This window comes from Phormidesmis sp. 146-33 (assembly GCF_052939515.1).
Map to the genome: position 1 here is coordinate 56266 of NZ_JBJPHU010000010.1, position 50863 is coordinate 107128.

Here is a 50863-nt window from a genome sequence, read left to right on the forward strand (position 1 = left end):
TGAAACTTCGCTAAGAACGGCGGCCGCCTTGGCGCTGTTGGCCATCAAAGAAGCCGTTTTGTAATAGCTCTTAGACAGATAGGCCTCGATCGAGACTGTAGAAAAGCAGTTTAACCCTTGCTGAATCTCGCCCTCTGCAAAGTCTTTGATCACTTCAGACAACAGCTTGACGACTTGCAGATTGTCTAAATTTGCCAGATACCAGGAAGACTGAGCAAAGAGAAAGTCTCCAGCCAGCACAGCGACCCGACTACCAAAGCTGCTGTGAACGGTGGGAATGCCGCGCCGCACGTCTGATTCATCGACGACATCATCATGGACGAGGCTGGCAGTGTGGATCATTTCGGTGATTTCGGCCAGTCGTCGGTGACGTTCGGTAATCCCCTGATCCGGCATCGTTGCCCGTGTAACCAGGAAGACGATCGCGGGTCTGACCCGTTTCCCCTTGGCTCCAAAGAGGTGTTCTGCGGCTGCGTACAAAATTGGATGACGCGCACCGATGAGATTTTTGAGGTTCTCCGTCAGCACACAGAGGTCTGCTTCAACCGGGGAGAATAGGGATGTTGCTGAGGTCATGGATAAGCCGACTAAGGGGCTACATGGTTAAGAAACTTTACAGGTTCTGAACTTATTCTAAGCTAAGGGTTTTCTACATGGAATAGAAACGTAGAAAAAGTTTGGGAATTGGGCGCAAATCATCGGTTATTGGGTAAGAGAACTAGAAATTTAGGCTAAAAGCTATCTGACTAATGACAGATTTATGAGAAGAACTGAGGGAGACTGCTTTTTCCTCATCACTTCTTAAGACTGAAGGATCAGCCGGATCGCTGAAGATTGTATAGATTTTTGAAGTTCGTTCCCAGAAAGTCCCTAAACCTCTAGAGTGCTGTGTTAGTCTAGATTGTAGGCATTTCAAAAATTTCATAACGTTCGGTACGAATCGAGAATGTAGGCGATTTCGAGTTCTTGAGCCAGGTTTTCTAAGGTTTGGCTTTTGGGTAGAGAGAGGTCTGCATTTATGAGAGCTTTTTACTAATTTTCACCAATTTGAGAAAGCCTCTCTGTACTGAGTCAGGAAGTCTGCTCCATCGTTGCAGATTATTGAATCATATGTGAACACAGTGTAGAACGCGGGTTTGTGTCGATCGGCGCTGACGCATCTTATGTTCTCGACGTGGCTAAATTGCTCAGAGTCCGGCAGGTTTCGGCTTGCCTCAATATTTTTGCTGTTTCTTAGTTTTTTATAGGTCGATCGCGCTATGGTTTACCGTGACATTCCTCTGATTATTCCAGTGTTGGCTGCGGGTTATTTATTGATTGTCTATGGGCTGCTGGGGCTGGCTCGACGCAATTCGACTGAGGTTTCGCGATCGTCGGGGTCACGAGAGTAATTTGGTTGCGTCTCCGACAACTTCTCTGACTCGATAGATGGGTCGGCCTTGTGATTCGTGGTAGGTTCTCATCGAAAGTTCGGCGAGCAGTCCAAAGCTAAACAGGTGCAGTCCTGACAAGAGCAGCAAGACCGTGAGAATGAGTAAGGGACGTTGCCCAATGTCTTCTCCTAAACCCAATTTGACATAAGCCAGGTAAGCGCCCGAAACGGTGCCTGCTAGCAAAGAGAGCAAGCCAACTCCACCAAAAACGTGCATGGGACGGGTGAGAAATTTTCGCATAAAGGCGATCGTCAGCAGATCCATGATCACGCGAAAGGTGCGGTCTAATCCATATTTACTTTTGCCAAATCGTCGAGCATGGTGGCGGACGGGAATTTCGGTAATTCTGGCTCCCTCAATAAAGGCGAGTGCGGGGAGAAATCGATGCAGTTCGCCGTAGAGATTCATATCCGCCACCAGTTCAGCCCGATACGCCTTGAGTGAGCAACCGTAATCGTGAAGATGAACACTGGTGCCCCATCCAATCAGCCAGTTGGCAATTTTGGAGGGCAAAATCCGCGTCAGCGAGTTGTCTTGACGATGTTTGCGCCAGCCGCTTACCAGGTCATAGCCTTCTTCGAGTTTGGCCAGCAAGATGGGAATGTCTGCCGGGTCGTTTTGCAGGTCGCCATCCAGCGTGACGATCGCGCTTCCTCTCGCGTGACTAAATCCTGCGGCGATCGCGGCCGTCTGTCCATAGTTCTTTCTCAAAATCACGGCTCGTAGGTCGCGGCGCGTCTGAGCCTGTTGCTTCAGCAGTTGGTCAGATCCATCTTGCGAACCATCATCCACACAGATGATTTCGTAGTGTAAATGCTGGATTTGAAGGGCGATCGCGTCCAGTAAAGCAGGAATGCTCTCAATCTCGTTGTAGATGGGCACCACAACAGACAGATCAGGCTGAAGGTCACTGCCAAAAGTCGCTGGCGTTCCGTAAGGAAAAGGAGAAATGCTCATGGGGACGAGAGAAAAGTTGGCTTTTAGTCTATCAGCAAAGGGGAGAGGGATGAGGGATGAGGGATGAGGGATGAGGGATGAAAACTTTAAATCAAAATGCTTGTCCGAAAGTCTCCCAGAATTGGCAGCTTTGAACTCCAGGTTAAGTGGTTTCGTTGAGCCAAGAATCCCTGTGGCTTTAGCCCTGGGGAGTGTCAATTCTCTTGAGGTTGGTAGCTGGTGGTGACTCGTCCGGCTCCTCGTAGTTGGGCGTAGTAGGTTTGACTAATGGAGTCGCCTTCTGCCGACAAGACATCAATTCCGATACCGTTGCGTCCCTGATCTTTGCCTGAACTGTGAATGTATTGTTGGTTTCCTAAATACAAGCCGACATGCGTTGCTTTGACAGGTGTACCAAAGAAGATTAGATCACCGGGAATTAAGCATTCGATTTCAACCTTTTTTACAAAGCCTTCTTGCTGATAGGCATCTCTGGGTAAACGAATTCCCGCCGAAGCGAAGGTCGCTTGCATCAAGCCAGAGCAATCATAATGCGGGGCAACGGTTCCTCCCCAAAGATAGTGATTGGGTACATTCATCGCCGCTTTTGTAAACTCAATGACTTGAGGAATTCGCTGCTGGATTTCTGCCTCAGATAGAATCGGCGCTTGATAGGAAGTTCTCGTTTCCTGCAAATACTGCAAATCTTCAACGGCTAGCCAGCCGGGGTAGTCATCTTCGCAAAGCCTGACCTGGAGCGGCGTGGGAGAGAGAATTTTTAAGAAACGTCCGATCGCGGCCTGAGTTGCCAGACTTTTAAGTTCAGGAGAATCGTAAAGATTGAGGTTAGCTCTGGTGAGATACTGCATGGTGGCAAGGATGAGGGATGAGGGAGAGAATGAGAGATGAGGGATGAGGGTTGTCTTTGACACGCTTTGCGGGAGGGAGGAGGGTAAGAGGTAGGATTCTTTAAGGATCGGTGGCTTTGTCGTTCCTGGGTCAAACTCAGAGCTTTCTACCATGACTTTCTTTCACAAAGACGAAACGTTGCAAACTTTGGGCGATCGCATTCTCGAAGCGACTTGGCGTGAGTTTCCGGCGTTGGCACAAAATCAGATTGCGATGACCTGGATTGTCTACGATGCGCCAGTGTTCGTGAATACGGGAGGGGCGGTGAATGTGGATGATTTTTGGCAACGATCGCCGCGGGGCTTTCAGTATCGAGGAGTTGAGCGGATTTACCCGGCTAGTGTGGTCAAGCTGTTTTACCTGGTGGCGGCTCATGAGTGGCTAGAGAAAGGCATGATTCAAACTTCGACTGAGTTGGAGCGGGCGATCGCTGACATGATCATCGATTCGAGTAATGACGCGACGAGTCTGGTGGTGGATGTGTTGACGGGAACGACGAGCGGCCCAGAGATTCCGAGTGCCCCGTTTGAGACGTGGAAACAACAGCGCAATATTGTGAATCGCTACTTTCAATCGATCGGCTGGCCTGACCTGGCCACCGTGAACATGAATCAGAAAACCTGGTGCGATGGCGCATACGGACGAGAACGAGCCTTTTTGGGGGAGGCTTATGAAAATCGCAACATGTTGACGACCAATGCTTCGGCTCGATTGCTGCACAGCATTATTGGTGGAGTAACGGTTTCGGCGGCGCGATCGCAGTCCATGATGAATTTGATGCGGCGATCGCTCAATCCCACTGAGTTAAAAGCCAACCCTGAAAATCAAGTGACGGGCTTTTTGGGCGAAGGGTTGCCGCAAGTGGCTCGACTCTGGTCAAAGGCAGGATTGACGAGTCAGGTTCGCCACGATGCCGCCTATGTCGAATTGCCCAACCTTCGCCCCTATTTGCTGGTCGTCTTTACCGAAGGCAAACCCCACAGCACCAATGAGGCGATTTTGCCGTTTGTGTCTCAGCAAGTGGTGGAGGCGATTGGAGGGATGAGGGATGAGGGATGAGAAGAAGGGATGAGGGATGAGGGCGATCGGTTTCTGAAAATGATTTTAAGATGTTATGTGAAAATTTAAGAAACATTTGAGATATATGAAAAGCTTGGTTCAGTATCTTTACGAGATTAAATTAGATAAAGCAATTCTTTGGTGCTATTTCATTTGGTACATTGTTGTTATCTACTTCTATTTCGATGTTTCGCTCAAGATATGGATTGATTCAGTAGGTATCAGTGCTGTAATTGGTACAGGCTTGATGTTAAGTGTTGCATCTGACAAGACTGACAAGAAAGATTATTGGCAGACATTCAGGTTATATCTCATGCCATTTTGTGTTTCAAGCTTCTCTGCTTTGATTAAGGATCGGGGATTTATCGTGTTTGTACCGCCAAAAATTCAAGAAACTACAGTAGCAATCTTATGCTGTGTTTTATTTCTGTCGGCTATTGCAGTCATCAAAGTAATTAAGAAAACAGAACTAAAGTAACCTTCGTAACAATGCGGCGTAACGTTCCGATTAAACAACTGCTAGTACCTTTGTCACACCTCTAACCCACTTTATCAGTCCGCTCCAATTGGGCTATTATCCTGTATCTACATCATCGCTTCTAACTGACATCTGGCAACGTTGCGATTGTTACCAGCTTATTCTCAATCATACTTACTGGTATTTGCTACACTCATATTCGTTATTACTATGAGGAAAGACTTTTTTGGATGGAGCCAAGTTGCTGATGACTAGCCTGTTGGTTAAATCCGCACAGATGTTGATGCCGATCGATCTTTCTTCGCTCACTACACTGTCGAAGATGAGTGATCAGCAGTTTTATGAGTTTTGTCGCACGAATCCTGACTTGCGAATCGAGCGGAACGCCACCGGAGAAATCGTTGTGATGCCCCCTGCATTTGCTGATACTGGAAACCGCAATGGCAGAGTCTTTGGGCAACTCTATGTCTGGTCTGAAGCGGATGGGACGGGAGAGGTATTTGATTCTAGTTCGGGCTTTACGTTAGCCAATGGAGCCACTCGATCGCCCGATGCCGCCTGGATTTTGTCCAATCGCTGGAATGCTTTGCCGCTAGAACAACAGGCATCTTTTGCCCCGATCGCTCCCGACTTTGTGGTGGAATTGCGATCTAGTAGCGATACATTGATCAGCCTGAAGGAAAAGATGGAGGAATATATTGCAAATGGGGTGCGGTTGGGGTTATTGATCGACAGAAAGCATTGTCAAGTTCATGTTTATCGAGTCGATCGATCTCCAGAGATTTTGGACAATCCTGAGTCTGTCAGTTGCGAACCTGAGATGCCAATGTTTGCGCTGAAGATGGCAAAAATTTGGTAAGGAGATTGCACGCTGGTTATGTGTAACGATACGACAGCCTTTTAGCTGGTCGGTTGGGTAATACGAGGCTGATGTGAGCAGGAATCGAGTGATCGCTGCTCTCGGAAATGTGTAGGCTTGAGGGGTTGCTCACTCATTTCTGATTGTTCTATGACCTCTTATCCCACCAGCCAAAAAACGAATCAAGTTGACGAATATCATGGTGTCGCGATCGCTGACCCGTATCGGTGGCTAGAAGATCCCGATTCTGATGAAACAAAAGCCTGGGTCGAAGCGCAAAATCAGGTGACGTTTGGCTATTTGCAGCAGATTCCGAGTCGAGAAGCGATCGCTAGCCGTCTCACAAAGATCTGGGATTTTGAGAAATATGGCATCCCGTTTAAGGAAGGTAATCGCTACTTTTACTTCAAAAATGATGGACTGCAAAATCAAAGCGTTTTGTATACCTTGAAGTCGTTGGATGACCAGCCGATCGTCTTGCTTGATCCTAATAAGCTTTCTGAAGATGGAACGATCGCTCTCTCTGGCTTATCGATCAGCGAAGATGGTGCATACATGGCTTATGGGCTGTCTGCTTCGGGGTCAGATTGGCAAGAGTGGCGGGTGCGAGAAATTGAAACGGGTAAGGATACGATCGACCATCTCAAATGGATCAAATTTTCGGGCGCATCCTGGACACACGACCATCAGGGCTTCTTTTACTCGCGCTACGACGAGCCAAATGAAAAGACTAAGCTAGAAGACGTAAATTATTTCCAAAAGCTTTACTATCATCGGCTGGGCACTGACCAATCTGAAGATCTGTTGATCTACGATCGTCCCGATCACAAAGAATGGGGCTTTCAGGGCGGTGTGAGTGAGGACGGACGCTATCTGATCGTTTCTGTCTGGTTGGGCACTGACCCACGTAATCTCGTGTTCTACAAAGATTTGGCAACACCTGACGCGCCTGTGGTGGAGTTGATTGGCGAATTTGAGGCGAGTTTTAGCTTTATTGACCACGAGAACGATTGCTTCTGGTTTCAGACGGATTTGGATGCGCCACGGGGACGGGTGATTGCGATCGACTTGCAGCAGAGCGAGCGGGCCCATTGGCAAGAAGTCATTCCTCAAACGGCTGAAACACTGGAAGGAGTCGGCATTCTCAATCATCAATTTGTTGCGTCTTATCTCAAGGATGCTCGCAGTCAGGTCAAGATTTTTGGACTCGATGGAGCCTTTGTGCGTGAAGTGGCGCTTCCTGGAATCGGTTCGGCTGGCGGATTTGGGGGCAAGCGCGACGAGACGGAAACCTTCTATAGCTTTACTAGCTTCACCACGCCGACCACAATTTATCGCTACAACCTGCTGACCGATGAGAGTACCGTGTTTCGTCAGCCCAAGGTCGATTTCAATCCTGATGATTACGAGATTCGACAGGTTTTTTATGCCAGCAAAGACGGCACTCAGGTTCCGATGTTTATCACCCACAAAAAAGGGCTAAAACTGGACGGCAGCAATCCGACTTATCTCTATGGCTACGGCGGATTTGGCATATCACTAACGCCTTCATTTTCGGTGGGGCTTTTGGTGTGGATGGAGTTGGGGGGCGTGTATGCCGTTCCCAACTTGCGGGGCGGTGGTGAGTATGGCGAAGACTGGCACCAGGCAGGCACCAAACTCAAGAAACAGAATGTCTTTGATGACTTCATTTCGGCGGCGGAGTGGCTGATTGACAATAATTACACGTCGTCGAAAAAGCTGGCGATCGCTGGAGGCAGTAATGGCGGTTTGCTCGTCGGAGCTTGTATGACTCAGCGACCCGATCTCTTTGCGGCGGCACTTCCGGCAGTTGGGGTGATGGATATGCTGCGCTTTCACAAATTCACGATCGGCTGGGCCTGGATGCCTGAATATGGCTCCCCCGAAGAGGTGGAAGAATTCAAGGCACTCTATGCTTACTCTCCGTTGCACAATCTGAAACCGGAAACGGCTTATCCTGCAACGTTGGTGACGACAGCGGATCATGACGATCGCGTAGTGCCTGCCCACAGTTTCAAATTTTCAGCAGCCTTGCAAGCGGCTCATTCAGGCGATCGGCCTGTGTTGATTCGGGTGGAAACCAAAGCAGGACACGGTGCCGGAAAGCCGACTGCCAAAGTGATCGAAGAGATTGCGGACAAATGGGCGTTTTTGGTCAAGACGCTAGATTTTGAGCCGACGATTTGATGGACGGATTTGATGGATGCTAGTTGAATTTTTCGCTTCGTTGTCAAGCTTCTGCCCCCCAACCCCCCAAAATTGGGGGACTTTAAGACAAGATTTTGGGTTCAAAGTCCCCCAATTTTGGGGGATTTAGGGGGCTGCCTGGATTAACAACCGCAGCGAAAGATTTCATCGAATTCACGTTAACCCCGCATTCTGGAGAACTCTCGGACAAGCGTTCTGGCTCAAAGTTTCTCACTTGCGAAGGATTTAAGGGGCATTCCTCAACAATCGAAGCGAAGCTCATCCCTCATCCCTCATCCCTCACCCCTCATCCTTGACAATCATCGCCGTATCGGGTTTGCTTACCGTCGATCGTCGATCGCTCACACACGACTCCGTGGTTTCTCCAAAGCTGAAAACTGTGCCAGAGTTTGGGGGCGTTTTGAATCGTCAAAATCATCACCCCAACGCTTACCGAAACCCCCATCATTAATTGGTTGATGCGAATCATTGCTCAAAGTCTCCCCGATTGTCCTTCTCAGATATTCATCCCCAAACTAATTAATCGGGATAAGGGGTGAGCGGCTAACCCATCACTTGTCGCAGTCGAGCTACCAACTCTGTCGCGTCGATCGGTTTCGCCAAATGTTGCTGAAATCCGGCTTGTAAGACCTGGCGTTCGTTGGCTTCTCCTGCGTAGGCTGTTAGGGCGATCGCTGGAATTTCCCCATACTTAGGATGGCGACGAATCTGTTGAATCAATGCATATCCATCTACTTCGGGCATTCCGATGTCGCTGACTAGCAGATCAAAAGAGTCTTGATCGAGCAGTTGGAGTGCCGCGATCGCTCCTGTGGCCATTTTTACCGTGGCTCCTTCTTGCTCCAGCACAAAGGCCACAAATTCGCGAGAGTCTTCGTCATCGTCTACAACCAAAATGTGTAGCTCTGAAAGGGGGCAGTGATCGAGGGTTGAGTCAGCAGCCGATTCGATCGGGGCGCTGGTTTGAGAGAGACAAGGCAACTTGATGGTGAATGTGGCTCCCTGTCCTTCGCCGGGGCTGTCTGCTTGAATGGTGCCGCCGTGGAGTTCGACGAGTTGTTTGACGATCGCCAACCCCAATCCCAGTCCGCCAAATTTGCGCGTCGTCGCTCCGTCTTCTTGACGAAAATGCTCGAAAACATGAGGCAAAAAATCCGCGTGAATGCCTTTGCCCGTGTCGATGACTTGCATCTGAACCACGCGATCGATCTGCGTTAATCGAATCTCAACCCGGCCGCCTGTGGACGTAAATTTGACCGCATTCGATAAAAGATTCCAAACCACTTGCTGTAAGCGACCCGCATCGCCAAAAACCTGTCCCACACTCGGATCAAAGCTGGCTTCAATCTGAATATTTTTGGCCTCTGCTGCCAGCCGCACGGTTTCTAACGCGGACTCGATCGTTGCCACCAAACTCACTGGAACCTGATTGAGCGCCAACTTGCCCTGGAGAATGCGTGAGACATCCAGCAAATCCTCAATTAACTGCGATTGAAGTTTGGCGTTGCGCTCGATCGTGGCGATGGCGGCCGCGGATTTTTCGGCATCAAGGCGGCCCGTTTGCAGCAGTTTTGACCAGCCCAAAATGGGATTGAGCGGCGTTCGCAATTCGTGAGACAGGACGGCTAGAAATTCGTCTTTGATGCGGTTGGCTCGTTCGGCGGTTTCTCGTGCGGCTTGCTCTTGTTGGAGAATGCGCTCTCGATCGCGCTCAATCTGAATTCGATCGCTAATGTCGTTTGAGATGCCTACCAGTCCGATTACTTCGCCAGCTTCGTTGCGATAAGGCGCTTTCATGCCCAAAAAGGTGCGGATGCCATCGGGGGATTCTTCGACGACTTCGGTTTTGCCCGATTCCATGATGCGGCGATCGTTTTCCATGACTCTAGCGGCATCTTCAGGAATTGGGTAGAGATCGCTGTCATATCGCCCGATCACTTCTTCGGCCGTTTTGCCCAACACGGTGAGCGTTGCAGGATTGGCGTAGATGATGCGTCCCTGGCGGTCTTTGACGAAGATGGGCGTGGGTGCCGATTCATTGATCACGTTGAGAATGGCATTTTTTTGCCGCAGTTCTTCCTCAATGCGAACGCGATCGGTAATATCGGTATTGGTGCCAAACCAGCGTAAGACCTTACCTTGGGCATCTCGAATCGGAATCGCTCGCGAGAGAAACCAACCATATTGCCCATCTCGACCGCGCAGCGGAAACGTATCCTCCCAGACTTCACCCGCCTCTACGTGTTGACGAAATTTCTCCGTCACGCGATCGACGTATTCGGGATGATGTACCTTTTGCCAACCCCAACCCTGCATCTCTTTTAGTGTGGTCGCCGTGTAGTCAAACCAGCGCTGATTGTACCAAAAGATCCAGCCGCTCTCGTCGGCTATCCATGCCAGTTGAGCAATATTGTCAGCCAAGTTGAGAAACCGCTCTTCGCTCTCTTGCAGTTCTTGTTCGATGCGTCTGCGATCGCTGATATTGCGCCAATAAACCGAAACTCCCTCAGTTGAAGGATAAGCGTTGGCTTCTAGATAAAGATTGAGCGCTGGCGACAGATATTCAAAACTGACGGGAACCTGCTCGGCCATTGATCGGTGCAGTTCTCGATACGAGATTGAATCGGCCTGTTCTTCAGCCGGAAATAGCGTCCAGACTGATTGACCCAGCAAGTCAGCTTTGGAATGTTGGAGAAGCCGTTCTGCTGCCTGATTGACATAGGTAAAGCGCCATTCAGGATCAAACGCGACAAAGGCATCGGTAATACTTTCTAAAATGCGGCTGATGGTTTGATTGGCTTTTTGTAGGGCGAGTTCGGTCTGTTTGCGTTGGCTAATATCTCTAAAGAAGATGGCGACTTCTCGATCTGACGGCCCAAAGCGAAAGGCGTACGCATCAAACCAACGGTTCATCGCTTCAGAGCCATTCTCAAACCGCAGGGGTTCGCCTGTCAGCGCCACGTTGCTGTAGATTTCGACCCAATGATCTTCGAGGGTCGGGATGAGTTGACGTGCCGTTTTGCCAACTGCCTGAGTGAGTCCGGTTTGCGTTTCAAAGGCTGGATTGGTTTCTAGAAAGCGGTAATCGATCGGCTGATTATTTTCATCAAACAATACTTCGATCAGACAAAAGCCGTCTTCAATCGACTCAAACAGCGATCGATACTGGTCTTCTTGAAGCGGAGAATAGCTCGGTTCGTGACGTGACTGTTCTGAGGCAGCTTCTACAAACGTTGTCACCACTGCGTAGGGAGTTGCACTGTTGGCTAAAAACAGCGGACTTGAACTCACCGTCAGCCAGATCACATCTCCGGTCGGCCGACAAACCCTCATCAGCACATCAAAACAAGGCTGCCCCGTCTGCAAAGCTACCATCGCGGGATGCTCGCCCAAAAAAGGAGAGCCATCTAGATGCACACTCTGCCAGTGAAGGTCGATCAAGGTGCAGCCCTGAATTTGTTTGGCGGTCACTCCCAAAAGCTGCTCTGCTTGAGCATTACACGCCTGGATCGTGCCGTCTGATAGTTGAAACATCATCCCCGCCTCGGTTGGAATCTCAAACGCTCCATTGAGCGACGCTGGGTTGGGTTCAATTTTGCCTTGATTTTGCATGAAAGTTCATTGTCGATCGCACAGCTACGATCTTAAGAAATTGCCTCTAGTCTTTCCATCGTCTCGCAATTGCCCAAAATCGTCTAGAGTGCCAAATTTTGATTTGCATGAGCAATAAGTTTCGGTCACAGCAAGCCGTTGAATGTCTGATAAAGGGCTGGAAAAAGCGCGATCGCTCCAACAATTTTGAGCGTTACAATCGATTGATTCTTAAGGTTGCGTAAATCTTACGTTAAAGCAGTCCTTTATACAGTTTTTCATCTGCGTGAATCGTAACAATAGAGTTGTGTCCTAGAGTCAAATCACCATAACTGTATAGCTCTCGTGAGGGGGCTATTCTTTTTAAATAGGTGTTCTTAAACACATCTTTTTGAGCTTATCTTCCCATCTTCTCAAACGTGAAATCAAACACAAAAGGAGCAGACTTTTTAGATCCACTCCTTCGATCGACTTGACTCACAAATCAGAAACTTTAGTTAACGTGAATTCGATGAGAGTTTTTCCGCTTCGTTGTTCACGGCTTCTGCCCCCCAACCCCCAATTTTGGGGGACTTTCAGAGAGGAATTCTGGTTCAAAGTCCCTCACTCGTGGGGGATTTAGGGGGCGTTCCTGGATCTAAAAGCGAAGCGTTCATCGAACTGACGTTTAGTTAGAAACCTCTGACAACTCGATGACATTTCCTGCGAAATCTTTGACCAAAAAGTTCAACGGTTTTTCGCGACGAATCTTATGCTTAACGCCGCGCGTCTGAACTCGTAAAAGAATTTGGTCTAGACAATCGCGATCGAAACACACATGTCGCTGGCGATCTTTTTCTCCGAGACTAGCGCCCGAAATGATGTGTAGCTGAGTATTTTTCTTGAGTTGATACCACAAGCCATCATTCGCCGTGCCCCGTACCGTCGTGCTGCCCACATTGCCAGACAGATACATGGGGTTGATACCCGCAGTGCCCAACGACTGCTCATAGTTGTAGTAATAGTGCAACGGCACCTCAGCCGCCGCCAGACTCAACATGCCTTCATAAAAGTCTCGTGCCAACTCCACATCCGACACCATGACTGTGTAGACCTTGGGAGCGCTGGTCAAAAACATCCACATCGCCGCCGCATAAGCACCCAGCAGCATAATCATGATGCCCTGAGTCGAGAGTAAGCTATCCATAAATCAAGAAGTGTAGACGATCGCGATTGATAAACTGATTGACAAACTTAGATCTCAGTATTACTAAGCTAATTCATTCTATCAATAGGGATTGACGAGAATCCGCAACAAAGTCTGTAAACATTCTGGGAATCGGACAAAGGGGAGGTTAGACAGAGGACATTAGACAGGGAACCGAAGACTGAAAGCTGCGTCCAAAGTCGTGCCGATCGATAACTTTTTTTGACGAAAAACGATCGCAACTAGACAAAGACGCTGTATATAGTGGTAGAGGCCCTCTATCAGCACCTTTCCTCTGTGGATTAAACTCGTGCCCATTCCTACCTTTCCTGAAGCGAACCATCCGGTTATCAAGTCACTGTCACACTACAACGATCAGGAATTGCTGACGCTGTTTCAACGATATCCTGATGTGGGGCAATATTTTACGGCGGTTTTTTGTCGCTATAGTCCGATGGTCTACACGCTGATTCAGCATTCGGCGCGATCGCCTGTCCAGGCTGACTATCTGTTTGCGCTGATTTGGCGACATATTTTTCATGAATTAGGCGGGTTGGATCTGCGGGCATTTGCATCAGAAGGCCTCACCTTTCAAAGCTGGTTGATCAACGTCACGGCGCTCTGTATCAATCAGGCCGAGTTGCCCCCGGTTGAGGAAATTCACTACAACATTAAGGCCGCCTCTCCGCCGTTTTGGTGCTACCTCGATCGCGCCCTCGAACAGCTTCCCCCAATCACTCGTCTGATGGTGCTGATGGCGCAAACCTTTCACTGGAGCGAAACCCGGATTTCTGCCTACCTGCAAGCCGAAGGAGAACATATTCCGCCTGCTCAAGTCAAAGCCCACCTGCAAGAAAGCTATCAACTGCTCGAAACGACTTTGCCCGAAGATATTAGAGCTATCTATCTGGGTGGGAACGCTAATGGACAATCTGGGTTCGCTAACTTGGATGCCTCGTCTTTAGAGGCTACCCTGGATTAATTCTGAATTATTTGTTGATCGGAGGTTTTGAGATGCGCGGGATGAAGGCGAGAAGGATGGTTGCAGTTCAACTCTTAGTCGGGGGAATGGTGCTGATGGCTCCTTCTAGCCTCGCGGCCGATTTGAATGCAGATCTCAATACGCAACTGTTGATTCGTCAATACAACGGCACTCAGGGCACTCCTAGACAGGAAGCCGATCGCCTCTTTCGTCAGGGTGAAGAGCAAGAACGAGCCGGATTTTCTGACAAAGCGATCGACTCCTACCTACAGGCGCTCAGTCTCTACCGTGACATTCGAGAAGTGGAGGCTCAGGCGCTAACCTACGATGCGCTGGGTAAGACTTACGCTCAGATGGGCAAGTTTACCGAAGCAGAAGATGCTCTGAGACGCAGACTGGCGATCGCTCGTGACCTCAAAGATTTTCAGGGACAGGTATTTGGCTTCAACAATCTCGGAACGCTCTTGCTTCAACGGGCCAGCATTTCAGAAGCTCAAAAAACGTTTGCAGACGGGCTGAAGGTCGCCAAAGATACCCGGTTTTATGCGGGAGAAGGGCTATCTCTAAGCAATCTGGGACTCGTCGCCTACAGTTTGGGTGATTACAATCAGGCGATCGCTCTCTACGAGCAAGCTAGAACCCTTCGCGGACAGGCAGGCGACCCCGGCGAAGCCAACACGCTCAACAGTTTAGGCGATGCGTATCGGGCAGTCAAAGACTATCGATCGGCGCTAGTTAGCTATCGTCAAGCGTTGTTTGTGTCGCAAAATAGTGTCGATCGTCCCAGTCAGTTTCGGGCCCTCAATGGATTGACGCTTGCGTTCTATGGACTGGGGCAAAATTCCAACGCTTCGACAACTCTGGATCAACGGCTGGCTCTCGCAGTGGAGCAAAACGACTCTAGACAACTCATCTTGACGCTCAAAGATTTGGCAAAATTCTACAACGCCAAGGGTGACTACACGGCTGCCGACAGCTACTATCAGCAGGCATTCAAGGTAGCCCAAACGATCAACGATTCCAAAGAGCAAGAAGGATTGTTGAGAGAAATTGGAGTGTTGCGATCGCGCAAATATACCCGCTAGTTGCCATGACTCAAACGCTTGTTAAAAGCCAGTCGGATCAGCGAATTTTGGTGAGCGATCGCACCTGGGAGCAGTTTAAGCAGATTCAGAAAGGCTTTGAGAATGCTGCCGGGATTCGCTTGTTTTATTTTGAGGGCACGATCGAACTTCTCATGCCAGGACGCGACCACGAATTTTTCTCTCGGTTTATTGGATATCTGGTAATGACCTTTTTGTTTGAGAAAGGCGTTCGCTGCATTCCTACGGGGTCGATGACGCAAGAAAAGGAGGGTGTCAGCTCAGTGCAGGCGGATGAGTCTTACTGTATCGGAAGTTCTAAGCCGACTCCTGACTTGTCAATTGAAATTGTTTTTACAAGCGGCGGTGAGAGCAAGCTACCTCGATATCAAGCGATCGCAGTCCCCGAAGTCTGGTTTTGGGAAGACGGAATCTTTACGCTCTATTGTTTGGTTGCGGGTCAGTATGTGCAAGTCAAAAAAAGTCAGCTACCTGGACTGCAAGATTTGGATATTGACTTACTGACTCGATGCGTTCTCGTGTCCGAAACAGATGAGTTGGCCGCCCTGAATGAGTTTAAAAAACACAAATAGGACGCACGATCGCTTTTCTATCAAAGCTGCAAATCAAGGCTGCAAGATCATGGGCGTTCCTTTGGAGTCGCCGTTGAGAATGATCACTTTAGCGTTTTGCGATTCGGCTAGTTTTTGGGTGGCTTCGATTTGACGAAATTGGAGAACGCGATCGCTCAAGCTTTGAGACAAAATTCTTTGAGCATCGGCGTTGCCCTGGGCTTCAATGCGTTTGCGATCGGACTCTTTGCGCTCTTTTTGCAAGACAAATTCCATGCGTTGGCTGTCTTGCTCGGCTTGCAGTCGGGCTTGGATCGATTGCTGAACACTTTCAGGTAGAGTGACATTTCGCAGGGGCGTTTCTTCGATGATCACGCCGCGATCGCCCAAGGCTTTATTCAAACTATCGCGCAGTTGTTGAGATAGGTTTTCTCGATTGGTGGTGTAGAGTGTCGTAGATTCATAGCTAGCAGTCGCCGCCCGAATCAGCGATCGCACTTGAGGAATCAAAATTACTTCTTCGTAATTGGTGCCGATCGTTTGATAAATTTGTTTGGCTTTAGCTGGATCAAGCCGATACAAAATACTGACATCAACGGTCACAATTAAGCCTTCTTTGGAAGGAGCCTGAGTCGTTTCTTTGACTTCTTTTGTTTGGGTCGAGAAGGTGACCACTTTTGCAAACGGATGCTTGAAATGAACCCCTGGATCAAGCGTTTGGTTGGACACTTGCCCAAACAAATCGACCACGCCAACTTGCCCAGTGGGAATGAAGGCGATCGATTTTACCAATGTCACCAGGGCACCCAATCCGATTAGAGTCAGAGCAACTTTTGGGACTATAAAACGGCTAAGACGTGATTGCATCTGCAACACTCCATTGCTTAATTTTTGATTGAACTAAGAGTACCCGAACTGTAGATGCTGTCTAGGTTTGATTAGTTTAAGATCGAGTTAAGCGATCGAGATTGAAGGCGATTTTTCTACAGGATTTTGCAGGCTGATGAGGACGGTGCATAAAGGAATTTGCTCGGTCGTGTAGGTAGATACAGTCCTAAGTCGTCACTTTTCCAATTCAATTATCATGACTGAACTAAATTCTTCTAACCTCAATGATGTCCCAAACGAGATTATTACAGTGCGTCCCACGATCGAGACGATGACTCGTCAGGGTGTGCCCTACTTCATCGGGATTTCTGGCGCGACAGCAGGCACCAAAGGTCTTTCTCTCAGTTTGGTCGAGATTCCACCGGGAGGGGTTGGCCAACCTCACATTCATCAGGGCTTTGAAACCGCAATCTATATCCTCAAGGGACGGGTCGAAGCGCGCTATGGCGATCGTCTTCAGCATTCTGTGATTCATGAAGCCGGAGATTTTATGTTTGTGCCGCCTGGGGTGCCTCATCAGCCGCGCAATCTGAGCGAAACGGAATCGGTGCAGGCGATCGTCGCTCGGAATAATGCCTACGAAACAGAGGATGGCATTCCTTACACGCCGCCGTCAGATTGAGCGGTTAAAACTTTGGCGGCAGATTGGGCGAGTTGCTTGATAGTTGCAAAGTCTGGGCCGGGAATGGCATCATTCAAACTCAGCCAGAGCAAATATTCAATGTTTCCGGCTGGCCCAACGAGCGGCGACCAGGTAAGCCCCCGATAGCCCCAACCGAGTTCTTGAGATGCGGTGAGAACTTGAGCGATCGCCCCTGCTTGATCTTTGGGATCTCTGACGACTCCTTTCTTGCCGACGCGATCGCGACCCACTTCAAACTGGGGTTTCACCAACAGCACCATTTCACGGGGAGCTTGCAGCAGTCGCCACATTGCAGGCAAAATTTTGGTGAGTGAAATAAATGAAACATCCACGACACCCAAATCGGGAAGCGGTCGATCGACTGAATACAGATCTTCTGGCTGAAGGTGGCGCAGATTGGTGCGTTCTTTAAGGATGACTCGTGGATCTTGGCGCAATGTCCAGGCGACTTGCCCGTAGCCAACGTCGATGCCATACACCTGTTTTGCTCCGGCTTGCAGCAGACAATCGGTGAAGCCGCCCGTGGAGATGCCGCCGTCGAGACAGATACGATCGCTCACCTCAATTCCAAATTCTTGCAGCGCTTTTGCCAATTTTTCGCCGCCGCGTGAGACGTAGGGCGATCTGGCTTTCACTTCGATCTGGGCCGTTACGTTAACTTCGGTGCCGGGTTTGTCGATGAGTTGGCGATCGACCCTCACTTCCCCCGCTTGAATCAATCGCTGTGCCTGCTGCCGAGAATCACAGAGGGCGAGGTCTACCAGTAATGTGTCGAGACGCTGTTTCAAAGGAGGAGGAGTGAGGGATAAGAGATGAAGTAGTAATAATAGCGAGGATGGTGGCGGTTTGGGTGAGAGTGTTGCAGTTTGAAGTGAGAGTGTTGCGGTTTGAAGTGGGATTGTTCCTGTTTGAGGTGGGAGTGTTGTGGTTTGAAGTGCGATCGTTTCTTTTTAAGCCTAGAAGTTTCCTGCTGGAAAGACGATCGTTCCTATATGAGAAGTCGCCTGTGTCATTTCTTGACGAAGAAGCGCAAGATTTTCTCGCGTCGTTCGGGTCTTGGGATGGTTCGCTCCTAGTGTTTGCTCCAGTATTGCTAATGCCCAACTACAAAGCGGTTCTGCTTCCTCGTAGCGTTCCTGCGACTTATACAGGTATGCCAAATTGTTGAGGCTGTTTGCCACATCAGGATGAGTCTCTCCCAAGAGCGATTGTGTCAATTCCAAAGCTTGAAGATAGAGCGGTTCAGCTTCCTCATAGCGTCTTTGAGAATCGCATAGTCCTGCCAGGTTGTTGAGGATGGCTGCTACATTTGAATGCTTCTCCCCAAAGTGTGATTGCGTCAATTCCAAAGCTTGAAGATAGAGCGGTTCAGCTTCCTCATAGCGTCCTTGAGAATCGTACAGTAGCGCTAAGTTGTTGAGTGTGGTCGCCACGTTGGAATGATCTTCTTCTGTAAATGCGCGCATCAATTCCAAAGCTTGAAGATAGAGCGGTTGAGCTTCCTCGTAGCGTCCTTGAACTCGATACAGTTCTGCCAAATTGTTGAGACTGGCTGCCACATCTGGATTATTCTCTTCCAAATGTGATCGTGTCAATTCTAAAGCTTGGAGATAGAGCGGTTCGGCTTGCTCGTAGCGTCCTTGAGATCGATAGAGGTATGCTAACCAAGCTAAACTGCTTGTTAAATTCTCTTCTTGACTTGGCACTTTTTGCAAATCAATGGCTTTGCGAAAATAGCCAATTGCCGTTTCTTGTTCTTGCTGATAGTTGATCGCTTCTCCCCCTTCTGCTCTGACAGCATAGAGGCGTCCCATTTGGCTGTACAGCGTTGCCAGCAGTGGGTCATCAGGGCGTTTTTTCTCGGTTTGTTCGATTAGCGCTTGCAGATCTGCCAAGGGCAACAGAATGTCATCGTCGTTCGTCAGTCCCAGTTCTGAGAAGATGGGCTGAAACGACTCAAGTTGTGAGCTTTTTACCACAGCCGTTTGACGTGACTTAAAGCGAAACACTCCCTTGCGCCAGCCCCAAAAATCCGGTGCCTTCCGCTCCATCTGCGTCAGCAATTGCGTCGTCACCCACAGCACGATCGGCAACCGAAACTCCGGCAACGCCTCCCGCGTCCACTGCAAATAGCCAAAAAAAGCATCCTGCTCCGACTTTTCCTCATCCAACGGCAGAAAATAAAGCTGCTCTGCCCCCGTCACCATCACCACCGACTGACTTCCCTCGCGCAGCGACTCATCCTCCTGCATCTTTTGCAGAATCGTCATCTTGAGACTGGGTTCTCCCCGAATTAACGAAAGTCGATAGCAGCGAATAGGCTCCAATTCTGCCTGAAAGCGATCGATTAACGCTTCACGAAACTGGCTATTGTCACACACCGCAATCAGCAGGCTAAAAACTCCTTGACTCGCCTCGATCGTCACCAGCAAATCTTCATAAGCCTCCAGGTTTTCTGCATCCAGTTCTATTGCATCAGGCATTAGATTAGATTCCTGTCTGTTAATAGTTCCACGACGATCGGGTGTACGTCATACCAGGTTTTTCGATTGCGATATTCTAAAACATGTAGCCCATGCAGCAAATCTAAAAACTCTTTTTGGGTCGGATCATCCGGCATTAACTCGGTATAAACTTTAGGCAAAATTTCATAATCCACCTTTCCCAATCGTAGCGAAAAATCATTGCGAAGCTTGTTCACTGCCTCTTCTAAAATTGCCTCATTGATCACGATCGCCTGCGTCGGATCACGACGAATCAACCGCAGACAGATTCGACAACATTCGTTTGCAATCCGAATCAACTCCCGCAAAACGCCGCCGCTGTAGCGAATCATCTTTTCTGCGGTCTGCCTGTCCAACAGATGATCGGGAATTCGCTTGTGAAGAATCTCACACAAAATATCCATCACTTCCGGTTTCGGAACTGCATTAGGAAGACGACATTCATCTTTAGCAAACAGCTTGAGAACAGGCATACTCACCAATTGATTATTGGTTTCTGTCTCGATCGTCGGCAAAATCTCTTTATCTCGCAGCGTCGCCATCGGGATTGTATAAATAATATGAAATCCAGGCAAACAAAGCGTTTTAATATTGTCTCTAAAGATAGGTCTAACGACCGAAAGTTCTAGCTTATCTAAATCATCAATAACCACCAAAATCGTCTTTTGGGTAGCAGCTTGCAATACCGCAGCAATAATATTGAGTTGGCTCACCAATTCAGACGTATTTCGCTCAAACTTTTGCTTAATTTCTCGACGCACACCAGCATTTGTTTGTAGCTGTAAACTGACTGCTTCTAATAAGTTAATGCCAAATTTTGCTTCCCCTTTTAATTCTTTGACATCCGTTTGAGTCTGTTCAGCGAACCACTTATAAATTGCATTTTGTGTGGTCTTGGGAACTTCAACCTGATGCTTTTCTGCCTCCACCATTAAATTGAGCGCGATCGCAAACAAAATATTAATGTGATCCACATCCGACATTTCAATCACTTTCGCGATCGAAAACAGCACCACAAAATAGCGGTTGCCCAACAACGGACTCCGACTAAACTTTGCTAACAACGTCGATTTTCCACAGCCCCGATGCCCCGAAAAGATAATTTTGCTATCCGCAGCTCCGCTATCTTCAACCAGTTGCACCAATTCCTCAATCACTTCGCCGCCATACTCTACGCGAAAGCGATCGAGATCCTTTTGATCCAATAAAGGCAGCAAATCAAGATTTCTGTACGCCGTCTGAAACAGAGTCAACAAACTATCAGCCATACTTCGCTTATCGAAAATGTGCCATCAACATCATCCCCCACTTCTCGATTTAGCGTATCGTAATGATTCCTGCCACTCATCCCTCATCTCTCATCCCTTCCTATGCTCCACGGTTTCATTCCTCCCGATCGCTTCTTCCCCTACCTGACTTGGACGGATATTCAAGCGCTGCCTGACAAAGAGAATGTGGTGATTGTGCAACCGATGGGCGCGATCGAGCAACATGGCCCTCATTTACCGCTAGTCGTCGATGCTGCGATCAGTGTGTCCGTCTTGGGAAAGGCGCTGAGTCAGCTTGATGCCAGCATTCCCGCCTATGCGCTGCCCTGTCTTGACTACGGCAAGTCAAACGAACACTGGCACTTTCCGGGGACGATTACGCTGAGTGCCCAAACGCTGCTGGCGGTTCTATCCGATGTGGCCGAAAGCGTCTATCGAGCAGGATTTCGCAAGCTGGTGTTCATGAATTCTCACGGCGGACAGCCCCAGGTGATTGAAATCGCTGCGCGAGATTTGCACCAAAAATATGAGGACTTCCTGGTGTTTCCGCTGTTTACCTGGCGCGTACCGGGGATTGGAACGATCGCCCAAGATCTGCTCACCCCCAAAGAACTCGAACTGGGCATTCATGCAGGCGATGGCGAGACGAGTTTGCTGCTGTCGATTTTGCCCGATCAGGTGAAGATGGATCGCGCCGTTGCCGAATATCCCCTGGGTGAGCCAAGAGCGGGACTGTTGAGTATGGAAGGGGCGCTCCCGTTTGCCTGGACAACGCGAGATTTGAGCCAGAGTGGGGTTTTGGGCGATCCGACGACAGCAACCAGGGAGAAGGGCGATCGCATTCTACAAACGCTGGCGGATGGTTGGGTCGCGGTGCTCAAAGAAGTTCACGCCTTTCAGCAGCCCAGAGCTTATTTATGAAAACAACAATCCGTTACGCTTTTGTGATAATTTGTTGATTTTCTGAAATGTTCAGTATCATTTAATACTCTCTATAGAAAGAGTTCACTACAATAGTTGGCATCAACTCAAGGCATTGTGGAATGCCCCGATCGTAGGAGATAACCGATGCTAAAACTAACAGCCGTCCCCGTTCCCCAAACGCTACAGGAACTCGACGAGGCAGTAAAGCAGTTTCAGGCGAGTGATTTTAGCGGTGAAGAACTGATTCGTCATTGGCAAGCGATTCGAGAAGCGTCTTTGAAGGAATTTGTGCCGGAGCGAGAGGGCGACCCCTGGTGGGTATCTCAAGGAGATTGTATTCCTGGTGAAGAGAGTTACTAAAAAGTTTTGATTGCAATGTGAACGCCTTCTCTAACCATTAGGGAGGGTTTTTTGCTGGCAATCATTTATCAGAGGACTCGAAAAAAGCAACGGGAGAAATATGAAAGAAGTCAGCCAGTTTTTTGATGTGATTGACTGTTAGTTTGCGTTGACCGTTGACAACTTCGGAGACAATCGATTGTAGTGGTGATCATATTAGGTTAGCGCCCGTTCTCAGCTTCGACCTGGTTCAATTGCCGTATTCTGCATGAGTTAAAACATGACGAATGAATACTTTTAATATGTGTAATCTAACAGGACAATCAATCGATATTTGTTACGTCGCCAGATTATGTTTACGGAGCTTTGGAACGATGGTCTAATCAACAAGGGCGACCGCTCGCGAATTTTGGCGCTTTCTTGATCGAAGTGGCGATCGTGAAAGCCCTAAAAGAAGGAGAAATTTCACCATCACCTGAGAAGCCACCGACCAATCCCCCACGTAAATAAAACTCATGGGCGAAGCACATCCCCTTCAGGCATATCTCGAAACGCTCTACCTCAAATATAAGCCGCTGAATGAAGGCAAACTGGCCAGCTACATTCCTGAGTTGGCGAAGGCCGATCCAGACTGCTTTAGCATTTGTATTGTTACCGTCGATGGGCGAATTTTTGAAGTCGGAAATGCTGATCAGCTATTCACAATCCAGTCGATCTCGAAGGTGTTTGTCTATGGCATGGCACTGGCCGAACATGGGCGCGAAAAGGTCTTGTCGAAGGTTGGCGTTGAGCCGACGGGCGATCCGTTTAACTCGATTATTCGACTCGATGAATACTCCAAACGACCCGACAATCCGATGGTGAATGCAGGCGCGATCGCCACTACCAGTTTGATTCAGGGCAGTGATCCAACCGATCGCTTAAATCGAATGCTGGAGATGTTTCGTGGCTACATTGGTCATGATGTTTATATCGATATGTCGGTGTTTATGTCAGAGCGATCGACCGGACACCGCAATCGAGCCATAGCTCATTTGATGCGGCATTTTGGAATGATTGACGCAAACATTGATGAAGCGTTGGATTTGTATTTCCAGCAGTGTTCTTTGATGGTGAATGGTCGTGATCTGGCAGTGATGGCCGCGACGTTGGCCAATAAGGGTGTGAATCCGGTCACGGGCGATCGGGCCGTTCCTGCTCATTGCATTCGCGATATTTTGTCTGTGATGTACACTTGCGGAATGTATAACTATGCTGGGCAGTGGGCCTATCAGGTTGGCATTCCTGCTAAGAGTGGCGTGTCTGGTGGTATTCTCGCTGTCATTCCCAATCAGGTTGGCATTGCGGTTTTCTCTCCTCCGCTAGATGCGAATGGCAACAGCGTGCGCGGGATTAAAGTTTGTGAGGAGTTATCTCGTCAATTTGAGTTACACATGTTTGACTTGCCGATGGGTTGTTCTCACTTCTTGCAAACATTAGAAAACAAACCGTAACAAACTGTATTTTGGCACTGGAGAACACGGTATAGTCACGGCATGAGGCCGATCGTCCAGGAGTAAGGTTATGGTGAGAAGACAAACAGCCAATACGCGCAAAACCAACCCCCGTAAGCCGCCGGAGGTGCCTGTGGTGGAGGGTGAAGCGATCGAGGAGGCAAAACAAGCGTTGGATCAAGCCACCGGCCATGACAATAATGAACCTGCTTCGACTGACGATGTGATCGACGTGTTAGCTGAACCTTGGGATGATGCCCCGACTGAGGAAGCTGCGCCCGTCCCTTCTGAACCCGCTCATTCTGAATTAGAGTCAAAATTAGAGTCAAAAGTCACCGATCTCAAAAATTCTCTCGAAGCTTCTCATCAAAAAGAACAGTCGCTTCAGCAGAAAATTGATGAATTGCAGTCTCAATTGGATGAGCAAAAATCGCTGGCGAAAAGCTTACAAACCAGTTTAGAAAAGGCGAGTAAAATTCAGGCAGAGCTTGAACAAGCGCAAAAAGCCGCCCTGCAATTAGCTGAGTCTAACCAAAAGCTGATTGACGAAAACAAAGCGCTCAAAGCCGCCCACGCCGAGGCCGAATCTTCTAAAAAAGCCTCCCAACTCACCCTTCAGCCACCCGAAGCCAAGAAAGCTTCTCAGCTATCCGTTCCGGCCGAAATGAGTGAACACGATCGCTTCCTTCGCCAACAAGCCGCCAATCTCGCCCATCCGGTTTTCCCCAACGATCCTGCGCCCAGCCGCCTGTCTGAACAAGATATTGGCTGGTTTGATTGAGTTGTCCACCGTTAGTACGTTACAAAGAATGAGGAACGACTGACAAAGGATAGAGCTGATGAAAAAAACGCTGGCGATCGACATTGGTGGCAGTGGCATCAAAGTCATGATTTTGGATGAGCAAGGAACGCCTGTCAGCGATCGTGCCCGTGTCGAAACGCCTCAACCCGCAAAGCCCAGTCCGGTGATGGAAGCGATCGTAGAGTTGGTAAGTCAACAAAGTGAATTCGATCGCGTTTCAGTTGGGTTTCCGGGGGTTGTGCGGTTGGGCGTGACGGAGACGGCGGTAAATCTTGACCCTGACTGGGTTGGTTTTAATCTAGAAGCGGTCTTGAGTGAGCGGTTGGGTAAGCCTGTGCGGGTGGCCAATGACGCTGACATTCAGGGGATGGGCGCGATCGCAGGTCAAGGAGTCGAACTGGTGATCACGTTGGGCACTGGGTTTGGGTCTGCTCTGTTTCTCAACGGCAAGCTGGTTCCCAATCTGGAAATGGGCCATCATCCTTTTCGCAATGACAATACCTATGAACAGCAGTTAGGGCGCGCTGCTTTGGATGGTGTGGGTCAGAAAAAGTGGAATCGACGACTAGAGAAGGCGATCGCATCCCTGCAAAATCTCTTTAACTACGACACGCTCTATATCGGGGGCGGCAATACCGATAAGATTACGATCGCGCTGCCGCCCAACGTCAAGATTGTGCCCAATGTTTCAGGGCTTTTGGGTGGGATTGCTTTATGGAAGGATTCGTAAATTACTCAACGAAGCGATGGCGATCGTGCGGTTCGTCGAAGTTGATGATCGGGCCTTTGGGAACGATGCGCGTTGGATTGATCTGCGTCTGACTCATGTAGTAGTGACGCTTGATGTGATCTAAGTTGCAGGTTTTTTGGATGTCAGGATGCTGGTAGAGATCTTTGAGATAATTCCAGAGGTTGGGGTAGTCTGCAATTCTACGAAGATTACATTTGAAGTGACCGTGATATACCGAGTCAAACCGGAGTAATGTCGTGAACATGCAAATATCTGCTTCGGTGAGTTGATTGCCGCAGAGATAGCGTTGTAGATTCAAAACCGACTCCCAGCGATCGAGGTTTTCAAACAGTTCTGTTACCGCTTCTTCGTAGGCTTTTTGAGTGGTGGCGAAACCCGATCGATAGACACCATTGTTAATCGGCATGTAGATGGCTCCGATCGTTTCGTCGATCGCTTCTCTTAATGCTGTGGGATACAAATCAATATCAGATTTTGCAAACTCTGAGAATTCCAAATCGAACATGCGAATGATCTCACGAGACTCGTTGTTGACGATCGTTCCCGTTTGCTTGTCCCACAACACTGGAACGGTAATTCGACCTGTGTACTTGGGATCAGCTTTGAGGTAAATATCCTGCAAATACTGAGCATGATTGACCGAATCAGGAATGGTGCCCGGTTCTTGAGAAAACGCCCAACCTTTGTCGCTGAGAATGGGATCGACGATCGACAGCCCGATCGCATCTTCTAATCCCTTTAGGCTTCGCATAATCATCGTACGGTGGGCCCAAGGACAGGCTAGACAAACATACAAATGGTAGCGTCCCGATTCTGCTTTGAAGCTGCTTGAATTATCTGCGGTAATGCGATCGCGAAACTTAGTCGGCATCCGGTTAAACTTACCGCTTTCATCTCGCTCCGTCCATTCAGTCGTCCACTTGCCATCCACCATCATTCCAAGTGCCATCAGAACCTCCAAAAAAGCTATGAATTGAGATAACGTGAATCCGATGAAATCCTTGGCTGCGGTTATCACTCCAGGCAGCTCCCTAAATCCTCCAAGTTTGGGGAACTTTGAACAAAAAATCCTATCCGAAAGTCCCCCAGAATTGGGGAGTTGGAGGGCTGAAGAATTGGGTAACGAAGCGAAAAATCCAACCGAATTCACATTGAACTATGAGTTTCAAGCTTTGAGTTTAAGCATCTGTCCTTCAAACCTCATCACTCAAAACTCATATCTTCTGTCTCTCGCCTTCTACGCCAGATCAAACACCAACACTTCAGCGTCTTCTTTGCCGACCAGTTCTAGTGTTTCACCGTCCAAGGCGGCCGCGTCACCTTGATTGAGCAACTCACCATTCAGCGAAACGGCTCCACGAGCTACTTGAACCCAGAAGTGTCGACTCCTTGCGGGTGACTCGGAGAGATCGTTCTCTGTCAAACTCACCTTCTCACCTTCCCTTAAAACCGTCGCGTACAGATTCAAATCCTGGTGAACGGTGACAGACCCATTTCGCCCGTCTTGAGACGCAATCAGCCGGAGATTGCCCCGTTTCTCATCGTCTGAATAGGCTTTTTGCTCATATCCAGGCTCCAGATTCCTTTGCTCAGGCAAGATCCAGATTTGTAAAAGGTGAACAGGATCGCGATCGGAGTGGTTATATTCGCTGTGGGTCACGCCCGTCCCGGCTGTCATGCGCTGCACTTCTCCCGGAAGCATTACCGCCCGGTTGCCCATACTGTCTTGATGCTCCAGCGCCCCTTCTAGCACATAAGTAATGATCTCCATATCGCGGTGAGAATGGCTGCCAAATCCTTGCTTGGGGGCAACCCGATCTTCATTGATCACCCGCAGATTGCGAAAGCCCATGTGAGCAGGGTCGTAGTAATTCGCAAAGGAGAAGGTGTGGTAAGAGTCCAGCCAACCGTGGTTTGCGTGTCCTCGATCTTCGGCCTTACGAAGCGTCAACATAGTTCCTCCTAAATGAAAATGTGCAGTACGAGGATTGTTTGGTGCTTAAATGTTCTAGCTCGTACTTTCTATAAATTTAGAATAACACAGCGATTGTCTAAATGCAAACAATCATAAGTCAATGTGAATTCGATGAATTTCTCAGCTTCAGTTGAAGACCCCGGAGAGCCATCAACCGAGAGCTTGGCAAGTGGAGCAATAATAGAGTCGTCGTCCAGCGAAGATTTCTTTGACGATCGCCCTTCCACACACAAAGCAGTCCTGTCCCTCTCGATTGAAGACATAGTGACGATAGCGACTGCGCGAATAGCCAAGTTTTTTGAGGCGATCGACAATCTGCAAATCGTTCGTAATGCCTTTTGTTCTGTAGGATTGCAGCGTCACCGAGAGAACGGACTGAGCGAGGGCGTGAATTTGTTCAACAGTGCAATCAACCGGACGCAAAGCGGGATGAACCTTCGCCACAAATAGAATTTCGCTCCGCAAATAGTTGCCCAATCCGCCTAAGAAATGTTGATCGAGCAGCAGAATCGTGAGTTGACGACGAAAAAATCGCTTGTCGAGAAAGCGGGCTACAACTTCTTCAACGGTCACCGCTTGATCCAACACATCCATTTCAACTCGACTGAGAAACGGATGCACCGCTAACTCCTCCTCATTCAACACCTGAATTTCTGACGCAGAGTAAAGCAAAGCCGAGTGTTTGGGGGTGTGAATTGCCATCCGCAACTGACGGTTTGTGGTCGGGTAAGAATGCAGCTTGCGGACATACCACCGCCCATAAAGCTGATTGTGACTGTAGATGTAGAGCGGCTTCTCAAAACAAATCACCATCGCCTTGCCCCGCGTCCGAATGGCGGTTACGGTTTGCCCAATCAGTTCTTCTTCAAACGGCTTGAGGCGATCGAACGCAAAAAATATCTCAGTGACGGGGCGATCGACCAATGCTTTGGCAATCTCATCGGCGGCTTGTCGAATTTCGGGGCCTTCGGGCATGGGGGCAGGGAGGAGGGAGGAGGGAGGAGGGAGGAGGGAGGAGAGAGGAGGGAGGAGGGAGGAGGGAGGAGAGAGGAGGGATGAAAAGAGTTTTGAATTCTTCGTTGACTGTTTAAATTAATGAATGGTTCAGCTTATGAAGTTAGCGTCTTCTCAATGCGACGATCGGGGATGAGCCACATTGCTGCCACTGAAGCGTAAATTGCACAAGCGATCAATGGATTGACCCAAGTAAACAGAATCGCTGTGACATAAAAGCCTAACGATAGCTTGCCTTTAACGTCTCGCCCCATCGCGATCGCCAGGGTAGAATCTTGACCGTGATAAGCAATCAGAACGCGAGTGAGAATAAAGTAAGCAATGGCATTCAACAAGAGAACTACACCATAGCAGGCAACCGGAACAGGGGCAAAATTTTCACCCATCCAGCCTGTGACAAAGGGAATGAGCGATAACCAAAATAGCAAATGCATATTGGCCCAAAGAATGTGCCCGTTGACGTGTCGGACTGCTTGTAGCAAGTGATGGTGATTGTTCCAATAGATGCCGAGATAGATGAAACTCAGGATATAACTCAGAAAGATTGGAATGAGTGGACGCAGAGCCGCTAAATCAGCCCCGTGCGGCACCTTGAGTTCTAAGACCATAATGGTAATAAGGATGGCGATCACTCCGTCGCTAAAGGCTTCTAGTCTTCCTTTTCCCATTACTGTCACGCTCCTTGTCTGCTAGTTTTTTTTGCTAATTCATGGTGCAAATCATGGCACGTTTTCTGATTCTTATTTTGTTACCGCTACGATTTTTGTTACCGCTACGATAGTTCGCGGCTCGTTTTATCAGAAATTGTTACTCCCTATCATTGACGCTCTTCTTTAACGTCAATTCGATGAAGTTTTTTCACGGCGTTGTTTAGCGCTTCTGCCCCCCAAAGTGCCAATTGTGGGCGACTTTTAGATTAGATTTCCAGTTCAAAGTCCCCCAGCATTGGAGAATTTAGGGGGCTGCCGGATTAATCACCGTAGCGAAAGATTCCATTGAATTCACGTTTCTTTAGAATAGAAGCATGTTAGAACTACACTGTCACACGACTTATTCTGATGGGACGCTGACACCCGTTGAGCTAGTTAATCGGGCGGTTTCCGTCGGGGTGCGGGCGTTGGCGATTACGGATCACGACACGATGAGCGGCTGGGATGAGGCGTTTGCGGCGGCTCCTGATCACCTGGAGATTGTCCCTGGACTGGAACTGAGTACCGTTTGCAACGATCGCTCTCTACATATTTTGGGCTTTTATCCCGATCGCCAAAAACTTCACGCTCCGCTAATGGAACGGCTCGAAGGTCGCAAACGCCGCGCTCAAAAGATTGTCGAAAAACTTGCTGACTTGGGCTATCCCATCCAACTGCCCGACATGGGAGAAGGCATGGCTCCAGGGCGACCTCATATTGCAACGGCGATGGTCAGAGCGGGCTATGTCAATTCGTCGCGGGAGGCGTTCGATCGCTTTCTCGGTGATGATCAACCTGCCTACGTCCATTACGAAAAGTTTGAGAGTACTGAAGGGGTGGCGCTGTTACGGTCTTGTGGGGCGGTTCCGGTATGGGCGCATCCTTACTTGTTTCGCGGGGGAGCCGTTGAGGAAATTCTTCCAGATTTGGTGAAAGCGGGACTTTTGGGAATTGAAGTGTTTCATCCCAGTCACTCAGCGGCGGGTATCGATCGCCTCACTCAACTCTGCACAGAATACGGGCTTTTGATCACGGGCGGCAGTGACTACCACGGCCCCAATTTGGCAACTCAGAAGGATGAATATCGGTCACTCAACAGTCTAAATATTCCTCTGGAACTGCTGGAACCTATTAGGAAAGCGGCTGGCCAGGGTTAAAGCGATCGTTCCTTTATGCAAATCTCACAGCTAGTTCATATGAACTTCATGCAATTCCCCAAATCTTCTCCGGAGAACGTCCAATTTTTTTGGCATATAGGGATGGTAGATGCACCCTGATGATTACCCCTGACTTCGGTTGGGGGTTTTTTATTGGAGGGATGAAGGAGAACTTCGATGATCTGTTCCCCCTTTGGGGGTAATCCGCTTCGCGAGGAGGGATGAAAAAGTTGGCGACGTAGGAATGAGGTCATAAATGATCTAACTTGGATCTAACTTGATCGCACTCATGCTGGGTTCATGCCTATGTCTACTCCGCTGCATCAGCTTGATCCATTGAATCGGTTCTCCGATCGCGCTTCTGACTATGTGAAATATCGTCCGACTTACCCCACTGAAGCGATCGACCAGATTCTCGAAGGGTTGGGTACGCCGTCTCAATTGGTGGCGGCTGACATCGGCGCGGGAACAGGAATCTCGGCTCGGTTGTTGGGCGATCGCGGGTTGCAAGTCTGGGCGATCGAACCCAACGCTGCGATGAGTCAGGTTGCCGAAGTCCATCCCAATGTGACCTATCACGCCGCCACCGCAGAACAGACCAATTTACCCGACGCTTCCGTTGACTTAATTACTTGTTTTCAATCGTTTCATTGGTTTGATCCAGAGCCGACGTTGACTGAGTTTCGACGAATTCTCAAACCCTCTGGGCGGCTGGCGTTGGTGTGGAACGATCGCGATCAGTCCAACGAGTTCTCAGAAGGCTATGAAACACTGCTACGAGAAATCTCAGACAAACATCATGCACTCGGTCAGGCATTCGGTCGTGCTGGAGCTTTCCCCACAAATCCCCATTTCTTGAATGTTAGATCGCAGCTATTTTCTTTTGAGCAGACGCTCGATCAAGCGGGATTAATCGGCAATGCCAAGAGTCGATCGTATGTTCCGCAAGAAGGAATGGCTCATGACCAATTAATCACCAAACTCACTGCCCTTCACCAACGTTGGGCAAATCCTCAAGGGCTAGTTTCTATCTCTTATCAAACCAGAGTCTTTTTGGCTGATCCTCAGATTACTTCTCAGCCCTAACGTTGCCCTGCTGAAATTAATGCTCAAATCCTCATGAATGGAAAGGTGTATCTTGTTGGTTCGGGAACCGGAGGCACAGACTATCTGACGGTGAAGGCTTATCGGCTGCTGACCCAGGCAGAAGTGTTGGTTTACGATGCGCTCGTCGATTCACAACTGCTAGAAGTGGTGCCAGAGAGTTGTGTGAAGCTGAATGTTGGCAAACGCGGCGGACAGCCCAGTATGAAGCAGCCCCAGATCGATCGCCTCCTCGTCGAGCAGTGTCAGCAAGGAAAGCAGGTCGTTCGGCTCAAAAGTGGCGATCCGTTTATTTTTGGGCGATCGTCCTCTGAGATCCAAGCGTTGAATGCGGCAGGCTGTCCATTTGAGGTGATTCCCGGAATTTCTTCGGCGCTGGCCGCCCCTCTTCTGGCAGGAATTCCATTAACTGACCCCGTTTTGAGCCGTTGTTTTGCAGTTTTGAGTGCCCACGATACCGAAAGTCTGGACTGGCAAACGATCGCTCAAATCGAGACGCTGGTGATGCTGATGGGTGGACAAAATCTCCCGATTATTCTGCAACAATTACAAAAACAGGGACGATCGCCCCAGACTCCGATCGCCATCATTCGTTGGGCGGGGCATCCAGCGCAACAAATTTGGGTCAGCACTCTGGCAGAAATTCTGTCACACACAGATCCCCATTCACTTTCTCCCTGTGTGATCGTTATTGGCGAGGTTGTCGGACTGCGCTCCTTTCTCCTCCCCACGTTTCAGCCCCCCGTCGTTCCCCCTGTGTTTCCTGTGTCTACCCTTCCCCTTTCTGGTAAAACCGTTCTTGTGACGCGATCGGTGTCTCAATCCAGTCAGTTTTCCCGATTGTTGCAAAGTCAGGGCGCGACGGTGGTCGAGATGCCGACGTTAGAAATTGTGCCGCCTTCAAGTTGGGAAGAATTGGATCAGGCGATCGCGCGTCTCAATGATTTTGATTGGCTGATTCTCACGTCAACGAATGCCGTCGATTACTTTTTTGAACGGTTGGGGTCACAGCTTCAAGACGTGCGAGGCTTGTCAGAAATCAAGATTGCAGTCGTCGGCGAAAAAACGGCTCAAAGACTGAAGCAGCGAGGATTACAGCCAGATTTTATCCCTCCCGATTTTGTCGCAGATTCGATGGTGCTCAATTTCCCTGAACCTGTGACGGGCAAAAAGTTTCTGTTTCCGCGCGTCGAGAGTGGGGGGAGAGATGTGTTGATTAAGGAGTTTGGCGATCAGGCTGCTCAAGTCACAGAGGTTGCGGCTTACCAATCGGCCTGCCCGACGGCGATCGATCCCGTTGCGCTTGAGGCGCTCAAAAATGGTGAAATTCAGATCGTCACGTTTGCGAGTTCCAAAACGGTGCGCCACTTTTGCCAGCTACTTGAAGGTGAGTTTGGTCAAGATTGGCTGACACATTTAGAAGGCGTTGGGGTGGTCTCGATCGGCCCTCAGACCTCCAAAGATTGCCAAACCCTACTCGGAAGAGTCGATATCGAGGCCCAAGAATTCACGCTACCAGGATTAACTCAAGCGGTCTTGGAGTGGGTGAAGAGGAGTGAGGAGTGAGGTGTGAGGTGTGAGGAGTGAATTTTCAACCTGAACCCTGAAACAATATTTTTCATCCCTCATCCCTTCCAACACCCAACACCCAACACCCAACACCCCTTTCTAGTATTTTTGTACTAAATCATGCTATCCTCATGTCACGCTAAGTCGTGGAGAGGAAGCCTTATGAGTGTCGAACAGACCACCCAATTAATTCAGCTAATCCTCAACTCGGTGCTGATGATTGTGGCTTGTGCGTTTGTGTTGGGGAGCTTGATGCTGCGGCGCAGTGCCTTAGAAAATCGGTTGCAGACGACGAGTTTGGAATATTATCAAGTGCTGCATTTGGCATATGACTCCCAGAACGATCGCCTCCTCCTGCTCAAAAAACAACTGCGTCACCTGCAACAACAGATTCAATCCTCTCGCAACGGCATTCTGGCACTTCACTACGCGCTAATGGTCTTTGTCGCCAGCACTTTTGCATTAGCCATGAGAACGGTCGTCGAGGGCACCTGGCTCATTTCGGTGGCGATGGCGTTCTTTATTGGAGGCATGGGGATTTTACTGTTTAGCGTGGCGATCGTGCTGCTCGATTTGCATCAGAGCGATCGTCCCTTTTGGCAAGAGATGACCGGAATCCTCACCTTCAGTTCCCGCAATTTTGCCCCCCGCGAAGACCTGCGAATCAGACGCTTACGATCCGCCAAACCCAAACTGGTCAAAGCTCGTCGAGCAAGGGCTGGTTAACTCTGAGGCGCAATGACGATCGCCTTCTGTCCTGATGAGTCAACTACAATCCACCCAACTGAGGGATCGAGATTTTCAGCACGGTCACTGACTTTGAAGTAGGCTTTTTCTCCGGTGTTGGTCTCGATCGCAAAGTCTGCATTTTGCGCGTAAATCACCCTAAAGCCCCGATCTTGTAAGCAGTACTTTGTCCAGGCTTTGAGCGATTGCCGATTGGGATCGAAGGGGAGCGGGGGGCGATCGAAGACTTGCTGCATGACGTTGATTAGCGGCATAGGAAGAAGGGATGAGGGATGAAGGAGGAGGGATGAGGGAATTTAGATTCAACTCGTCCACCTTGCAAATTTTACTCCTCACACCTCACACTTTCCTCTTCCAAATTTGATACATTGGTACTATACTGATCTTCAGATGACGTGACTATAACTCTGACAACAGGTAATGGGTGATCTAGAGATCGGAGGTTGACAACTCCAGTCTGATCGCCCATCACCTCTACTTATGGAGTCGTCTGCAATAAATGCGCCAAAAAAATACTAGATGTAGCGCAAAGATCGAGTAATCTGTTCTCATTCCTTTTGTGTGGTTTGAGCGATTATGTCCTTTGTTGGTCTTCATATCCATAGCGACTACAGCTTACTGGATGGGGCGAGCCAGTTACCCAAGCTGATCGATCGTGCTGTCGAGTTAGAAATGCCCGCGATCGCCCTGACAGATCATGGGGTGATGTATGGCGCGATCGAATTGATCAAAGTCTGCAAGGGCAAGCTCAAACCAATCATTGGCAATGAGATGTATGTCATCAATGGCGACATCTCCAAGCAAGAACGCCGTCCTCGCTATCATCAGGTCGTTCTTGCAAAAAATACTCAAGGGTACAAAAATCTCGTTAAGCTGACGACGATTTCTCACCTCAAAGGCGTTCAGGGGAAGGGCATTTTTTCGCGTCCCTGCATCAGCAAAGATTTTTTGGCGGAGTATCGAGAAGGCTTGATTGTTACAAGTGCCTGTCTGGGTGGAGAAGTGCCCCAAGCGATTTTGCAGGGCAAACCTGACATTGCGCGGCGCGTCGCCAAGGAATACAAAGACCTGTTTGGCGAAGATTATTATCTCGAAATTCAGGATCATGGTCTGCACGAAGAACGCATCGTCAATCCCGAAATCGTCCGCATTGCGCGTGAGCTAGACATCAAACTGATTGCCACCAACGATTCTCACTTCATCTCTTGCTACGACGTAGAAGCTCACGATGCGCTGCTCTGCATTCAAACCGGGAAGCTGATTACCGAAGAGAAACGGCTGCGCTACACAGGCACGGAATATCTGAAATCGGCGGACGAAATGCGATCGCTCTTCCGAGATCATTTGCCTCAAAGTGTGGTGGATGAAGCGATCGCCAATACGGTCGAAGTCGCTGCCAAAGTTGAAGAATATCAGATCTTAGGCGAACCTCGGATTCCTAATTATCCGGTTCCAGCAAACTTCACAGCCGATTCGTACCTTGAGAAGATCACCTGGGAAGGACTGCTCAAACGGCAGAAACGTAACACTCGTGAGGAAATCGATCAGACGTACCGCGATCGCCTGGTTTACGAACTGAACATGATGAGTCAGATGGGCTTTGCCACCTACTTTCTCGTCGTTTGGGACTACATCAAATATGCCAGAGACAATGGGATTCCAGTCGGGCCGGGACGCGGATCGGCGGCGGGTTCTCTCGTGGCGTTCGCCTTGGGCATTACGAATATAGATCCCGTTTTTCACGGTCTGCTGTTTGAGCGATTTCTGAATCCCGAACGCAAGTCGATGCCGGATATTGATACCGATTTTTGTATCGATCGCCGCGATGAAGTGATTCAGTACGTCACCAAAAAGTACGGCACGGAGCGAGTCGCCCAGATCATCACCTACAACCGCATGACCTCTAAAGCGGTTCTCAAAGATACGGCGCGTGTGTTGGATGTGCCTTATGGGGAGTCCGATCGCATGACCAAAATGATCCCCACGGTGCGCGGCAAAACCGTCCCGCTCAAGGTGATGATTTCCGACGCAACGCCCGCCAAGGAATTCAAAGAAAAGTACGATAACCAGTCCACTGTCCCGAATACGACCGTCACCTATCGCCGCTGGATCGACACCGCCATCCGCATCGAAGGCATGAACAAAAGTGTAGGCATTCACGCGGCGGGCATCGTGATCTCGGCTGACCCACTCGACGAAATTGTGCCCTTGCAGCGCAACGCCGATGGAGCCGTCTTCACCCAATACTATATGGAAGACATCGAGACGCTGGGACTCCTCAAAATGGACTTTTTGGGGTTGAGAAACCTGACCATGATTCAAAAAACGTTGGAATTGGTGGCGCAGACTCAGAAGATTACGATCGACCTCGACGAGTTGCCCCTTGACAATCCTGGCGTTTACAAACTGCTGGGACGCGGCGATCTAGAAGGCATCTTTCAGCTTGAATCGTCGGGAATGCGGCAGATCGTTCGAGATCTCAAGCCGGATAGTTTAGAAGACATTTCCTCAGTGCTGGCCCTTTATCGTCCCGGCCCGCTTGATGCTGGACTAATTCCCAAATTCATCAACCGCAAACATGGACGCGAACGCATCGACTACGCGCACAAGATTCTCACGCCGATCTTAGAAGAAACCTATGGAATCATGGTCTATCAAGAGCAGATCATGAAGATTGCTCAAGATATGGCGGGCTATTCGCTCGGTCAGGCAGATTTGCTGCGGCGGGCGATGGGCAAAAAGAAAAAGTCTGAGATGGAAAAGCATCGAGAAATGTTTGTCCAGGGTGCCGGGGAACATGAGGTTTCGGCTCAGATTGCGGACGCGCTATTTGAACAGATGGTGCAGTTTGCCGAATATTGTTTCAACAAATCTCACTCGACGGCTTACGGCTACGTCACTTACCAAACAGCCTATCTCAAGGCAAACTATCCCGTCGAATACATGGCGGCGTTGCTGACTTCCAATAGTGGCGATCAGGACAAAGTGCAGCGCTACATCGCGTCCTGTCTGGGGATTGGCATTCAGGTACAGCCGCCTGACATCAATCGATCGGGCATCGACTTCACCCCCACTGGCGAGAGCATTCTGTTTGGTCTGAGCGCCGTTCGCAATGTGGGCATGGGTGCGATCGAGGCGATTCTCGCAGTCCGAGAAGAAAAAGGGCCCTTCAAGTCGCTGGCGGATCTGTGCGATCGCGTCGATTCTCGTGCGGTCAACAAACGCGCATTGGAATCGCTGATCTACTGTGGAGCCTTCGATCAGATTCAGCCCAACCGTCAGCAGTTGATCAAGGATCTAGAGCTGGTGCTGGATTGGGCCCAGTCTCGCGCCAAAGATCGGGCCAGTGGTCAGGGCAATTTATTTGATCTATTGGGCGGCAGCGTTCAGCAAGAAAGTTTTGAAACGGCACCCAAAGCGCCCCCGACTCCCGACTTTCAGCAACAAGACAAACTGCGGTTAGAAAAAGAAGTGCTGGGCTTTTACATTTCTGACCATCCACTCAAACAGATTCAAGAATCCGCCAAAATTCTCGCCCCGATTAACTTGAGCGATCTTGACCGCCGATCGGAAGGTGCCAACGTCAGCGCGATCGTTATGCTCACCGCCATCAAGCGAGTCACGACTAAAAAAGGCGATGCGATGGCCATCATTACCGTCGAAGACCTGACCGGACATTCTGAAGCTGTAGTCTTTCCCAAAACCTTTGAGCGAGTGGGACACCTGATTGTCGATGACGCTCGGCTGATGGTCTGGGGCAAAGTCGATCGCCGCGACGACCAGACCCAATTCATCATTGAAGACGCAGAGCCGATCGAATCCGTCCGCATGGTGATGGTGGAACTGAAGCCAGAAATTGCCAACGACGGACAACAACAATATCGCCTCAAGCAGATTTTGCAGGAATATCGCGGCGACGACAAAGGAAAAGTCTCCGTAGTGGCGATCGTCAGTGCCAACAATCGCCGTCATTTCGTCCGATTTGGGCAACAGTTCCGCGTCCAAGATGAGCAAGCGGCCGTGAATGCGTTGACAAAGGCAGGCTTTCGATCACGGGTGTCGGCTCTGGTCGGTTAGCGCGAATTCGATGGAGTTTCTTCGCTTCGTTCTTGAGGGATTCGCCCCCTAAATCCCCCATTCTGAGGGACTTTGAATCAGCATGATTTCTTGAAACTCTGAAGCTTTTCTTTGTCAAAGTCCCCCAATTTTGGGGGATTTAGTGGGCTGAAGCCGATTCGAACACAGCGAGTTTCTCTCATCGAACTGACTTGAAAAGCATTGGGGCAGGGGGTTAAAGCCTCTCACTTCAAGGGTCTTGGGGTGCCCTGAGCGTCAAAGGTAAATGGATTAGGGCCAACTGCACCCTTCAGGTCTTTGGGCTTAAGTTCGCCTCTGACCAGTTTAGAAAGGCTGTCCTGTCCGCCGGGTTGATAAAAAATCGTGCGTTCGACTCGGTTAAAGCCAGCATTGGGACGAACCTGCCCAGAGGCTCCCAGCAGTTCAACAACGAGGCTATTCTGTCCAGGTTGCAACCCCGTGAGATAAAGCGGAAAACGATCGGTCGTCTTCACACTTCGACCATTCAATGTATAGCGCACTGAGGCCGTTCTACCCAGGTTGACACCATCGACGAGATAATCCAACAAAATTGGCTCCGCGCCATAGGTGCCGCTCACCGGAGAAACGACCGTAATCAATCCCACAGGCTGATTGTAGTCTGCAATATTTTTGCCGTCTGACTGCTGCACATTAAAGGTCACATGCGCCTGAGAGCCTCGGTTTCGGTAGCTTTGGTTCCACGGACGAGCCGAGACAACACGAATCGTGTGAGTACCAGGACTGAGATTCAGCTTCAATGGTTTGCTGGGGTCAAAGTAGTCGATCGGTGAGTTATTATCCACAATCACTTTGAAATGTGGCCCCAACCCGGTCGCCGGATCTTTGCCAGGAGTAAACCGTCTGGCGCTCAGTTGCAGCGTGACCTCAGTTGAGTTGACGGTCGTTCCAGGTTGAGGCGAGACGATCTTGATGTCGGGCGACGATTGATCACTGGTTGGGGTAAGCGCTTCAATCACAGACGGTATCGAAACGATCGTTTGAGCGATCGCACTCCAATTTGTAGATAGAACGGCGATCATCACTCCCACCGTCAACGGGGCTGTTCTCAGACGCATGGCTTAAATTCCTTCAGAGAAAGTAGGTAACAAACCCTACAGTTACCCTAAGTTGTCTCTCTGAGAAGTCAATATTATGCAAATTTAATTATCTAAGTAGAGAGAAGCCCAAAGCGGACAGTTTTCACCACAGTTCTAAACGCTTAATCTCCAAGCTCAAAGTTTCTCCCAGTCGGGGCAGGAGTCGTCCGTTAGCCAGCCATAGGGGTGAAAGCCGCACACAAGCGAGGCGCGAGTTGTCCGATCGTACCCATACGCCACCCCGTGATAATTTGCACAACCCTGGCAGGCTTTAGGACGAGACGATGCCACTTCGTTAAAGCCCAACCGCGATCGCAATATTTGCTGATTACTCTGCTGTCGGTGCCATCTCACAGATTCAGCTTTGCGATAAAGATAATCCATGCCGGGACTTTTGGTCGCGTCCATCGGGTTCAATAACAAAGACAATATTGCTCAGAATAGTCGCGATCGCGGCTAATTTTCCTCACCCCAACGTCTAATCTTTTTAGCTTCTTTTATAGCTGCCAGACCTTGATCGTATTGTCAGAACTACCACTAGCCAAAAGCCGTCCATCTACCCCGATCGCCACCACGTTGACCGAATTGGTATGCTCCGTCAATGTCCCGATCAGATCTCCGGTCGTCAGATTCCACAGCTTAATGGTTTTGTCATTGCTGCCGCTGACTAAGGTTTTGCCGTCTGGCGTAATCGCGATCGTATTGACGATATCAATGTGTCCTGACAAAGTACGCACCACATCCCCTGTATTCGGATTCCACAGCTTAATCGTCTTGTCTTTACTGCCGCTGGCGAGAATTTGACCATTGGGACTGATGGCGATCGACAACACAGAATTTTGATGCCCCGTCAACGTGCGAACAAGCTGCCCTGAGTTGAGATTCCATAACTTGATCTGATTGTCGAGTCCTCCACTGGCCAAAATCTGAGAATTGGGGCTGACCGCCACCGATCGCACCATCCCCGACAGCCCCGTAAAGCTGCGAAGCAATTCACCATTGGTCATCCTCCAGACAGAAACCGTCCGATCTTCACTGCCACTGACAAAAAACTTGCCATCGGGACTCACCGCCACCGAGTTGACATCGCGACTGTGACCGAGAATTGATCGCATCAATCTGCCCATCGGCAACTGCCACAGTTTGATCGTGTCGTCGTCACTGCAACTGATCAACGTCTTGCCATCAGGACTCGTCACCAGACCATTGATCGCTTTGACATGCCCCATCAAGGTGCCCAGTCGTTCTCCGGTTTCGACATCCCAAACCATGATGCGATCGTCGAGACTGCCGCTAAACAACGTCTGACCATCTGGACTAATCGCCAACGAAACCACCCAGGAAGCGTGACCACTCAAGGTATGCAGGCATCTGCGAATTTGGGGCGACCCAGACGAAGCGCGTCGAGAAGCCGTGCGCGAAGAGGGGCGAGAAATCGGAGAAGGGGTCGGCGTGGGGAGTCGCTGCGTCTGATCGTCTTCCGCAATGGGCTGCTCAACCTCGGACAACCCTGAAGTGGGCGGTAAGGTGACATTGGAGGCGCTGCCCATCTGTGTGGAATTGGGAGGAGACGCAACCGCAGGAGTCGAGAGCGCAAACCGCAGATCGTGCATGGCTTCATCTGCTGACTGATAGCGATCGTTGACCAGATCCTTCAGCATTTTGTCGAGAATTTGCCCAATGCGATCGCTGATTCCTGCTCCGCGTTGGGTTAAGCGTTCTCGCCAGAGCCAGCGCCCCGCCAACGGATCATAAAGATCTTCGGGCTTGACTTGAGTCAGCAAATAGAGACAGGTTGCTCCTAGGCTGTACAAATCGCTGGCGGGGTAGGCTTTACCGCTGCGTAACTGCTCGACGGGCGCATAGCCTTCGGTGCCAATTTTGGTGCCTGGTTGAGTAGAAGTCGCCTCAGTCAACAATTTCGCCACCCCAAAGTCGATCAGCACCAGCCGATTATCAATCTTGCGACGAATGATATTCGACGGCGTAATGTCGCGGTGAATTACATGGCGATCGTGAACAAATTTGAGAATCGGCAACAGTCGCACCAGCACTTCACGAATCTTTTGCTCACTAAACGGCCCCTGCCGACTTAGTTCTTGAGAAAGGGTTGGCCCCTCGATAAATTGTTGAACCAGATAAAGGCGCTGGTCTTGCTCAAAATAAGCCAGCAGTGCGGGGATATGCGGATGTTCGCCCAATTCGTGCAGGCGGACGGCTTCTTGCTCAAACAGTTTGATCGCCTTTTCGAGCGCTTTGGTGCCCTTAAGCTGGGGCGAAAATTGCTTGATCACGCAGCGGGTATTCAGCCGATCTTCGTCCACTGCCAAAAAAGTTTTGCCAAAGCCGCCCTGTCCCAAAGGTTGCAAAACCCGATAGCGTCCCCTGAGTAACGGAATCAGTTTGGCTCCGCAACTTTGACAAAATTCTGCCCCGTCTGCATTCTGGGGACGCTTACAATCAGGATTTAGGCAGTAAGTCATTAATCAGAAAGCACGGGGGACTTGGACGCTGCAAACTAATGGGTTGTGGAAGGGTTGATCGTGACCAATTTTTCGATCGCTGCCACTAATTTGCTTTTGTAGGCTTTATAAGTTTTTATTCTACTCCTCTGCTTGCGTCTAGGGTATGGGAGCGCAAATCGAGGCGAGAAAAACGGATACCATTAGGGTAGATTTCTAAAGAAAAATCGAGCTAAAAGTTTTCCCAATTCCAAACTGGCAATTCCCAAAACTGCGCTTCCTAACCCATAAAAGAGTGCCAATGATTTTTGTCCGGTTTGCCAGAGTGCAGAGGTGTCTAGCGCGTAGGTCGAAAAGGTCGTATAAGACCCCAAAAAGCCGACAGCGACTAGAAAGCGTAGGTCGGGAGAAGTGAGCGATCGCTCCAACGTTAAGGTGACAAAAAATCCCATAATCAAAGCACCCGTCAAGTTAATAAAAAAGGTGCCAAACGGAAAATCCGTCCCCAGCCAGCGGCTAAAAAATAAGGTTAAATAATATCGACTTAACGCCCCCGGAATCGCACCCAAACAAATTGCTAAAGGGGCACGTAGTGCAGGATCGTTGGGTAAGATGAGCGCCAGCGATCGACTCAACCCAATCAACGCAGACTGTAATAAATTTGACAGCATTCCAGATTCTCAGAAAGGACAAATTCTTCATACCACTCCTTTCGATAGAACTGAAGCCATGAGGTTGCCAGATGTTCTGCCAGGGCCATGTCATAGACAAACACCTTCGAGATGAACTGGATTGTGAAGAGGTGATCGGCATCTCCGACTTCAAAAATTCGCCCATCGACGGTGACCACACAAATACTAAACCAGTCTGGATCGGCCTTCGCCAATTCGGGAATGTAGCTAGCCAGCTTGCCTTCATTCAGCAGTTTGTATTTGAGGTAGAGCGTTTCGAGATAGGCCTGAAGGGGATGGTCTATTTCGCTCATAACTTTTTTAGATACGAGGGGGATTGGCCAATCGCTTCTCAGAGATTCTTGAAAAGTAATTTTCCTATAGATTAGCGGATTTTCTCCTCTCACAGTTTTCTCTTAAGAAGAAAGTAAGAAGAAAGATTGTTCATCTACTTATTTGTCCTGATCCAGTAAGTAAAGAATTTCATCACAGTAAGCTTCTGCAAGCTGCCGCTCGTGAGATGCGATCAATTCGTCTCGCATGTGTGCCATTGAAGTACGCACCTTAATGAGAAGAGAAAAGCGCTGCTCCCAGTGTTTTTTATCTTGCTTTAAGACCGGCTGAAACACTGTCCAATAAGCAGCAATAATTTTGTAAAGATCTAAGGGATAAGCAAAGTCTAATAAATTAATAGAAGCGCGATCGCCAAATTTCTTCTTTTCATTCTCCTGTTTTTGGCGGCAGGGGTCAAAGATATCAACTTTCAGATTGGGACAATTGGCCTCTACCTGAGCAATCCAGTCTTCAGTTTTATACTCGGCTTCCAACTTCTCAGCAATAAATAGGCGTAATCTTCGCTCAGTTTTTTGCCAAAGAGGCCAGAGAACAACTGATCTGACAATATCAAACTCAAAAGTTTGGACAGTGCGAGGAGTTGGTGTGGCGTTGCGTGAAGTAGAAGCTTGCTTTCTTGCGCCTTCTCCTGCGGGAGAGGGTTGGGGTGAGAGCGGCTCGGCAGATTGTAAATGAGACTTACGATCGAGCCGCTTGATTGCATCGATCGCCTGCCGATCTCCTGGAGAAACCACCAGCACACGAATCCAGCACTGCTCTGCTAATCGGTAATCCTCATTCGCTTCCGCCTCAAGAGCATCCATCTTCAACGGTTGAGCATCCGCAAGCGTGGCATGTTTTGGCATCAACACCAGATGAGATTTTGCGATCGGTTCGGCAATTGTATAAGGCGTTTGATTTGCCCGAAGATTGTTGTCGCGCAGAATCTCAGGGACTCGCCGCTCTAGATAATGGCTCAATCGCTCCACCGTGGCACAGTGCCCCAAACCCTCTAACAACGCTTTTGTAAACGCCCCTTGTGCGATCGCTTCAATCTCGTAAGAATATTGATGAGGACTACAAGAAAACAAGCTGACCATTCCAGTTTGCCGCGATCGCTCCGCTGTCTGCTCGCCCAAACTTCCGCCCTTCCTTCCCCCTTCTCGACAGGCATCCAGCATCAGTACCACATTATCTGCCCCGCAGCCTCGCAAGCGATCGGTAATATGATTGATCGAGATGCCCGTGTTTTGAATGTCATGCGGATCGCCATCCAGCGGCATCAAATAATCTTGCTCACCGCCGCGCATCCCATGACCACTAAAGAAAAACCAAAAATTGTCGCCATCTTGCATCGGACAAGCAGCCTCAATCTCACGCAAAACTCGCAGCAGATTCGATCGCGAAGGACGAGTTGACTTCCCTTTCCAAGCAGGCGAGTCATCTGAGAAAAAGAAAACCTGGTCAAAGCCTGCTTCTTTGAGTAAAAACTCTCGCATCAATAGAGCATCCTGCTTGGCATATCGAAGCGGTTGCAGAAACTCATACTGATTGATGCCGATGACGATCGCTTGATTCCTTGCCATTCTCGTTTTGACCGACTGCCGCTTAAAGGATTGCTGTAACTAGCTGGATCAAGCTCTGAAAGATCGCGTTACGACACCCTTTTAAACTTCAACTTAATCGAGCCTTTTCCGCCTGCTTTTCCGCCTGCAACTAGCTTAATCTCGCCCTCCGCACTGATTTCGACCGATAGTTCAATTTCATCAAGCTTTATTTTTGATTGCGCTTGCGCTTGCTGTTCTGCTTGACTAAAAATCCGCCCAACCATCTGCAAAAATGTTTCCATCTTGCGCTCTAGTTCAGCGACATCAAGCTGCTTTTCGCGAAATACCTGGACCCGCTGCTGCAACTCTTCTCCCCATCCTCTTGCCCCATCAGGGCGATCGACAAGCGGTTCAGAGTCGGTGATAATCCAAATTTTTTCTTCTGACATGACAACTTAGGAGGATTTTTATACATCATGGCAGAAATTTTACGGTTTTTAGGGTCAGCCGTTGATGATGCGATCGACGCTCACTGCAATGTTAGGAAACGTCACAGGCTGAAGGGTTCCAGTAGAAAGTGTCATTTTGGAAGCGTATTCTCCATCCTGCGGATCTCGGAACACGATCAGCTTAAATGTTTTGAGATTGACAACCCAGTATTCTAAAATTCCTGCCTCTGCGTAGAGTTTGCTTTTGATTTCCAGATCCTTATCCAAGCTGGAGTAAGAATATTCCACCACCCAAAAGATGTTTTCTGGATAGGGATGATGGTCTAGATACTCACGTCCGAGCGGTTGCACAATTGCTAAATCGGGTTCTGGTTCAGACCCATTTTCAAGCAAGGTGATTGGCTTGGCAGGACGAATCATGGCTCGATCGCCTAACAGTCGAATCAAGTAAGTGCCTGCATTTGTGCTGAGGTGAGCATGGGGTTTTCCTTCAGGTGCCATCTCGACCAGTTCTCCTCTCAGTAGTTCAACGTGGCGATCGTCCAGAAAGCCAGCGTCAACCAAACGGTGATATTCGTCCAGCGTCCATTTTGCAGTGATGGTTGTCATAACAATTCTCTTATCGTTCTAATGTGATCGATCGTCAGCGGATGTCAGGCTTAAAGTCCATTAACGATGCGATCGACGCTCACAGCAATGTCAGGAAACGCCAAAGGCTGAAGGGTTCCAGTAGAAAGTGTCATTTTGGAAGCGTATTCTCCATCCTGCGGATCTCGGAACACGATCAGCTTAAATGTTTTGAGATTGACAACCCAGTATTCTTGAATTCCAACTTCAGCGTAAATATTGCTTTTGAGTTCTAAATCTTTTTTTAGACTGGAGTTTGAATATTCGATCAGCCAGAAGATGTTTTCTGGATAGGGATGATGATCAAAATATTCGCGCCCCAAGCGCTGCACGATCGCAACATCTGGCTCAGGTTCAGAACCATTGGGTAGTGTAATCGGCTTTGTTTGCCGAACGGTTGCACGGTCATCAAGTAGACCAATGAGATACTCGCCTGCTTCACCGCTGCAATAAGCATGAGGTTCTTTTTCGGGCGACATCTCGACGATTTCTCCTTTCAGTAACTCAACGTGGCGATCGTCCAGAATGCCAGTGTCAACCAAGCGGTGATATTCGTCTAATGTCCATTTTGCGGTGATGGTTGTCATGACAGTTCTCTTATCGTTGTAGCAGTACTATCGATCGTAGCTATCAATATTTTATGCATTGAATCTTTTGTTCAAACAACTGGATCGCGATCGCTTGTCTTGCTCTCCCATTCTCAAATTGACTCACTTGCTATGTCCAACTCTATTACCGTGACCGTTAAATTATTTGCTGCCTACCAGGAAGCTTACGGCGTTTCAGAACTGACGCTAGACCTTCCGATCGGGGCAACGGTGGAAATGGTGCGCGATCGATTGATTAACGATCGTCCCCAACTCGCTGAATGGCGCAACCTCACTCGATTCGGTGTCAACCTCCAATTTGTCGAACCCCAAACCACCCTGCAAGCCGGAGATGAAGTGGTGTTGATTCCTCCGGTGAGTGGGGGATGAAAGCAGCCAATCTTAATCCCGATAAAAATAGTCGGGTATGTTTGACGAGTTATTTTTGCCGTGATAGTATCAGTCGAGATTCAACCATGAAATAGCAAAACGCTTGCACCAAGGGAGTTTTAAGTCATGCCCCAGGCGACCGAACTGAAAACGCAATCTACAACCGCCGCCTTTCGCGCTTTGAAGTGTAAAGAATGTGGTGAAGAATACGAACTGAAAGCCAGTCACGTTTGCGAAATGTGCTTCGGGCCGCTGGAGGTCAAGTATGACTACGACTTTTTGCGGCGCACCGTCACTCGCGAAACCATTCAAGCCGGGCCTCACTCGATCTGGCGCTATCGTCCGTTTTTGCCCGTCGCTACTGACAACCCGATCGACGTGGGTACAGGCATGACTCCCCTCATTCAAGCAAACCGACTGGCACGACGACTAGGACTCAAAAAGCTGTACATCAAAAATGATGCAGTGAATATGCCAACCCTCAGCTTCAAAGATCGCGTGGTATCGGTGGCTTTGACTCGTGCGCGTGAGTTGGGTTTCACCACCGTTTCTTGTGCCAGTACAGGCAATCTGGCCAACTCGACAGCGGCGATCGCAGCCCACGCAGGTCTAGAGTGTTGTGTATTCATCCCGTCTGATCTCGAAGCGGGCAAAGTGTTGGGGACGCTGATTTATGGCCCGACCGTCATGTCAGTGCATGGCAACTACGATCAGGTCAATCGCCTCTGTTCTGAAGTAGCAAACACCCACGGCTGGGGCTTTGTGAACATTAATCTTCGTCCTTACTATTCAGAAGGCTCTAAAACTTTGGGCTACGAAGTGATCGAGCAGCTAGGTTGGCAGCTTCCGGATCATGTCGTCGCTCCGCTGGCTTCGGGTTCGCTGTTTACCAAGATTTACAAGGGCTTCAGAGAGTTTGTCGAAGTCGGTTTGGTCGAAGACAAGCACGTTCGGTTTAGTGGTGCCCAGGCAGAAGGTTGCTCCCCGATCGCTCAAGCGTTCAAAGAAGGTCGCGACTTTATCTCTCCCGTCAAGCCAAACACTGTGGCAAAATCGTTAGCGATCGGCAATCCCGCTGACGGCGTGTATGCAGTTGACCTAGCACGCAAAACCAACGGCAATATTGAATCAGTCACCGATGCCGAAATCATTGACGCGATCAAGCTACTCGCCGAAACCGAAGGCATCTTCACTGAAACCGCAGGCGGCACCACCGTTGCAACCCTGAAAAAACTCGTCGAAGCAGGTAAGATCAACCCTGACGAAACTACCGTCGTCTACATCACAGGCAACGGACTCAAAACCCAAGAAGCCGTCCAGGGCTACATCGGCGAACCCCTCACCATCGAACCCAAACTCGACAGCTTTGAGCGCGCCCTAGAACGATCGAAAACCCTCGATCGCCTCGAATGGCAACAAGTTTTGGTGTAACTAGTTCAAGAGGTTCAGCGATCGTCCCCAAACGCCCCAATCACTTTTTCATCCCTCATCCCTTCTTTTCCCCCCATGTCTGTTAAAGTTCTCATTCCCACTCCGCTTCAGAAATTGACCAACGACCAGCCCACGATCGACTGTGACGGCACCAGCATTGTCGAGTTGTTAGAGTCGCTCGAAAAAAGCTGCCCCGGTATCAAAGCTCGAATCTGCGATGAACAAGGGCAGCTACGCCGATTTGTCAATTTTTACGTCAACAGTGAAGACATCCGATTTCTAGAAGGAGTCAACACACCGCTCAAAGATGGCGACGAAGTGAGCATCATTCCCGCGATCGCGGGTGGCTAACACCCAGGCGGAGACTAAAGGCCAGAGACTAAAGACCAGAGACTCAAAATGCTTCCCAGTCTAAAATCTCCGGTCTAAAGTCTAATGTCTAAAGCCCAGTTTCCTTGGCCAGTTTACGCTTTTTGAGCGACCCTACACCCAAGGCACCGACTGCCAACAGTCCCAAAATCGTGGTGGGTTCGGGGACGGTTTCTAACTGTACAAACGCATAGTCAGAATCTGCGCCACCTGATCCTCCGTTGGGGAAAGCCGCAAATTTAAGCTGGCTGACTGCGGCGTTGCCAAAGGGATTTGCGATCCGCCAAGCACCGCCTCCCGCTTGAGATCCCGCAGTTGAGAGGTTCGTGACAATGCCGCCAAGACTCCACAAAGCATTGGTTGCGTCCACGACAGTCAGCTTACCCGTTTGAATGCCATTAGCTGTCACTGCGGCAATCTCACCTGCAAAGTCGCTGAAAACACCTGTGTCGTACAAGAATGCCAGGTCAAAGGAGCCGATCGTTTCTGCTTTGAGAAAGTCAACCGTGATGGCTTCGTTATCTTTTCTGTCGATTTCTCCGCCGACATTTCCGCCTTGTACACCAATGCCCGTCACACCGCCGACGGTTTTGCGCTCAAAGGGTCTGGGGCTGGAGGTCACCTTTGCAAATCCAAAGTCTTTGACGTTGGTCACGCCATCGCTGGGTAGGTCGCCTTGACGAATCACCGCAGCTTGAGCAGGAGAGATGACTAGAGCAGATCCGGCAACGGCCGCCGTCATCAAAAGGGCTTGAACGATCGATTTCTGAGTGAATGAATTGCTGATCATGGGGCTTTTTGAGGTTAAAAATTAAGGGTGTATCTGAGTAGGCACCTGATGATTGATTCACAAAGTAAGTGATTCAAAAAAATTGAGACGACGTTCTTTCTGTGCAACAAAACACAGAGAATTGGAGTCGCAAAATCAACCCGATTTAGAATTGGGTAGCGCTAAGTCGGCATTGATTAAAATCACAATTTCAACGGTCAATCAAACTGAAGTTAGAATCAGTCCGATCGCGCCGTGAACTATCACTTACAGATTGTTAAAAGGCTGGTTGGACGTAAGACCGTCGCCCAATCATTAAGGTGTGATATAAAAACTGACCGCTTGTCAGGACTGACTGCCTGCCAGCTTTAAATCTCAAACAGCTAATCGTTGTAATGACTTCTTGCACTCACCTCGGATGGGAATCCGGAAAATCGAATATTGGGTAGTGAAACTCGATCAGGCGAGAGATTTGATCATTAACATTGGTCTGAGAAGCAAATCGACTGATATCTAGAATGACAAATTTAACCCAATTCGCGCTTATTTTTGAGACGGTTTAGCCAAAGCAATATGTTCTCAAGTGTCTCTATTTTGATCAAATAAACGGTCGATCGCTTTTCCGGATCAGCCAATTTCATCGCGGATATCGTAAGGTTTGAGGATACCTAAAGCTGCCGTCAGTTCAACAAGGCTTTTTTGCTTCGGTATCAAGCGTCTGCCTCCCAAGCTGCCAATTTTGAGAAACTTTCAGACCAGATTTCCGGTTCAAAGTTCTTCACTTAGGAGGAATTTAGGAAACGTCCTTGAACTTGTAACTCTGATTGACTGACAGATCTTTTCCAGTAGGTTGAGTTGAACTCGGTGAAACCCAACGTGAGAGAGGCGACTGCTGGGCTTCGCGTTGCTCAAAACCAACCTACAAAAAACGGGGGCTTCAGGAGTTCTGTCAGTCAACCAGGAGGAGATCTTGCTATATTGCAGCGTTGGGTTAAATTCTGCTGAGATATTACCCTATTGCGTGGTTTTACAGAGAAAGTGACTTAGAACTTCATCTTGGCTTGATGAGGCGTGAGGAGGGAGGCGTGAGGCGTGAGGTGGAATGAAATGTCCTGTATGAAAGGCTAATCGAGAGCTACAGGATTTTTTCTAGACCGTACACTAATGTCTTGAGCGGCAACACTTTGCGAATCGAGAGGAGGACACCGGGCACATAGCAAGCGCGATCGCTCGTGTCGTGGCGCAAGGTGTAGATTTGACCGGGTGCCCCAAAAATGACCTCTTGATGGGCGATCAAACCGGGTAGACGAATACTGTGAATCCGAATCCCTTCATCAGCCTGGGCCCCTCTCGCTCCAGTAATTTTTTCGGTCTCGTCCACTATCGGAGCATTGTAGGTTTTGCCCATCTCAGCCAGCATTTGGGCCGTTTGGACGGCTGTGCCACTTGGTGCGTCAGCTTTTTGGTTGTGGTGCAATTCAATGATTTCAACGTGGTCAAAGTACTGAGACGCTTGCACAGCCGCCTGTTGAAGCAGAACCATGCCGATCGAGAAGTTGGGTACGATCAGACATCCGGTACTGGCTTTGTCGGCAAATTCTGCCAGGTCTTGAATCTGTTGAGCCGTTAACCCTGTGGTGCCAACGACGGGGCGCACTCCGTAAGCGATCGCCGATCGCACGTTGCCGTACACTACATCCGGGTGAGTCACATCCACAACCACGCCCAATTCGCGCTCTTGAGACAGCATGGCCATCGTCGATTCGTACTCATTGAGAATCGGCACCTCTAAGGCTCCGCAGCCAATCACTTCACCAATGTCTTGCCCCACAAGGTCAGGGTTTCTGGATAAGGCTCCGATTAGCGTCATGTCGCTTGCTTGAGACACCGCCTTCACGATTTCGCGCCCCATCTTGCCCGTTGCACCATTCACCACGACCGGAATTGGATTAGCCATCGTTGAAATCCGTTGTTGATCACCTATGGGCATTTTAGAATCACGCGACCCTTTGCGGGTAACTCGAAATCGGCGTTGCCCCTTCAATTAGGTTCTTATGAATTAGGTTCTTGGCAACAAGTCTCCCATCATTTGCGCCTGACGCTCCACGATCGCCACCAGTCGAGTAATGTTTTGTTCCTGCCGTTCGGCCGTTGCAGCTTGTCGCTCGGCCGTTGCAGCGATTCGGTCAGTCGCTTCAATGATTCGGTCAACGGTTATCCTGAGATCTCTCAAACTCTCTCGAAACTCAGCCATCCAGACGCGCATTTCTGCCATTTCCTGACGTATCTCAGAAATATCCTGTCTCACAGCAGTAATGCCTTCAGCCATCAGCCCAATCTGGTAGGCAGAGGCTTCGAGGCTGTTTGCGGTGCGAATGCTAACGGCGGTGAGGTTTTCGAGGCGGGCATCAATGACTTCTAATCGTTCGTTGCTCATGGCGTGGGCCAGCTAAAATCCGGTGCTCTATCATAGCGTGAAGTCGGTTGTTCACTCTTCAACTTCCAGGGTTACTTGGTAGAACCGTTCAAGGTCAAAGATTTTAGCCCCCGGTGATATGTCACAATTGGATACGCTGATTAAAATTTCTTTAATTTCGTAGGTAATCTCGTGACCTTTACGACAGAAGCTACTTCCCAAAACGGGCGGTCTGCCCTCGCGCCCTTTCCTCGCCGTCGTGCTGTTTTTCCTTTTACCGCGATCGTCGGTCAAGAAGAAATGAAACTGGCCCTCCTGCTCAATGTGATCGATCCCAAAATTGGTGGGGTGATGATCATGGGCGATCGCGGCACGGGCAAATCCACGACGATTCGGGCGTTGGCTGACCTGTTGCCAGAGATCGAAGTGGTTGC

At 49.4% G+C, this 50863-nt stretch carries 50 protein-coding genes and 1 pseudogene (1 of these 51 cut by a window edge); 24 read left to right on the top strand and 27 right to left on the bottom strand.

Annotated elements, in window-relative coordinates; translation table 11 throughout:
• Positions 1–576, bottom strand: the 5' portion of a protein-coding gene (gene sds / locus ACJ2PR_RS06435) for a solanesyl diphosphate synthase (protein WP_446876418.1). It extends 393 nt beyond the left edge of the window; only the first 576 of its 969 coding nucleotides appear in the window; its start codon is at positions 574–576; its stop codon lies beyond the left edge, outside the window.
• Between the two features lie 683 nt (positions 577–1259).
• Here sds and ACJ2PR_RS06440 point away from each other — a divergent pair.
• Positions 1260–1391, top strand: a complete 132-nt coding sequence (locus ACJ2PR_RS06440) for a hypothetical protein (protein WP_446859422.1) — start codon at positions 1260–1262, stop codon at positions 1389–1391.
• Here ACJ2PR_RS06440 and ACJ2PR_RS06445 read toward each other — a convergent pair.
• Both ACJ2PR_RS06445 and ACJ2PR_RS06450 read right to left on the bottom strand, forming a co-directional pair.
• Complete coding sequence (locus ACJ2PR_RS06445; RefSeq protein WP_446859423.1) at positions 1380–2390, bottom strand: glycosyltransferase family 2 protein; 1011 nt, start codon at positions 2388–2390, stop codon at positions 1380–1382. The genes ACJ2PR_RS06440 and ACJ2PR_RS06445 overlap by 12 nt on opposite strands.
• A 194-nt stretch (positions 2391–2584) precedes the next feature.
• Positions 2585–3238: a C40 family peptidase gene (locus ACJ2PR_RS06450; RefSeq protein ID WP_446876419.1), complete on the bottom strand. Its 654-nt coding sequence runs from the start codon at positions 3236–3238 to the stop codon at positions 2585–2587.
• Positions 3239–3389: 151 nt separating this feature from the next.
• On the opposite strand from ACJ2PR_RS06450, the gene ACJ2PR_RS06455 reads away from it, so the two are divergent.
• The 4 genes from ACJ2PR_RS06455 (at position 3390) to ACJ2PR_RS06470 (ending at position 7882) form a co-directional block, all read left to right on the top strand.
• Positions 3390–4337, top strand: coding sequence for a serine hydrolase (locus tag ACJ2PR_RS06455; RefSeq protein ID WP_446876420.1), 948 nt, complete (start codon positions 3390–3392; stop codon positions 4335–4337).
• Between the two features lie 85 nt (positions 4338–4422).
• Complete coding sequence (locus tag ACJ2PR_RS06460; RefSeq protein WP_446876421.1) at positions 4423–4815, top strand: hypothetical protein; 393 nt, start codon at positions 4423–4425, stop codon at positions 4813–4815.
• A gap of 247 nt (positions 4816–5062) precedes the next feature.
• Entirely contained in the window at positions 5063–5674 is a 612-nt protein-coding gene (locus ACJ2PR_RS06465) for a Uma2 family endonuclease (RefSeq protein ID WP_446876422.1), read from the top strand.
• 150 nt (positions 5675–5824) lie between these two features.
• A complete protein-coding gene (locus ACJ2PR_RS06470; RefSeq protein WP_446876423.1) occupies positions 5825–7882 on the top strand; it encodes a prolyl oligopeptidase family serine peptidase in 2058 nt (685 codons plus the stop codon).
• Between the two features lie 307 nt (positions 7883–8189).
• On the opposite strand, the gene ACJ2PR_RS06475 is transcribed toward ACJ2PR_RS06470, so the two are convergent.
• The 3 genes from ACJ2PR_RS06475 to ACJ2PR_RS06485 all read right to left on the bottom strand — a co-directional run bounded on the left by ACJ2PR_RS06475 (position 8190) and on the right by ACJ2PR_RS06485 (position 12680).
• On the bottom strand, positions 8190–8372 hold the full coding sequence (locus ACJ2PR_RS06475) for a hypothetical protein (RefSeq protein WP_446859428.1): 183 nt from the start codon (positions 8370–8372) through the stop codon (positions 8190–8192).
• A 74-nt stretch (positions 8373–8446) separates the two neighbouring features.
• Positions 8447–11515: a PAS domain S-box protein gene (locus tag ACJ2PR_RS06480; protein WP_446876424.1), complete on the bottom strand. Its 3069-nt coding sequence runs from the start codon at positions 11513–11515 to the stop codon at positions 8447–8449.
• Positions 11516–12161: 646 nt separating this feature from the next.
• A complete protein-coding gene (locus ACJ2PR_RS06485) occupies positions 12162–12680 on the bottom strand; it encodes a glyoxalase-like domain protein (protein WP_446859430.1) in 519 nt (172 codons plus the stop codon).
• Positions 12681–12990: 310 nt separating this feature from the next.
• Between ACJ2PR_RS06485 and ACJ2PR_RS06490 the strand changes: the two genes are divergently transcribed.
• Genes ACJ2PR_RS06490 through ACJ2PR_RS06500 form a run of 3 tightly spaced genes read left to right on the top strand, consistent with a single transcriptional unit; the run spans position 12991 to position 15337 of the window.
• Positions 12991–13662: an RNA polymerase sigma factor gene (locus tag ACJ2PR_RS06490; protein ID WP_446866331.1), complete on the top strand. Its 672-nt coding sequence runs from the start codon at positions 12991–12993 to the stop codon at positions 13660–13662.
• Between the two features lie 56 nt (positions 13663–13718).
• On the top strand, positions 13719–14747 hold the full coding sequence (locus ACJ2PR_RS06495) for a tetratricopeptide repeat protein (RefSeq protein WP_446876425.1): 1029 nt from the start codon (positions 13719–13721) through the stop codon (positions 14745–14747).
• Positions 14748–14752: 5 nt separating this feature from the next.
• Entirely contained in the window at positions 14753–15337 is a 585-nt protein-coding gene (locus tag ACJ2PR_RS06500) for a Uma2 family endonuclease (protein WP_446876426.1), read from the top strand.
• Between the two features lie 33 nt (positions 15338–15370).
• Here ACJ2PR_RS06500 and ACJ2PR_RS06505 read toward each other — a convergent pair whose 3' ends face one another.
• A complete protein-coding gene (locus ACJ2PR_RS06505) occupies positions 15371–16183 on the bottom strand; it encodes a prohibitin family protein (RefSeq protein WP_446876427.1) in 813 nt (270 codons plus the stop codon).
• A 217-nt stretch (positions 16184–16400) separates the two neighbouring features.
• Between ACJ2PR_RS06505 and ACJ2PR_RS06510 the strand changes: the two genes are divergently transcribed.
• Entirely contained in the window at positions 16401–16826 is a 426-nt protein-coding gene (locus tag ACJ2PR_RS06510; protein WP_446876428.1) for a cupin domain-containing protein, read from the top strand.
• On the opposite strand, the gene ACJ2PR_RS06515 is transcribed toward ACJ2PR_RS06510, so the two are convergent.
• The 3 genes from ACJ2PR_RS06515 to ACJ2PR_RS06525 all read right to left on the bottom strand — a co-directional run bounded on the left by ACJ2PR_RS06515 (position 16805) and on the right by ACJ2PR_RS06525 (position 20619).
• Positions 16805–17635, bottom strand: coding sequence for a TlyA family RNA methyltransferase (locus tag ACJ2PR_RS06515; protein ID WP_446876429.1), 831 nt, complete (start codon positions 17633–17635; stop codon positions 16805–16807). The genes ACJ2PR_RS06510 and ACJ2PR_RS06515 overlap by 22 nt on opposite strands.
• 168 nt (positions 17636–17803) lie before the next feature.
• Positions 17804–19330: a tetratricopeptide repeat protein gene (locus tag ACJ2PR_RS06520; protein ID WP_446876430.1), complete on the bottom strand. Its 1527-nt coding sequence runs from the start codon at positions 19328–19330 to the stop codon at positions 17804–17806.
• Entirely contained in the window at positions 19330–20619 is a 1290-nt protein-coding gene (locus ACJ2PR_RS06525) for a P-loop NTPase fold protein (protein WP_446876431.1), read from the bottom strand. The genes ACJ2PR_RS06520 and ACJ2PR_RS06525 overlap by 1 nt, the downstream gene beginning before the upstream one ends.
• Before the next feature lie 102 nt (positions 20620–20721).
• Here ACJ2PR_RS06525 and ACJ2PR_RS06530 point away from each other — a divergent pair, with 102 nt between their 5' ends.
• The 6 genes from ACJ2PR_RS06530 to ACJ2PR_RS06555 all read left to right on the top strand — a co-directional run bounded on the left by ACJ2PR_RS06530 (position 20722) and on the right by ACJ2PR_RS06555 (position 24907).
• The gene (locus ACJ2PR_RS06530) at positions 20722–21540 is read left to right on the top strand and encodes a creatininase family protein (protein ID WP_446876432.1); all 819 of its coding nucleotides are present in this window, start codon (positions 20722–20724) and stop codon (positions 21538–21540) included.
• Positions 21541–21687: 147 nt separating this feature from the next.
• Positions 21688–21903 carry a hypothetical protein gene (locus ACJ2PR_RS06535; RefSeq protein ID WP_446859438.1) on the top strand — a complete coding sequence of 72 codons (216 nt, stop codon included), beginning with the start codon at positions 21688–21690 and terminating at the stop codon, positions 21901–21903.
• 309 nt (positions 21904–22212) lie between these two features.
• Positions 22213–22392 carry a ribbon-helix-helix domain-containing protein gene (locus ACJ2PR_RS06540; RefSeq protein WP_446876449.1) on the top strand — a complete coding sequence of 60 codons (180 nt, stop codon included), beginning with the start codon at positions 22213–22215 and terminating at the stop codon, positions 22390–22392.
• 5 nt (positions 22393–22397) lie between these two features.
• On the top strand, positions 22398–23375 hold the full coding sequence (gene glsA / locus ACJ2PR_RS06545) for a glutaminase A (protein ID WP_446876433.1): 978 nt from the start codon (positions 22398–22400) through the stop codon (positions 23373–23375).
• Positions 23376–23445: 70 nt separating this feature from the next.
• Complete coding sequence (locus ACJ2PR_RS06550; RefSeq protein WP_446876434.1) at positions 23446–24156, top strand: hypothetical protein; 711 nt, start codon at positions 23446–23448, stop codon at positions 24154–24156.
• 58 nt (positions 24157–24214) lie between these two features.
• Positions 24215–24907 (top strand): ROK family protein, encoded by a 693-nt coding sequence (locus tag ACJ2PR_RS06555; protein ID WP_446866319.1) that lies wholly within the window; start codon positions 24215–24217, stop codon positions 24905–24907.
• A 1-nt stretch (position 24908) separates the two neighbouring features.
• On the opposite strand, the gene ACJ2PR_RS06560 is transcribed toward ACJ2PR_RS06555, so the two are convergent.
• The 4 genes from ACJ2PR_RS06560 to ACJ2PR_RS06575 all read right to left on the bottom strand — a co-directional run bounded on the left by ACJ2PR_RS06560 (position 24909) and on the right by ACJ2PR_RS06575 (position 28585).
• Entirely contained in the window at positions 24909–25877 is a 969-nt protein-coding gene (locus ACJ2PR_RS06560; protein ID WP_446876435.1) for a glutathione S-transferase family protein, read from the bottom strand.
• Positions 25878–26165: 288 nt separating this feature from the next.
• Positions 26166–26882 carry a pirin family protein gene (locus tag ACJ2PR_RS06565; RefSeq protein ID WP_446876436.1) on the bottom strand — a complete coding sequence of 239 codons (717 nt, stop codon included), beginning with the start codon at positions 26880–26882 and terminating at the stop codon, positions 26166–26168.
• A gap of 171 nt (positions 26883–27053) precedes the next feature.
• Positions 27054–27878 (bottom strand): endonuclease VIII, encoded by an 825-nt coding sequence (gene nei, locus ACJ2PR_RS06570; RefSeq protein ID WP_446866315.1) that lies wholly within the window; start codon positions 27876–27878, stop codon positions 27054–27056.
• 134 nt (positions 27879–28012) lie between these two features.
• Positions 28013–28585, bottom strand: a complete 573-nt coding sequence (locus ACJ2PR_RS06575; RefSeq protein WP_446866314.1) for a TMEM175 family protein — start codon at positions 28583–28585, stop codon at positions 28013–28015.
• 356 nt (positions 28586–28941) lie between these two features.
• Between ACJ2PR_RS06575 and ACJ2PR_RS06580 the strand changes: the two genes are divergently transcribed.
• From ACJ2PR_RS06580 to ACJ2PR_RS06595, 4 genes are all read left to right on the top strand, one after another.
• Positions 28942–29763 carry a PHP domain-containing protein gene (locus ACJ2PR_RS06580; RefSeq protein ID WP_446859446.1) on the top strand — a complete coding sequence of 274 codons (822 nt, stop codon included), beginning with the start codon at positions 28942–28944 and terminating at the stop codon, positions 29761–29763.
• Positions 29764–30069: 306 nt separating this feature from the next.
• Positions 30070–30849: a class I SAM-dependent methyltransferase gene (locus ACJ2PR_RS06585; RefSeq protein WP_446876437.1), complete on the top strand. Its 780-nt coding sequence runs from the start codon at positions 30070–30072 to the stop codon at positions 30847–30849.
• Between the two features lie 33 nt (positions 30850–30882).
• Positions 30883–32433, top strand: a complete 1551-nt coding sequence (cobA, locus tag ACJ2PR_RS06590; RefSeq protein WP_446876438.1) for a uroporphyrinogen-III C-methyltransferase — start codon at positions 30883–30885, stop codon at positions 32431–32433.
• Between the two features lie 165 nt (positions 32434–32598).
• Complete coding sequence (locus ACJ2PR_RS06595; RefSeq protein ID WP_446876439.1) at positions 32599–33162, top strand: DUF2721 domain-containing protein; 564 nt, start codon at positions 32599–32601, stop codon at positions 33160–33162.
• Here ACJ2PR_RS06595 and ACJ2PR_RS06600 read toward each other — a convergent pair.
• Positions 33159–33437, bottom strand: coding sequence for a hypothetical protein (locus ACJ2PR_RS06600; protein WP_446876440.1), 279 nt, complete (start codon positions 33435–33437; stop codon positions 33159–33161). The genes ACJ2PR_RS06595 and ACJ2PR_RS06600 overlap by 4 nt on opposite strands.
• 322 nt (positions 33438–33759) lie before the next feature.
• Here ACJ2PR_RS06600 and ACJ2PR_RS06605 point away from each other — a divergent pair, with 322 nt between their 5' ends.
• Positions 33760–37260 (top strand): DNA polymerase III subunit alpha, encoded by a 3501-nt coding sequence (locus ACJ2PR_RS06605; protein ID WP_446866308.1) that lies wholly within the window; start codon positions 33760–33762, stop codon positions 37258–37260.
• Positions 37261–37484: 224 nt separating this feature from the next.
• Here ACJ2PR_RS06605 and ACJ2PR_RS06610 read toward each other — a convergent pair whose 3' ends face one another.
• The 9 genes from ACJ2PR_RS06610 to ACJ2PR_RS06650 all read right to left on the bottom strand — a co-directional run bounded on the left by ACJ2PR_RS06610 (position 37485) and on the right by ACJ2PR_RS06650 (position 45054).
• The gene (locus tag ACJ2PR_RS06610) at positions 37485–38357 is read right to left on the bottom strand and encodes a hypothetical protein (RefSeq protein ID WP_446876441.1); all 873 of its coding nucleotides are present in this window, start codon (positions 38355–38357) and stop codon (positions 37485–37487) included.
• 156 nt (positions 38358–38513) lie between these two features.
• A complete protein-coding gene (locus ACJ2PR_RS06615) occupies positions 38514–38786 on the bottom strand; it encodes a hypothetical protein (RefSeq protein WP_446876442.1) in 273 nt (90 codons plus the stop codon).
• Positions 38787–38875: 89 nt separating this feature from the next.
• Entirely contained in the window at positions 38876–40861 is a 1986-nt protein-coding gene (locus ACJ2PR_RS06620; RefSeq protein WP_446876443.1) for a protein kinase domain-containing protein, read from the bottom strand.
• A gap of 182 nt (positions 40862–41043) precedes the next feature.
• Positions 41044–41511, bottom strand: coding sequence for a fluoride efflux transporter CrcB (gene crcB / locus ACJ2PR_RS06625; RefSeq protein WP_446862094.1), 468 nt, complete (start codon positions 41509–41511; stop codon positions 41044–41046).
• Entirely contained in the window at positions 41481–41825 is a 345-nt protein-coding gene (locus ACJ2PR_RS06630; protein WP_446866297.1) for a glutaminase, read from the bottom strand. Before ACJ2PR_RS06630 ends, crcB begins: the two co-directional genes overlap by 31 nt.
• A gap of 138 nt (positions 41826–41963) precedes the next feature.
• A complete protein-coding gene (locus ACJ2PR_RS06635) occupies positions 41964–43430 on the bottom strand; it encodes a caspase family protein (RefSeq protein ID WP_446866296.1) in 1467 nt (488 codons plus the stop codon).
• A 68-nt stretch (positions 43431–43498) separates the two neighbouring features.
• Entirely contained in the window at positions 43499–43840 is a 342-nt protein-coding gene (locus ACJ2PR_RS06640; protein ID WP_446876444.1) for a Pepco domain-containing protein, read from the bottom strand.
• Between the two features lie 54 nt (positions 43841–43894).
• A complete protein-coding gene (locus ACJ2PR_RS06645) occupies positions 43895–44449 on the bottom strand; it encodes a Uma2 family endonuclease (protein ID WP_446866294.1) in 555 nt (184 codons plus the stop codon).
• A gap of 50 nt (positions 44450–44499) precedes the next feature.
• On the bottom strand, positions 44500–45054 hold the full coding sequence (locus tag ACJ2PR_RS06650; RefSeq protein WP_446876445.1) for a Uma2 family endonuclease: 555 nt from the start codon (positions 45052–45054) through the stop codon (positions 44500–44502).
• Between the two features lie 132 nt (positions 45055–45186).
• Between ACJ2PR_RS06650 and ACJ2PR_RS06655 the strand changes: the two genes are divergently transcribed.
• The 3 genes from ACJ2PR_RS06655 to ACJ2PR_RS06665 all read left to right on the top strand — a co-directional run bounded on the left by ACJ2PR_RS06655 (position 45187) and on the right by ACJ2PR_RS06665 (position 47226).
• Positions 45187–45444 (top strand): MoaD/ThiS family protein, encoded by a 258-nt coding sequence (locus ACJ2PR_RS06655; protein WP_446866292.1) that lies wholly within the window; start codon positions 45187–45189, stop codon positions 45442–45444.
• 126 nt (positions 45445–45570) lie between these two features.
• The gene (thrC, locus tag ACJ2PR_RS06660; RefSeq protein ID WP_446862102.1) at positions 45571–46875 is read left to right on the top strand and encodes a threonine synthase; all 1305 of its coding nucleotides are present in this window, start codon (positions 45571–45573) and stop codon (positions 46873–46875) included.
• 75 nt (positions 46876–46950) lie between these two features.
• Positions 46951–47226 carry a MoaD/ThiS family protein gene (locus ACJ2PR_RS06665; protein ID WP_446866290.1) on the top strand — a complete coding sequence of 92 codons (276 nt, stop codon included), beginning with the start codon at positions 46951–46953 and terminating at the stop codon, positions 47224–47226.
• 88 nt (positions 47227–47314) lie between these two features.
• Here the strand turns inward: ACJ2PR_RS06665 and ACJ2PR_RS06670 are convergent, their stop codons facing one another.
• The 3 genes from ACJ2PR_RS06670 to ACJ2PR_RS06680 form a co-directional block, all read right to left on the bottom strand.
• Positions 47315–48034 carry a PEP-CTERM sorting domain-containing protein gene (locus ACJ2PR_RS06670; RefSeq protein WP_446876446.1) on the bottom strand — a complete coding sequence of 240 codons (720 nt, stop codon included), beginning with the start codon at positions 48032–48034 and terminating at the stop codon, positions 47315–47317.
• A gap of 1114 nt (positions 48035–49148) precedes the next feature.
• Positions 49149–49970 carry a 4-hydroxy-tetrahydrodipicolinate reductase gene (gene dapB / locus ACJ2PR_RS06675; protein WP_446876447.1) on the bottom strand — a complete coding sequence of 274 codons (822 nt, stop codon included), beginning with the start codon at positions 49968–49970 and terminating at the stop codon, positions 49149–49151.
• Positions 49971–50072: 102 nt separating this feature from the next.
• Positions 50073–50450, bottom strand: coding sequence for a hypothetical protein (locus tag ACJ2PR_RS06680; RefSeq protein ID WP_446876448.1), 378 nt, complete (start codon positions 50448–50450; stop codon positions 50073–50075).
• Between the two features lie 171 nt (positions 50451–50621).
• Here ACJ2PR_RS06680 and ACJ2PR_RS06685 point away from each other — a divergent pair.
• Positions 50622–50863 (top strand): annotated as a pseudogene (locus ACJ2PR_RS06685) (magnesium chelatase ATPase subunit I); the annotation flags it as partial.

Coding starts and splice junctions, on each gene's coding strand:
- ACJ2PR_RS06440 (WP_446859422.1), top strand. CDS start 1,260: ATGGTTTACCGTGACATTCCTCTGATTATTCCAGTGTTGGCTGCGGGT.
- ACJ2PR_RS06445 (WP_446859423.1), bottom strand. CDS start 2,390: ATGAGCATTTCTCCTTTTCCTTACGGAACGCCAGCGACTTTTGGCAGT.
- ACJ2PR_RS06450 (WP_446876419.1), bottom strand. CDS start 3,238: ATGCAGTATCTCACCAGAGCTAACCTCAATCTTTACGATTCTCCTGAA.
- ACJ2PR_RS06455 (WP_446876420.1), top strand. CDS start 3,390: ATGACTTTCTTTCACAAAGACGAAACGTTGCAAACTTTGGGCGATCGC.
- ACJ2PR_RS06460 (WP_446876421.1), top strand. CDS start 4,423: ATGAAAAGCTTGGTTCAGTATCTTTACGAGATTAAATTAGATAAAGCA.
- ACJ2PR_RS06465 (WP_446876422.1), top strand. CDS start 5,063: ATGACTAGCCTGTTGGTTAAATCCGCACAGATGTTGATGCCGATCGAT.
- ACJ2PR_RS06470 (WP_446876423.1), top strand. CDS start 5,825: ATGACCTCTTATCCCACCAGCCAAAAAACGAATCAAGTTGACGAATAT.
- ACJ2PR_RS06475 (WP_446859428.1), bottom strand. CDS start 8,372: ATGATTCGCATCAACCAATTAATGATGGGGGTTTCGGTAAGCGTTGGG.
- ACJ2PR_RS06480 (WP_446876424.1), bottom strand. CDS start 11,515: ATGCAAAATCAAGGCAAAATTGAACCCAACCCAGCGTCGCTCAATGGA.
- ACJ2PR_RS06485 (WP_446859430.1), bottom strand. CDS start 12,680: ATGGATAGCTTACTCTCGACTCAGGGCATCATGATTATGCTGCTGGGT.
- ACJ2PR_RS06495 (WP_446876425.1), top strand. CDS start 13,719: ATGGTTGCAGTTCAACTCTTAGTCGGGGGAATGGTGCTGATGGCTCCT.
- ACJ2PR_RS06500 (WP_446876426.1), top strand. CDS start 14,753: ATGACTCAAACGCTTGTTAAAAGCCAGTCGGATCAGCGAATTTTGGTG.
- ACJ2PR_RS06505 (WP_446876427.1), bottom strand. CDS start 16,183: ATGCAATCACGTCTTAGCCGTTTTATAGTCCCAAAAGTTGCTCTGACT.
- ACJ2PR_RS06510 (WP_446876428.1), top strand. CDS start 16,401: ATGACTGAACTAAATTCTTCTAACCTCAATGATGTCCCAAACGAGATT.
- ACJ2PR_RS06520 (WP_446876430.1), bottom strand. CDS start 19,330: ATGCCTGATGCAATAGAACTGGATGCAGAAAACCTGGAGGCTTATGAA.
- ACJ2PR_RS06525 (WP_446876431.1), bottom strand. CDS start 20,619: ATGGCTGATAGTTTGTTGACTCTGTTTCAGACGGCGTACAGAAATCTT.
- ACJ2PR_RS06530 (WP_446876432.1), top strand. CDS start 20,722: ATGCTCCACGGTTTCATTCCTCCCGATCGCTTCTTCCCCTACCTGACT.
- ACJ2PR_RS06535 (WP_446859438.1), top strand. CDS start 21,688: ATGCTAAAACTAACAGCCGTCCCCGTTCCCCAAACGCTACAGGAACTC.
- glsA (WP_446876433.1), top strand. CDS start 22,398: ATGGGCGAAGCACATCCCCTTCAGGCATATCTCGAAACGCTCTACCTC.
- ACJ2PR_RS06550 (WP_446876434.1), top strand. CDS start 23,446: ATGGTGAGAAGACAAACAGCCAATACGCGCAAAACCAACCCCCGTAAG.
- ACJ2PR_RS06555 (WP_446866319.1), top strand. CDS start 24,215: ATGAAAAAAACGCTGGCGATCGACATTGGTGGCAGTGGCATCAAAGTC.
- ACJ2PR_RS06560 (WP_446876435.1), bottom strand. CDS start 25,877: ATGGCACTTGGAATGATGGTGGATGGCAAGTGGACGACTGAATGGACG.
- ACJ2PR_RS06565 (WP_446876436.1), bottom strand. CDS start 26,882: ATGTTGACGCTTCGTAAGGCCGAAGATCGAGGACACGCAAACCACGGT.
- nei (WP_446866315.1), bottom strand. CDS start 27,878: ATGCCCGAAGGCCCCGAAATTCGACAAGCCGCCGATGAGATTGCCAAA.
- ACJ2PR_RS06575 (WP_446866314.1), bottom strand. CDS start 28,585: ATGGGAAAAGGAAGACTAGAAGCCTTTAGCGACGGAGTGATCGCCATC.
- ACJ2PR_RS06580 (WP_446859446.1), top strand. CDS start 28,942: ATGTTAGAACTACACTGTCACACGACTTATTCTGATGGGACGCTGACA.
- ACJ2PR_RS06585 (WP_446876437.1), top strand. CDS start 30,070: ATGTCTACTCCGCTGCATCAGCTTGATCCATTGAATCGGTTCTCCGAT.
- cobA (WP_446876438.1), top strand. CDS start 30,883: ATGAATGGAAAGGTGTATCTTGTTGGTTCGGGAACCGGAGGCACAGAC.
- ACJ2PR_RS06595 (WP_446876439.1), top strand. CDS start 32,599: ATGAGTGTCGAACAGACCACCCAATTAATTCAGCTAATCCTCAACTCG.
- ACJ2PR_RS06600 (WP_446876440.1), bottom strand. CDS start 33,437: ATGCCGCTAATCAACGTCATGCAGCAAGTCTTCGATCGCCCCCCGCTC.
- ACJ2PR_RS06605 (WP_446866308.1), top strand. CDS start 33,760: ATGTCCTTTGTTGGTCTTCATATCCATAGCGACTACAGCTTACTGGAT.
- ACJ2PR_RS06610 (WP_446876441.1), bottom strand. CDS start 38,357: ATGCGTCTGAGAACAGCCCCGTTGACGGTGGGAGTGATGATCGCCGTT.
- ACJ2PR_RS06615 (WP_446876442.1), bottom strand. CDS start 38,786: ATGGACGCGACCAAAAGTCCCGGCATGGATTATCTTTATCGCAAAGCT.
- ACJ2PR_RS06620 (WP_446876443.1), bottom strand. CDS start 40,861: ATGACTTACTGCCTAAATCCTGATTGTAAGCGTCCCCAGAATGCAGAC.
- crcB (WP_446862094.1), bottom strand. CDS start 41,511: ATGCTGTCAAATTTATTACAGTCTGCGTTGATTGGGTTGAGTCGATCG.
- ACJ2PR_RS06630 (WP_446866297.1), bottom strand. CDS start 41,825: ATGAGCGAAATAGACCATCCCCTTCAGGCCTATCTCGAAACGCTCTAC.
- ACJ2PR_RS06635 (WP_446866296.1), bottom strand. CDS start 43,430: ATGGCAAGGAATCAAGCGATCGTCATCGGCATCAATCAGTATGAGTTT.
- ACJ2PR_RS06640 (WP_446876444.1), bottom strand. CDS start 43,840: ATGTCAGAAGAAAAAATTTGGATTATCACCGACTCTGAACCGCTTGTC.
- ACJ2PR_RS06645 (WP_446866294.1), bottom strand. CDS start 44,449: ATGACAACCATCACTGCAAAATGGACGCTGGACGAATATCACCGTTTG.
- ACJ2PR_RS06650 (WP_446876445.1), bottom strand. CDS start 45,054: ATGACAACCATCACCGCAAAATGGACATTAGACGAATATCACCGCTTG.
- ACJ2PR_RS06655 (WP_446866292.1), top strand. CDS start 45,187: ATGTCCAACTCTATTACCGTGACCGTTAAATTATTTGCTGCCTACCAG.
- thrC (WP_446862102.1), top strand. CDS start 45,571: ATGCCCCAGGCGACCGAACTGAAAACGCAATCTACAACCGCCGCCTTT.
- ACJ2PR_RS06665 (WP_446866290.1), top strand. CDS start 46,951: ATGTCTGTTAAAGTTCTCATTCCCACTCCGCTTCAGAAATTGACCAAC.
- ACJ2PR_RS06670 (WP_446876446.1), bottom strand. CDS start 48,034: ATGATCAGCAATTCATTCACTCAGAAATCGATCGTTCAAGCCCTTTTG.
- dapB (WP_446876447.1), bottom strand. CDS start 49,970: ATGGCTAATCCAATTCCGGTCGTGGTGAATGGTGCAACGGGCAAGATG.
- ACJ2PR_RS06680 (WP_446876448.1), bottom strand. CDS start 50,450: ATGAGCAACGAACGATTAGAAGTCATTGATGCCCGCCTCGAAAACCTC.